At 70.7% G+C, this 57164-nt stretch carries 52 protein-coding genes and 1 pseudogene (1 of these 53 running past the window's edge); 15 read left to right on the top strand and 38 right to left on the bottom strand.

Annotated elements, in window-relative coordinates:
- Together AB0A94_RS26155 and AB0A94_RS26150 are read left to right on the top strand one after the other, a co-directional pair.
- On the top strand, positions 1–57 hold the 3' portion of the coding sequence (locus tag AB0A94_RS26155) for a hypothetical protein (RefSeq protein WP_361748143.1). 213 nt of this gene lie to the left of the window's left edge; the window shows 57 of its 270 coding nt (coding positions 214–270); its start codon lies beyond the left edge, outside the window; it ends in the stop codon at positions 55–57.
- A 23-nt stretch (positions 58–80) separates the two neighbouring features.
- The gene (locus AB0A94_RS26150) at positions 81–1031 is read left to right on the top strand and encodes an RluA family pseudouridine synthase (RefSeq protein WP_361748142.1); all 951 of its coding nucleotides are present in this window, start codon (positions 81–83) and stop codon (positions 1029–1031) included.
- Here AB0A94_RS26150 and AB0A94_RS26145 read toward each other — a convergent pair.
- From AB0A94_RS26145 to AB0A94_RS26065, 17 genes are all read right to left on the bottom strand, one after another.
- Positions 1025–2536 carry a cytochrome P450 gene (locus AB0A94_RS26145; protein ID WP_361748140.1) on the bottom strand — a complete coding sequence of 504 codons (1512 nt, stop codon included), beginning with the start codon at positions 2534–2536 and terminating at the stop codon, positions 1025–1027. The two genes, AB0A94_RS26150 and AB0A94_RS26145, sit on opposite strands and share 7 nt — an antisense overlap.
- A 50-nt stretch (positions 2537–2586) precedes the next feature.
- Positions 2587–3207 carry an ATP/GTP-binding protein gene (locus tag AB0A94_RS26140; protein ID WP_361748138.1) on the bottom strand — a complete coding sequence of 207 codons (621 nt, stop codon included), beginning with the start codon at positions 3205–3207 and terminating at the stop codon, positions 2587–2589.
- A complete protein-coding gene (locus AB0A94_RS26135; protein ID WP_361748136.1) occupies positions 3188–3598 on the bottom strand; it encodes a DUF742 domain-containing protein in 411 nt (136 codons plus the stop codon). Before AB0A94_RS26135 ends, AB0A94_RS26140 begins: the two co-directional genes overlap by 20 nt.
- The gene (locus AB0A94_RS26130; RefSeq protein ID WP_217130283.1) at positions 3595–4002 is read right to left on the bottom strand and encodes a roadblock/LC7 domain-containing protein; all 408 of its coding nucleotides are present in this window, start codon (positions 4000–4002) and stop codon (positions 3595–3597) included. Before AB0A94_RS26130 ends, AB0A94_RS26135 begins: the two co-directional genes overlap by 4 nt.
- Positions 3999–5576: an ATP-binding protein gene (locus AB0A94_RS26125; RefSeq protein ID WP_361748134.1), complete on the bottom strand. Its 1578-nt coding sequence runs from the start codon at positions 5574–5576 to the stop codon at positions 3999–4001. The genes AB0A94_RS26130 and AB0A94_RS26125 overlap by 4 nt, the downstream gene beginning before the upstream one ends.
- A gap of 415 nt (positions 5577–5991) precedes the next feature.
- The gene (locus tag AB0A94_RS26120; protein ID WP_361748132.1) at positions 5992–8850 is read right to left on the bottom strand and encodes a DEAD/DEAH box helicase; all 2859 of its coding nucleotides are present in this window, start codon (positions 8848–8850) and stop codon (positions 5992–5994) included.
- A gap of 40 nt (positions 8851–8890) precedes the next feature.
- Positions 8891–9781, bottom strand: a complete 891-nt coding sequence (locus AB0A94_RS26115) for a diacylglycerol kinase (RefSeq protein ID WP_361748130.1) — start codon at positions 9779–9781, stop codon at positions 8891–8893.
- Positions 9782–9812: 31 nt separating this feature from the next.
- The gene (gene tatC / locus AB0A94_RS26110; protein WP_361748129.1) at positions 9813–10751 is read right to left on the bottom strand and encodes a twin-arginine translocase subunit TatC; all 939 of its coding nucleotides are present in this window, start codon (positions 10749–10751) and stop codon (positions 9813–9815) included.
- A gap of 47 nt (positions 10752–10798) precedes the next feature.
- A complete protein-coding gene (gene tatA / locus AB0A94_RS26105) occupies positions 10799–11083 on the bottom strand; it encodes a Sec-independent protein translocase subunit TatA (protein ID WP_361748127.1) in 285 nt (94 codons plus the stop codon).
- Between the two features lie 408 nt (positions 11084–11491).
- Entirely contained in the window at positions 11492–11686 is a 195-nt protein-coding gene (locus AB0A94_RS26100; protein ID WP_361748125.1) for a hypothetical protein, read from the bottom strand.
- 10 nt (positions 11687–11696) lie between these two features.
- Positions 11697–11990 carry a hypothetical protein gene (locus AB0A94_RS26095; RefSeq protein ID WP_030835703.1) on the bottom strand — a complete coding sequence of 98 codons (294 nt, stop codon included), beginning with the start codon at positions 11988–11990 and terminating at the stop codon, positions 11697–11699.
- Positions 11991–12031: 41 nt separating this feature from the next.
- A complete protein-coding gene (locus AB0A94_RS26090; protein WP_361748123.1) occupies positions 12032–13027 on the bottom strand; it encodes a WYL domain-containing protein in 996 nt (331 codons plus the stop codon).
- A gap of 18 nt (positions 13028–13045) precedes the next feature.
- On the bottom strand, positions 13046–13999 hold the full coding sequence (locus tag AB0A94_RS26085) for a WYL domain-containing protein (RefSeq protein ID WP_361748121.1): 954 nt from the start codon (positions 13997–13999) through the stop codon (positions 13046–13048).
- A gap of 123 nt (positions 14000–14122) precedes the next feature.
- Positions 14123–14494, bottom strand: coding sequence for an FKBP-type peptidyl-prolyl cis-trans isomerase (locus AB0A94_RS26080; protein ID WP_030835713.1), 372 nt, complete (start codon positions 14492–14494; stop codon positions 14123–14125).
- A gap of 61 nt (positions 14495–14555) precedes the next feature.
- Positions 14556–15557: an FKBP-type peptidyl-prolyl cis-trans isomerase gene (locus tag AB0A94_RS26075; protein ID WP_361748119.1), complete on the bottom strand. Its 1002-nt coding sequence runs from the start codon at positions 15555–15557 to the stop codon at positions 14556–14558.
- A gap of 137 nt (positions 15558–15694) precedes the next feature.
- On the bottom strand, positions 15695–17056 hold the full coding sequence (gene pafA / locus AB0A94_RS26070; protein ID WP_142196373.1) for a Pup--protein ligase: 1362 nt from the start codon (positions 17054–17056) through the stop codon (positions 15695–15697).
- A 9-nt stretch (positions 17057–17065) separates the two neighbouring features.
- Complete coding sequence (locus tag AB0A94_RS26065; RefSeq protein WP_361748117.1) at positions 17066–18325, bottom strand: MFS transporter; 1260 nt, start codon at positions 18323–18325, stop codon at positions 17066–17068.
- 94 nt (positions 18326–18419) lie between these two features.
- On the opposite strand from AB0A94_RS26065, the gene AB0A94_RS26060 reads away from it, so the two are divergent.
- The gene (locus AB0A94_RS26060; protein ID WP_361748115.1) at positions 18420–19436 is read left to right on the top strand and encodes a LacI family DNA-binding transcriptional regulator; all 1017 of its coding nucleotides are present in this window, start codon (positions 18420–18422) and stop codon (positions 19434–19436) included.
- A gap of 177 nt (positions 19437–19613) precedes the next feature.
- Here AB0A94_RS26060 and AB0A94_RS26055 read toward each other — a convergent pair whose 3' ends face one another.
- Positions 19614–20747, bottom strand: coding sequence for an IS630 family transposase (locus AB0A94_RS26055; RefSeq protein WP_361748113.1), 1134 nt, complete (start codon positions 20745–20747; stop codon positions 19614–19616).
- An 81-nt stretch (positions 20748–20828) separates the two neighbouring features.
- Between AB0A94_RS26055 and AB0A94_RS26050 the strand changes: the two genes are divergently transcribed.
- Positions 20829–21362 carry an AAA family ATPase gene (locus AB0A94_RS26050; protein WP_361748111.1) on the top strand — a complete coding sequence of 178 codons (534 nt, stop codon included), beginning with the start codon at positions 20829–20831 and terminating at the stop codon, positions 21360–21362.
- A gap of 333 nt (positions 21363–21695) precedes the next feature.
- Here AB0A94_RS26050 and prcA read toward each other — a convergent pair whose 3' ends face one another.
- From prcA to arc, 6 genes are all read right to left on the bottom strand, one after another.
- On the bottom strand, positions 21696–22454 hold the full coding sequence (gene prcA, locus AB0A94_RS26045) for a proteasome subunit alpha (RefSeq protein ID WP_361748109.1): 759 nt from the start codon (positions 22452–22454) through the stop codon (positions 21696–21698).
- 69 nt (positions 22455–22523) lie between these two features.
- A complete protein-coding gene (gene prcB / locus AB0A94_RS26040; protein WP_037872933.1) occupies positions 22524–23369 on the bottom strand; it encodes a proteasome subunit beta in 846 nt (281 codons plus the stop codon).
- Complete coding sequence (locus AB0A94_RS26035) at positions 23321–23833, bottom strand: endonuclease VII domain-containing protein (RefSeq protein ID WP_361748107.1); 513 nt, start codon at positions 23831–23833, stop codon at positions 23321–23323. The genes prcB and AB0A94_RS26035 overlap by 49 nt, the downstream gene beginning before the upstream one ends.
- Before the next feature lie 126 nt (positions 23834–23959).
- Complete coding sequence (locus AB0A94_RS26030) at positions 23960–24178, bottom strand: ubiquitin-like protein Pup (protein WP_217130297.1); 219 nt, start codon at positions 24176–24178, stop codon at positions 23960–23962.
- A 178-nt stretch (positions 24179–24356) separates the two neighbouring features.
- Complete coding sequence (gene dop, locus AB0A94_RS26025; RefSeq protein WP_361748105.1) at positions 24357–25868, bottom strand: depupylase/deamidase Dop; 1512 nt, start codon at positions 25866–25868, stop codon at positions 24357–24359.
- Between the two features lie 231 nt (positions 25869–26099).
- Positions 26100–27866, bottom strand: a complete 1767-nt coding sequence (gene arc, locus AB0A94_RS26020; protein WP_361748103.1) for a proteasome ATPase — start codon at positions 27864–27866, stop codon at positions 26100–26102.
- A 245-nt stretch (positions 27867–28111) separates the two neighbouring features.
- On the opposite strand from arc, the gene AB0A94_RS26015 reads away from it, so the two are divergent.
- Positions 28112–28417 (top strand): ferredoxin, encoded by a 306-nt coding sequence (locus AB0A94_RS26015; RefSeq protein WP_217130299.1) that lies wholly within the window; start codon positions 28112–28114, stop codon positions 28415–28417.
- A 91-nt stretch (positions 28418–28508) separates the two neighbouring features.
- Here the strand turns inward: AB0A94_RS26015 and AB0A94_RS26010 are convergent, their stop codons facing one another.
- The 3 genes from AB0A94_RS26010 to AB0A94_RS26000 form a co-directional block, all read right to left on the bottom strand.
- Positions 28509–29087, bottom strand: coding sequence for a hypothetical protein (locus AB0A94_RS26010; RefSeq protein ID WP_361748101.1), 579 nt, complete (start codon positions 29085–29087; stop codon positions 28509–28511).
- 237 nt (positions 29088–29324) lie between these two features.
- Complete coding sequence (locus AB0A94_RS26005) at positions 29325–30227, bottom strand: tRNA (adenine-N1)-methyltransferase (RefSeq protein ID WP_073933638.1); 903 nt, start codon at positions 30225–30227, stop codon at positions 29325–29327.
- A 59-nt stretch (positions 30228–30286) separates the two neighbouring features.
- A complete protein-coding gene (locus AB0A94_RS26000; RefSeq protein ID WP_361748097.1) occupies positions 30287–31792 on the bottom strand; it encodes a site-2 protease family protein in 1506 nt (501 codons plus the stop codon).
- Between the two features lie 325 nt (positions 31793–32117).
- On the opposite strand from AB0A94_RS26000, the gene AB0A94_RS25995 reads away from it, so the two are divergent.
- Positions 32118–33044 (top strand): RecB family exonuclease, encoded by a 927-nt coding sequence (locus AB0A94_RS25995; protein ID WP_361748095.1) that lies wholly within the window; start codon positions 32118–32120, stop codon positions 33042–33044.
- A 14-nt stretch (positions 33045–33058) separates the two neighbouring features.
- Positions 33059–33730, top strand: coding sequence for a response regulator transcription factor (locus tag AB0A94_RS25990; protein ID WP_187823384.1), 672 nt, complete (start codon positions 33059–33061; stop codon positions 33728–33730).
- A gap of 69 nt (positions 33731–33799) precedes the next feature.
- On the opposite strand, the gene AB0A94_RS25985 is transcribed toward AB0A94_RS25990, so the two are convergent.
- The 4 genes from AB0A94_RS25985 to metH form a co-directional block, all read right to left on the bottom strand.
- A complete protein-coding gene (locus tag AB0A94_RS25985) occupies positions 33800–35383 on the bottom strand; it encodes an ABC transporter substrate-binding protein (RefSeq protein WP_361748092.1) in 1584 nt (527 codons plus the stop codon).
- 63 nt (positions 35384–35446) lie between these two features.
- Complete coding sequence (locus tag AB0A94_RS25980) at positions 35447–37054, bottom strand: ABC transporter substrate-binding protein (protein ID WP_361748089.1); 1608 nt, start codon at positions 37052–37054, stop codon at positions 35447–35449.
- Between the two features lie 445 nt (positions 37055–37499).
- Entirely contained in the window at positions 37500–38201 is a 702-nt protein-coding gene (locus AB0A94_RS25975) for an HAD family phosphatase (protein WP_361748087.1), read from the bottom strand.
- Positions 38202–38317: 116 nt separating this feature from the next.
- Positions 38318–41830: a methionine synthase gene (gene metH, locus AB0A94_RS25970; RefSeq protein WP_361748085.1), complete on the bottom strand. Its 3513-nt coding sequence runs from the start codon at positions 41828–41830 to the stop codon at positions 38318–38320.
- 300 nt (positions 41831–42130) lie between these two features.
- On the opposite strand from metH, the gene AB0A94_RS25965 reads away from it, so the two are divergent.
- The 6 genes from AB0A94_RS25965 to AB0A94_RS25940 all read left to right on the top strand — a co-directional run bounded on the left by AB0A94_RS25965 (position 42131) and on the right by AB0A94_RS25940 (position 49267).
- Positions 42131–42895, top strand: coding sequence for an IclR family transcriptional regulator (locus AB0A94_RS25965; protein WP_361748083.1), 765 nt, complete (start codon positions 42131–42133; stop codon positions 42893–42895).
- Positions 42896–43228: 333 nt separating this feature from the next.
- Positions 43229–44023: an MIP/aquaporin family protein gene (locus AB0A94_RS25960; RefSeq protein ID WP_361748081.1), complete on the top strand. Its 795-nt coding sequence runs from the start codon at positions 43229–43231 to the stop codon at positions 44021–44023.
- A gap of 83 nt (positions 44024–44106) precedes the next feature.
- Entirely contained in the window at positions 44107–45645 is a 1539-nt protein-coding gene (gene glpK / locus AB0A94_RS25955) for a glycerol kinase GlpK (protein ID WP_361748079.1), read from the top strand.
- A 9-nt stretch (positions 45646–45654) separates the two neighbouring features.
- Positions 45655–47271, top strand: coding sequence for a glycerol-3-phosphate dehydrogenase/oxidase (locus AB0A94_RS25950; protein ID WP_361748077.1), 1617 nt, complete (start codon positions 45655–45657; stop codon positions 47269–47271).
- 133 nt (positions 47272–47404) lie between these two features.
- The gene (locus AB0A94_RS25945; protein ID WP_361748075.1) at positions 47405–48076 is read left to right on the top strand and encodes a FadR/GntR family transcriptional regulator; all 672 of its coding nucleotides are present in this window, start codon (positions 47405–47407) and stop codon (positions 48074–48076) included.
- A 162-nt stretch (positions 48077–48238) separates the two neighbouring features.
- Positions 48239–49267: a PAC2 family protein gene (locus AB0A94_RS25940; RefSeq protein ID WP_361748073.1), complete on the top strand. Its 1029-nt coding sequence runs from the start codon at positions 48239–48241 to the stop codon at positions 49265–49267.
- 51 nt (positions 49268–49318) lie between these two features.
- On the opposite strand, the gene mshC is transcribed toward AB0A94_RS25940, so the two are convergent.
- From mshC to AB0A94_RS25920, 4 genes are all read right to left on the bottom strand, one after another.
- Positions 49319–50548 (bottom strand): cysteine--1-D-myo-inosityl 2-amino-2-deoxy-alpha-D-glucopyranoside ligase, encoded by a 1230-nt coding sequence (gene mshC / locus AB0A94_RS25935; protein WP_361748071.1) that lies wholly within the window; start codon positions 50546–50548, stop codon positions 49319–49321.
- 263 nt (positions 50549–50811) lie between these two features.
- Positions 50812–51645, bottom strand: a complete 834-nt coding sequence (locus AB0A94_RS25930; RefSeq protein ID WP_361748069.1) for an SCO1664 family protein — start codon at positions 51643–51645, stop codon at positions 50812–50814.
- On the bottom strand, positions 51609–52199 hold the full coding sequence (locus tag AB0A94_RS25925; protein WP_361748067.1) for a DUF3090 domain-containing protein: 591 nt from the start codon (positions 52197–52199) through the stop codon (positions 51609–51611). The genes AB0A94_RS25930 and AB0A94_RS25925 overlap by 37 nt, the downstream gene beginning before the upstream one ends.
- A 103-nt stretch (positions 52200–52302) precedes the next feature.
- The gene (locus tag AB0A94_RS25920) at positions 52303–52989 is read right to left on the bottom strand and encodes a histidine phosphatase family protein (protein ID WP_217130316.1); all 687 of its coding nucleotides are present in this window, start codon (positions 52987–52989) and stop codon (positions 52303–52305) included.
- Between the two features lie 62 nt (positions 52990–53051).
- Here AB0A94_RS25920 and corA point away from each other — a divergent pair, with 62 nt between their 5' ends.
- On the top strand, positions 53052–54047 hold the full coding sequence (corA, locus tag AB0A94_RS25915) for a magnesium/cobalt transporter CorA (RefSeq protein ID WP_361748065.1): 996 nt from the start codon (positions 53052–53054) through the stop codon (positions 54045–54047).
- A 75-nt stretch (positions 54048–54122) separates the two neighbouring features.
- On the opposite strand, the gene AB0A94_RS25910 is transcribed toward corA, so the two are convergent.
- Both AB0A94_RS25910 and AB0A94_RS25905 read right to left on the bottom strand, forming a co-directional pair.
- On the bottom strand, positions 54123–54911 hold the full coding sequence (locus AB0A94_RS25910; RefSeq protein WP_361748063.1) for a ferritin-like domain-containing protein: 789 nt from the start codon (positions 54909–54911) through the stop codon (positions 54123–54125).
- 260 nt (positions 54912–55171) lie between these two features.
- Positions 55172–56227 carry an LLM class F420-dependent oxidoreductase gene (locus AB0A94_RS25905; RefSeq protein ID WP_361748061.1) on the bottom strand — a complete coding sequence of 352 codons (1056 nt, stop codon included), beginning with the start codon at positions 56225–56227 and terminating at the stop codon, positions 55172–55174.
- Positions 56228–56635: 408 nt separating this feature from the next.
- On the opposite strand from AB0A94_RS25905, the pseudogene AB0A94_RS25900 reads away from it, so the two are divergent.
- Positions 56636–56830: pseudogene (locus AB0A94_RS25900) on the top strand (aldo/keto reductase); the annotation flags it as partial.
- Positions 56831–56966: 136 nt separating this feature from the next.
- Here AB0A94_RS25900 and AB0A94_RS25895 read toward each other — a convergent pair.
- Positions 56967–57164, bottom strand: a 198-nt coding sequence (locus tag AB0A94_RS25895; RefSeq protein ID WP_361748059.1) for a hypothetical protein, incomplete at its 5' end; no start/stop codon positions are given.

Genomic DNA, 57164 nt, shown 5'->3' with positions numbered 1-57164 from the left:
AGACCGCTCCACGAGATCGAGGCGGAGCTGAAGCGGGCGACCGGGGACCACGACTGAGCGGCCCCGTACGCTTGCCCGGTGTGAGACGCAGACGGCCGATTCCGCCCCCTCCCCTGCCGCAGCGCGACGGTGTGGACCCGGTGCGGGTGCGACTGCCCGCCGATACCCGGTGGGCCACGGTGCGGGAGCATCTGGTGCAGCGGCTCTCGGCCGGCCCCGGGGTCGTGGACGGGATGTTCGCCGCGGGGCTGATCGTCGGGGCGGACGGGCGGGCCGTACCGGCGGACACACCGTACGCACCCGGCATGTGCGTGTGGTTCCACCGGGAGCCGCCCGCCGAGGTGCCGGTGCCGTTCCCGCTGGAGGTCGTCCACCGGGACGAGCACATCGTCGTCGTCGACAAGCCCCACTTCCTGGCCACCACCCCGCGCGGCGGCCACGTCACCCAGACCGCGCTCGCCCGGCTCCGCCGCGAGCTGGGCGTCCCGGAACTCGGCGCCGCGCACCGCCTCGACCGGCTCACCGCGGGCCTGGTGCTGTTCACGGTGCGACCCGAGGAGCGCGGCGCGTACCAGACGCTGTTCCGCGACCGGCGCGTGCGCAAGGAGTACGAGGCCGTCGCGCCCCACGATCCGCGGCTGGAGCTGCCCAGGACCGTGCGCAGCCGGATCGTGAAGGAGCGCGGGGTGCTCACCGCCCGGGAGGTCGAGGGCGAGCCCAACGCGCTGACGCGTGTGGAGCTCGCCGCCCACCGCCCGGACGGCCTCGGCCGGTACCGGCTGGTACCCGGCACCGGGCAGACCCATCAGTTGCGGGTGCACATGGCCGCCCTGGGCGTGCCGATCCTCGGCGATCCGCTGTACCCCGAGGTGACCGGCCCCGTCCCGGCCGGTGACTTCCGGCGTCCGCTGCAGCTGCTCGCGCGGGCCCTTGAGTTCACCGACCCGGTGACGGGGGTGGAACACCGGTTCACCAGTGGCCGGGTGCTCGCGGCCTGGTCCTCGTACGAGGACTGGGCGGCCGGTCAGTAGCCGCGCCACCAGCGCAGGAAGCGCTGCCACGCGTTCCGCGGCGGGGCGGGTTCCGTCACCGGCGGGGGCGGCGGCGCCGGCACGGGCGGCTCGACGTGCGGCTCGGGCGGCACCGGGGCCGTGGCGGCCGGCCCGGTCCCCGGCCGGGCGTGGCCGATGTGCCAGTCCTGCTGCGGGGGCGCGTCGTTCTCGTGGCTGGGCCGCTGCGTCACGTCCTGCTGCGGCCGGGGCGTGAAGTGGACGGGCAGTTCCACGAGGTGGCGTGAGGCGATGGACTCGGTGAAGGACAACTCCTCCTCGTCGATGCTGAGCTCCACGTCGGGCAGCCGCATGAGCAGGGCGTCGACACCGACTTCGGCGATGGTGCGGCCGATGTCCTGACCGGGGCACTCGTGCGGGCCGCCGCCGAAGGCGAGGTGCGAGCGGTTGCCCTGCATGTCGGCGGTCGGGTCGGGGCGCACGCGTGGATCGACGTTGGCCGGCGCGGGCGCGAACAGCAGGCCGTCGCCCTTGCGGATGCGCTGGCCGCCGAGCTCCGTGTCCTGTTTGGCGAAGTAGGCGAAGATGGTGCTGAACGGCGGCTCGTCCCAGAGCAGTTGCTCCACCGCCTGGGGCACGGTCATCTGGCCGCCGTTGAGCTGGGAGCGGAAGCGCGGGTCGATCAGCACCTGGCGCAGCACGTTGGCCAGGAGGTTGGCGGTGGCCTCGTAGGCGGCGATCAGCACCACTCTGAGGTGCTGGCTGACCTCGTCGTCGGTCAGCCCGGCCGGGTGGGCGATGAGGTGGCCGGTGAAGTCGTTCAGCGGCTCGGCACGGCGGCGGGCGGTGAGGCGCTCCAGGGCCCCCATGACGTAGGCGTTGCTGGCGATCGCGGTCTCGGTGCCCCGGATCATGTCACGGGCGGCCTCGACCATCCGGTCGTTGTACTCGTCGGGCATGCCGAGGACGTGGCACATCACGGCCATCGGCAGGTGCTCGGCGTACTGGCCGACCAGCTCGGCCTCGCCCGCCTCGCAGAACCGGTTGACGACGCGCTGGACGCTGCGGTTGACGTGCCGGCGCAGCCCGCGGAAGTCGGTGGCCGCCACGGCGGCGTCGATGGCGCCGCGCAGCCGCTTGTGCTCGTCGCCCTCGGCGTGCGCGCACATCGGCTGCCAGGCGATGTGCGGCATCAGCGGGTGGTCGGGCTTGACCAGGCCGGCCGTGAGCGGGGACCAGATGCGGCTGTCCTTGCAGTACTGCGCGGGGGTGCGGACCAGTTGCTGGCTCTCGGCGTGGCCGAGGACCACCCACATCGGCAGGTCGTCGTGGATGAGCACCGGTGCCACCGGGCCGTGTTCGGCGCGCAGGGTCTCGTACAGCTTCCTCAGGTCCTCCGACTCGTGCAGCCGGCTCAGCCCGCCGGGGCCCAGGCCGTGCGCGGGGCAGCCGGGGGGCGGGCCGGGCCGGGACGCGTCCGTGCCGGTCGGGGAGTCTCCCGTCAGGGAGTTCGGTTCAGGCGTCACAGTGGTCGCTCCGAGGGGAAAGCGGGGTGTGGGCGGGGAGGGGTCCGGGTTCAGGTGAGCGAACCCGTCATGGCGAGGGAGTGCAGGAACCGCATCAGGGTCATCAGGACGTCGCGGCTGGAGGCGCGGCGCCGCACATCGCACTCCAGGATGGGGATCTGCTCGGACAGGTCGAGGGCGGACCGCAGGTCCTCGATGGGGTAACGCGGGCCGTCGGGGAATGAGTTGACCGCGACGACGAACGGCACGCCGCGCTCCTCCAGTCGCCCCATGACGTCGAAGCTGACCTCGAGGCGACGGGTGTCGACGAGTACGACCGCGCCGAGCGCCCCCTCGAACAGCCCGTTCCACAGGAACCAGAAGCGTTCCTGGCCCGGGGTGCCGAAGAGGTACAGCACCAGCTGGTCCGTGATCTTGATGCGGCCGAAGTCCATGGCGACGGTGGTGGCCGTCTTGGACGCGGAACCGAAGTTGTCGTCGACCCCGATGCCGGCCTGGGTCATGGTCTCCTCGGTGGTCAGCGGTTTGATCTCGCTGACCGAGCCGACCATGGTCGTCTTGCCGACGCCGAATCCGCCGACGATGACGATTTTCACCGCGGCCTGTGCCGTGTGCGGCAGCTGATCCTCGGCCCGGGGTCCCGGGATGGTCTCAGAGCCTTTGAAGTCCATGCATCACCGCTTCGAGAAGGGAACGGTCGGGGAGCGCCTTGCGGACGATGGACGAGCGCGCCTGGACCAGTTCCGCCGTCAGCATCTCGGTGAGCAGCACGGTCACCACGCTGAACGGCAGGCTGAGGTAGGCCGACAGTTCGGCCACGGACAGGGGTGCGACGCAGAGCCGGAGCAGCGCCGCCTGCTCGGGGGTGGCGGAGGGCGGGGGGTCCGGGGAGCGGGCCACGATCAGCGTCACGAGGTCGATGTCCGCCCGTTCGCCGTCCGGGCCCGCGACGACGTACAGCCGCTCGGGGTTGCCGCCCTCACCCTCCTTCTTGGCCGGTCCGGCCGGCTGCGGAGAGGGGCCGTCCTGGGGGGAGCGCCTCTGGCGTTGCGGAGGAGTCATACGGGCTGCCCGTTCCGTCGGGGCGGACTGGTCAGATGGGCGCCGATGCGGACGACGAGGTCGCGCATCATGCCGCCCATGCGGCCGGGTTCGCAGGTCATGTCGGAGAGCACCGCGAGATAGGCGTTGGCTCCGGCCGCCATCAGGTAGAAGTAGCCCTCGTCGATCTCGATGAGCACCATCTTCATCTCGCCGTTTCCGTACGGGAGTTCTTGGGCGACGGCCCCGGCGAGGCTCTGCACGCCCGCGCAGGCGGCGGCGACCCGGTCGGCGGCGTCCGGTTCACCGCCGTAGCGGGCGATGCGCAGACCGTCGGCGGAGAGCACCACGATCATCTCGACGCCGGGTACGCCGTCGGCGAGCTCCTTGAGCATCCAGTCGAAGTTGGCTCGTTGCTGGATCACTTGAGGTCCCCCTCGTCATCGGCCTCGGTGCGGGCCGGTTCGTTGATGAGATGCAGGTAGGCGGTGGGGTTGCGGGTGAAGTCGGTGGGGTGGACGCCCGGGTCGAGGCCCTTCTTCATGCCCTCCCAGAAGGCGTCGACCCACAGCCCGGGTTCGCGGTCGTTCCGCTTCTTCTCGGGTTCGGGAGTGGCCCAGATGTCGTGGTACTCCTCGCCCCGTTCCCTGGCCTCCCGCTCGGCCCGTTCGGCCGCGGCCTGCTCGGCGTACCGCTGGGCCAGCGGGGTCTTCACCCGGCTGCGGCGCTGCGGCAGGCCGCCCGCGGTCCACTCGGTGACCTCGGGGACGTCGTCCTCCATGAGGACCGTGTCGGGGATGCGGGGGCTGGTGGGGCGGCGCTTCTTGGGTGTGCGCTCGGGGCCCGGGAGGGCGTCGACCGGGCGGGGCACGGCGGTCGCCCCGATGCCGTGGGCGAGGCCCACACCGGGCTCGTCGGTGATCATCTCGCTCGGTACGACGAGGACGGCGCGCACCCCGCCGTAGGCGGAGGCGCGCAGCGAGACCTGCATGTTGAACGCGGTGCAGAGCCGGCCGACGACGGCGAGGCCGAGGCGCGGGTTGGCCCCGATCTCCTGGAGGTCGACGCCCCGCTGGGCCTGCTCGAGCATCCCCTCGATACGGGCCCGGGCCTGCTCGTCGAGGCTGACTCCGGCGTCCTCGATCTCGATGGCGACACCGGTCTGCACCTCGGTGGCGGTGACGCTGACCTTGCTGGTCGGCGGCGAGTAGCGGGTGGCGTTGTCGAGGAGTTCGGCGGCGGCGTGGATGACCGGTTCGACGTAGATGCCCTTGATGTTGATCTTGGCGATCGACTTCAGGTCGATGCGGCGGTACTCGAGGATGCGGGACATGGCGCCGCGCAGCACGCTGTAGAGGGCGACGGGCTTGGGCCACTGGCGTCCGGGACGGCCGCCGCCGAGAACGGAGATGGAGTCGGCGAGGCGGCCGATCAGCGCGGTGCCGTGGTCGATGCGCAGCAGGTCGTCGAAGACCTCGGGGTTGCGGCCGTGGTCCTCCTCCATCTCCCGGAGCTCCTTGGCCTGCTGGTGGACGATCGCCTGGACGCGGCGGGCGATGCTGACGAAGGAGCGCTGGGAGGAGTCGCGCAGGTTCTCCTCGTCGTCGATGATCTTCAGCATCGTCCTGAGCAGGTCGATCTGGTACTTCGGCAGGTCGCGCCAGGCCGGGTTGAGCCGGGGCAGGCCGCGGATCACCTCCTCGGGGTCGTTGCCGCTGTGCAGGTAGTCGAGGGTCGCGGGGATGACCTGGTTGGTGAAGTACTGCGTCTCCGTGTCATGGGCGGCGATCCGGGACTCCAGGTACGCACGGTGACGGTCGTGTTCGGCCTGCGCCTCCCGCAGCACACGGCCGCGGCGCACCGCCTCGGTCGCGGCGGCGGTCACCAGCAGGGTCGCGACGGCGCCGCACACGCCGACGGCGATCCGGGCGGGCTCCGCCACCAGGGCGACGGCGGCCCCGGTCGCCGCGGCCATCACTATGGCCGGCAACAACAGCACGCGTGTGTAAGGAAGTTGGACACTCGCCATGTGAGCCTTCTGAAACGAATCGACTGACGGTCGGGAAACGTGCACATAGGGGAACAAGCGCACGAATTCATCTCAACCCGGTGCGCTGCGGGCGAGCTTAGTCCGACCGGATCATCGCGATGTCATATTCGGCAAGTGCCGGAAATGGCCCCTGGGACAGGAGTACGCTGAGGTCGTTTACACACCGTGCGACTGTTCGAACACAGTGCGTCACCACGATCGGGCGTGCGAGAACCACTCACCGTCACGGGTGAGGAAGGTCCCGGGCTCCGTGATCCTGCCCATGAAACCGGGCGGTGACGCCTCCGATGAGAGCGCACGGAAGGCAGAAGCCCGGCGCGCACGGGGCGCACCGGGCTTCTCCGGGGGCTCAGGGCCGGGCGGTTCAGCCCACGGACGAGTAGGCGACCACGCCGCGCAGCAGTCCGTCGACCGCCTTGCGGGCGTTCCTGGCGACCGTCGAGCCCTCGGCGGACGGCGCCGCTGCCGAGATCTGCCCCAGCACGTCGATGACCTGCTTGCACCAGCGCACGAAGTCGCCGGCCGGCATCTCCGCCTCGCGCAGCACCTCGTCCAGGCCCTTGCCCGAGGCCCACATGTGGGCGGCCCAGGCGAAGCCGAGGTCGGGCTCGCGCTGGCCCACGCCCTCGGTCTGGCTGATCCGGAAGTCCTCCTCCAGGGCGTCCAGCCGGCCCCAGATGCGGACCATCTCGCCGAGCGCCGCCTTCGCCCGGCCCGAGGGCAGCTTGGGCGCCATCGCGTCGTCGGCGGCCCGGGCCTCGTACACCAACGCCGACACGCACGCGGCGAGTTCGGCTGGAGCCAGCCCCTCCCAGACGCCCTCGCGCAGGCATTCGCTGGCCAGCAGGTCGAGTTCGCCGTACAGCCGGGCCAGCCGCTTGCCGTGTTCGGTGACCTCGTCGCCGCGCAGATAGTCCATCTCGGTCAGCAGCCCGACGATCCGGTCGAAGGTGCGGGCGATGGTGTTCGTCCGGCCCTCGATACGGCGCTCCAGCTGCGAGGTGTCGCGCAGCAGCCGGTGGTAGCGCTCGGCCCAGCGGGCGTGGTCCTCACGGTCCTGGCAGCCGTGGCACGGATGCGCCCGCAGCGCCTTGCGCAGCCGCGCGATCTCCCGGTCGTCGACCGCCTCGGACCGCCTCTTGCGGTGCCGCTCCGGCGTGATGTGCCCGGCCTTGGTGCGCAGGGCGGAGGCGAGGTCCCGGCGCGACTGCGGGGAACGCGGGTTGAAGGACTTCGGGATCCGCATCCGCTCCAGCGCCTCGACCGGCACCGGGAAGTCGATCGACGCCAGCCGCTTCACCTGCCGCTCCGCGGTCAGCACCAGCGGGCGCGGACCGTCGTACTGGTCGAAGCCCCGGTGGCCGTTGGAACGTCCCGCGGGCAGCCCCGGGTCGAGCACCAGCGCCAGGCCCGCGTACTTGCCGGTGGGTACGTGGATGACGTCACCGGGCTTCAGCTTCTCCAGCGCGACGGCGGCCTCCGCGCGCCGCTGGGACGCGCCCTGCCGGGCCAGCTCGTTCTCCCGGTCCTTCAGCTCGCGGCGCAGCCGCGCGTACTCCTCGAAGTCGCCGAGGTGGCAGGTCATGGAGTCCTTGTAGCCCTCCAGGCCCTCCTCGTTGCGCTGCACCTGCCGGGAGATGCCGACGACCGACTTGTCCGCCTGGAACTGCGCGAACGACGTCTCGAGGAGCTCGCGCGAGCGGTGCCGGCCGAACTGCTCGACCAGGTTGACCGCCATGTTGTACGACGGCTTGAAGCTGGACCGCAGCGGATACGTGCGCGTGCCGGCCAGCCCCGCCAGGTGCTCGGGGTTCATGGCGCGCTGCCACAGCACGACCGCGTGCCCCTCGACGTCGATGCCGCGCCGGCCGGCCCGGCCGGTCAGCTGGGTGTACTCGCCGGGGGTGATGTCGGCGTGCTGCTCGCCGTTCCACTTGACGAGCTTCTCCAGGACCACCGAGCGGGCGGGCATGTTGATGCCGAGCGCGAGGGTCTCGGTCGCGAACACGGCCTTCACCAGGCCGCGCACGAACAGCTCCTCGACGACCTCCTTGAACGTCGGCAGCATGCCCGCGTGGTGGGCCGCGATGCCGCGTTCCAGGCCCTCCAGCCACTCGTAGTAGCCCAGGACGTGCAGGTCCTCGGCCGGGATGGAGGCGGTGCGCTCCTCGACCAGGGAACGGACCTGGGCCCGCGCCTCCTCGTCGTTGAGCCGGAGCCCCGCGTACAGGCACTGCTGGACGGCGGCCTCGCAGGCGGCGCGGCTGAAGATGAAGGTGATGGCGGGCAGCAGGCCCTCGGCGTCCAGCCGCTCGATGACCTCGGGCCGGCTCGGCGTCCACACGCGCGAGCGCTGCCGGCGCTCCCGCTCCCGGTCGGCCTCGCGCATGTTGTCCCGTCCGCGCTTGCGGTCGCCCCAGGAGGGGCGGCTCGCCTCCAGGCGCGCCATGCGCGTGAGGTCCGGGTTGACGGCCCTCTTGCGGCCCTCCCCCTCCTCGAACAGGTCGTATATCCGGCGTCCCGCGAGCACGTGCTGGAACAGCGGCACGGGCCGGTGCTCGGAGACGATCACCTGGGTGTCACCGCGGACGGTGTCCAGCCAGTCGCCGAACTCCTCCGCGTTCGACACCGTCGCCGACAGTGACACCAGGGTCACGGACTCGGGGAGATGGATGATCACTTCCTCCCAGACGGCACCGCGGAAGCGGTCCGAGAGGTAGTGCACCTCGTCCATCACCACGTAGCCGAGGCCGAGCAGGGTCTGCGACCCGGCGTACAGCATGTTCCGCAGCACCTCGGTGGTCATCACGACCACCGGGGCGTCGGAGTTGACGCTGTTGTCGCCGGTGAGCAGGCCCACCTTCGCCGTGCCGTAGCGGCGGCACAGGTCGGCGTACTTCTGGTTCGACAGCGCCTTGATGGGTGTCGTGTAGAAGCACTTCTTGCCCTGCTGGAGGGCGAGGTGGACGGCGAACTCGCCGACGATCGTCTTGCCGGAGCCGGTGGGCGCGGCGACCAGCACGCCCTTCCCCGCCTCGAGCGCCTGGCAGGCCTCGATCTGGAAGGGGTCGAGGCCGAAGTCGTACATCTCGCGGAAGGAGGCGAGCGCGGTGGCCTGCTCGGCAGCGCGCCTGCGTGCTGCCGCGTACCGCTCGGCCGGTGAGAGGTCCTCTGTCATCGTGCTTTCGAGCGTACCGGGCCGCACCGACAACAGGACGATCATTATCCGGAACCGTCCCGGTGGGCGGCGGAAGCCGCCCGGATCAGGGTCCCACGACCCGCAGGGCGCCCGGCACGCACCGCGCGGTCAGCGGCAGCGGCCCCACCGGCTCCCCGTCCGCGTAGCCGGTGACCTGCTCGGCGGCCAGCTCCACGCTCGCCGCCCGCAGCACGGTGATCGCGGGGTGGCCGACGTGCGTCCCCCGGTACACCCTCGGGAACACCCGCAGCAGGGTGGCCCGGCTGCACTCGCCGACCACCGTGATGTCGAACAGCCCGTCGGTGAGATCCGCTCCGGGGCATATCCGCATGCCACCGCCGTACGACGGCCCGTTCCCGACGGCCACCAGCGTCGCCTCGACCTCGCGGACCTCGCCGCCGTCGAGGGTGATCCGGTACGGCAGCGGCCGGAAGGCGGCCAGCTCGGCGACGATCGCCAGGTCGTACTTGAAGCGTCCGAGGGGCAGCCGCACCCGGTTGCCGCGGTCGTTGACCCGGGAGTCGAAGCCGGAGGCGAGCACGGCGCCGAACCAGCGGTCGCCGACCCGGCCGAGGTCGATGTCGCGGACCCGGCCGCACTTGAGGGCGTCGGCGATCATCCGGCCGGCCGCGGCCGGTTCCCGCAGGGGCATGCCGAGCGCGCGGGCGAAGTCGTTGCCGGTTCCCGCGGCGACCAGGCCGAAGGGGGTGCCGGTGCCGACGACGGCCTGCAGGGCGAGGTTCGCCATGCCGTCGCCGCCGACGGCGATCAGGGCTCCGGTGCCCTCCTCGACGGCGGCACGTGCCCGGGCCAGGGCGTCCCGCGGGTCGTCGCCGAGCACGGTCCGCACCGAGAAACCGGCGTCCCGCAACGCGGAAGCGGCCGGCCGCGCCGCGCGGGCGCCCCGGCCGCGGCCCGCGGTGGGGTTGACGAAGAGGGTGATCTCGCTGGTCACGGGAGTGACCCTACGAGTTGCGGCCCGGTCTTCAGGTCACGTCGTCATAACCGTTGACCCGGTCCTTGGTCGTCTGCTCGGGCAGGGCGGCCACGGGTTCCACCGGATCGATGGACTCGGGGGTGAGATCCAGCTCGGACGCCTCGTCGTCGGCGGGGCCCATGGCCTCGAGACGGCGCCTGCGGCGGTCGTTGAGCAGGGACACGGCGACCGCGCCGAAGTACAGGATCCAGATCGGTCCGGCGAGCGCCATCATGGTCAGCGGGTCGGTGCTCGGCGTGGCGAGGGCCGCGAACAGCGTGATGCCCATGATCATGCCGCGCCACCAGCCGAGCATCCGCCTGCCCGTGATGGCACCGGTGAAGTTGAGCATCACCAGCAGCAGCGGCAGCTCGAAGGAGAGGCCGAAGACGACCACCATGCGCGTGACGAGGTCGAGCAGGTCGTCCAGCGGCAGCAGGTTGTCGACGCCGAACGGCGTGAACGTGATGAGCACCTCGGCGGTGGTCGGCAGCACCGCGTACGCGAAGTAGGCGCCGGCGAGGAAGAGCGGGAAGCCCGTCGCGACGAACGCGTAGGCGTACTTCCTCTCGTGCCGGTGCAGACCCGGGGCGACGAAGGCCCACAGCTGGTACAGCCAGACCGGCGAGGCCAGTACGATGCCGGCCATCAGGGAGACCTTCAGCGCCAGCGTGAACGGCGTGAGCAGACCGTTGATCGTGATCTGCGCGCACGGCTCCGTGCTGTCCGAGCGGGCGAGCTCCGCGAAGGACTTCTCGCACCCGACCGACTTGAAGACCGGCTCGGTGAAGAAGTTGATGATGTCGTTGTAGAAGAAGGCCGCGGCGACCGTCACCAGGACGATGGCCAGCAGCGCCTTCGCGAGCCGGTTGCGGAGCTCACGAAGGTGCTCCGCGAGGGGCATCCGCCCCTCGGGATCCTTCTCCTGCTTGCGGGCAGACTTGAGCAACCCACGTTCCCATCTCGTGCGGCGGGCCGGAGTTCACCGGCCCTGCGTCAGCGCTTGGTCGTGTCCGTCGGCTCCGTGACCGGGCGGGAGCTGGTCACGTCGCCGGGGGCGGCCTGGATGGTGCGCTGCGCCGGAGGCTGCTGGTCGCCGGTGGCCGGCGGGTCGGCCGGGGCGGAGGACTTGTCCTCCTTCATCGCCTTGGCCTCGCTCTTGAGGATGCGGGCGGACTTGCCGAGCGACCGCGCCATGTCCGGAAGCTTCTTCGCGCCGAACAGCAGGATGATGACGACGAGGATGAGAATGATCTCGGGGGCTCCGAGCCTTCCGAACATAAGTCTTTACCTTCTCACCGAGGCTGCTGGGGGTGGGCTGCTGTCCGACCGGTCGGACATGCGCCCGAACGACCGTGCTGTCAGCGATCGTAACGCTCAGGGGTGAACGTGAGGCAATCCCCGTGCGTACTCCCGTCCGCGGTCCGGGCCTCGTTCTCCGGGCCGCGATCAGCAGCGTACCTGCCGTGGCCCACGGGGTGACAGGGCGAAGCACCCACGGGCAGCACCGCGTGCCGCTCCCGCGGGCAGTCGTGCCTCCTCCAGCGCCTTGAGGTCCTGGGAGGTGTCCCCGGGAAGACACGGGTGGGCGAGGGGGGTACCTCCCGCTCATGGGGAGGGAGGCACTCCGCACACGCCGGACTGCGCACACCGTCCCCGGCTTGCCGGGGGGCGCCGTGCCCGGACCGTTCAGAGCGCCTCGGCGGACCGCGCCGTACTCGCCGCCGCCCGCTCCAGGTCCTCCGCCGCCCGGCTGATCCGCCGCGCCGAGTCCGTGACCTGCCTCCCGAGCCGCTCCGCCTCGACGAAGACCCGGACGGCGAGCACCCCGAGCACCAGCAGACCCAGGAACCCCACGGCAACCGCGAACATCGGCCAGAACATGAGGGTGAGCCTAGACGGTCGAGTGCAGCCGCAGCGTCCGGACCCCGCCGCCGGTCAGCAGCTCCACGATCCGCTCCCCCGCCGGCTTGCGGACGGCCGCCCCGCACTCGGGGCAGGTGAAGGAGTAGAAGGTGGTGCGGCTGCTGGCGCCGATGGCCAGACGCAGCGCGCTCGCGGCGAGCTCGAAGCGCTCCCGGCAGTCCGGGCAGCCCGCCCGGAACATCACCGGGGCCACGCTCCTCATTCCCGCGAACGCGGACGCCGCCGTCATGGTCCGCGCACCGGACGTCGCCGACTCGCTCAAAGCACTCGCTCCTGCCTGTCGTCCTGTCCGTGCGGCCCCGCTCATCCGGCCGCCTCGACCCCGTCGTACGCCGCGAGCGCCTCGCGGGCCGCCTGCCGGGCGCTGTCGGCCAGCGCGCGCGGCTCGACGATGCGGCCGTCGCGGCCGAGCCGCAGGGCCAGCCGTCTGAGCGAGGCCGGGTCGGGCGTGCGCAGGGTGATGCGCAGCCCGCCGTCGGGAAGCTCGTCCGCGCTGTCGTGCGGGTAGTACTCGGCGACCCAGCGGCCGCCCGGTCCGACCTCGACCACGACCTCGGGGTCCTCGGCCGCGGGCTGCACCAGCGCTTCCGACAGGTCCCGCAGCTCGACCTCGGGCGGCGCGGACGGCTCGTCGAGGATCCTGATCTCGGCGACCCGGTCGAGCCGGAAGGTGCGGCGCGCCTCGGAGCGCCGGCACCACGCCTCGACGTACGTGTGCCCGACGCTGACCAGGCGGATGGGGTCGATCTCCCGCTCGGTGACCTCGTCGCGCGCGGGCGAGTAGTAGCGGATCCACAGTCTGCGGCGCTCGGCGATGGCCCGGTCGACGTCCGCGAAGACGCCGCCCTCGGACTCGAAGGTCACCGAGAGCCGGGAGCTGGCGCCGGCCGCCTCGCCGGCCGCGGCCTCCACCTTCGCGGTGGCCCGCAGCAGCGCCTGCCGGTCGCCCTCGCGCAGCCCCGGCAGGGTGGCCACGGCACGGGCGGCGACCAGCAGCGCGGTGGCCTCGTCGGCGGCGAGCCGCAGCGGCTCGGCCGCCTCCGCGCCGAGGGCGGCCGGGTTGTGCCACCAGATGCGCTCGCCGTCGGTGTCGATGTCCAGCAGATCGCCGCCGCGGAAGCTGGTGCCGCACATGGGCAGTACGTCGAGGTCGGAGACCAGCTCGTCCTCGGTGACGCCGAAGGCGCGCGCCACGTCCTCGATCCGGGCGCCGGGGCGCTCCCGCAGATACGTCACCAGGGAGAGCATCCGCCGGGTCTGGTCGATGGCGTTCACGGGCCTGACCGGTTTGCCTGCCATGTCCTTCTCCGCTCCCCCTCAGCCCTTGGCCACGGCACGCAGCCGGTCCATCACGTCGGCCCGCAGCTCGGCGGGCTCCAGGACCACCACGTCCGGCCCGAACTCCACCAGCCAGGCGTCCAGGCCGTGCCCGTACGGAATCTCCAACTCGTCCCAGCCGTCGCCGAGTTCCCGCACCGAGGTGGCCTTCGCCCGAAGGGGGTAACCGGCGTCGGAGCGCAGCCGGATCCGCGCCGAGCGGTCGGCGGTCTCCCCCGCCCAGCTCGCCACGGTCTCCCGCACGGTGACGACGTCCGGCACCGGGACGGTGAACCGGCCGCTGCGCGAGCGCACCTTCCCGGTGATCCGGGAGAGCCGGAAGACCCGCTCGGCGCCCCGGTCGCGGTCCCAGCCGGCCAGGTACCAGTGGCCGCGCCAGCACTCCAGCGCCCACGGTTCGACGTGCCGCTGTCCGGGCTGGGCGGCGTTGGCCTTGCGGTAGTCGAAGACGACCGGCCGGCGGTCGCGGCAGGCCAGCATCAGCGGCTCGAACGCGGCCTCGTGCACCGGGATGCGCGGCTCCAGCGCACCGTGGGCACCGTACGGGTCGACGTCCTCGGGGAGGCCGGCCGCGCGCAGCTTCTGCAGGGCGCCGCTGGCCGCGCCGGCCAGCCGGGCCTGCTGCCACACCTTGGCGGCGAGCCCGAGGGCGGCGGCCTCCTCGGCGTCGAGGGTGATGGGCGGCAGCCGGTTGCTGTCACGGCGGGCCAGATAGCCGACCTCGCCGTCGAGGTTCTCCACGGTCTCGATGACCAGTCCGAGTTCGCGCAGGTCGTCCTTGTCGCGCTCGAACATGCGGTTGAAGGAGTCGTCCGAGCCCGCTTCGAGATAGGCCTCGATGGATTCGCGCAGTTCGCGCTTGCTGAGCGGCCGGCGCGTCCCGAGCAGACACAGCGCCAGGTTCATCAGCCGCTCGGCCTTGGCAATGGCCATCGACCCGCTTCGCCTCCCTATGGTGCTTACGACCGATGACCGTACCGCCCCGAGGTGGCGCGGTAAAAGCCGAGGGCCCATGCCCGGACAGGCATGGGCCACGGATGATCGACTCCGGTCGGATCAGACGCCGAGCAGGTCGACCACGAAGATCAGGGTCTCACCGGGCTTGATCGCCGGGGTGGGGCTCTGGTTGCCGTAGGCGAGGTGGGCGGGGATGGTCAGCTGACGGCGGCCGCCGACCTTCATGCCCTGCACGCCCTGGTCCCAGCCCTTGATGACCCTGCCGCCGCCCAGGGGGAAGCGGAACGGGGTGCCGCGGTTCCAGCTGGCGTCGAACTCCTCACCCGTGCTGAAAGCGACACCGACGTAGTGCACGGTGACGGTCTGGCCCGCCTGCGCCACCTCGCCGTCGCCCTCCCAGATGTCCTTGATCTCGAGGTCCGCCGGGGGCTCGCCGCCCGGGAAGTCGATCTCGGGCTTGTCGATGCTCACGTCTAACGCTCCTGCTTGTCTGCGGAAAGGCGAACACGCACAGTCTTACATCCTCACGGCGTCACAGCTTCGCGAGGATGTCGACCGAGAAGACCAGCGTGGAGTCCTTCTCGATCCCGCTGCCCTCCGGCGGGGTGTCGCCGTAGCCCAGCTCCGGCGGGATGACGATGAGGACCCGGCTGCCGACCTTCTTCCCGGTCAGCCCCTGCGCCCAGCCCTTGACGACCTGCTGCAGCGAGAACGACGTCAGCTGCCCCCGGCCGTACGTGGAGTCGAACTCCTTGCCGCCGTCCCACAGCACCCCCTTGTACTGCACCAGGACGCTGTTCTCGGCGCCGACCTCCTCGCCGTCGCCCTCGATGACATAGCTCGACACGAGCTTCTTCGGAGCGTCCGCGTCGGGCACCTCGACGGAGGGGGCCTTGCCGTCGGTGTTGGTGCCGACCTTGGGCAGGTCCTTGTCGTCCTGCGCCACCTCGGTGCCCTTGGCGGAGCTCTTGGCGTTGAACGAGTCCTGGATGTCGACCACGAACACCAGCGTGTCGGTGCCCTTGATCCCGGCCTGCTCATTGCCCTGCTCGCCGTACCCCCAGGTGGGCGGGACGGCCATCTGGACACGGCTGCCGGTCTTCTTGCCGGTCAGCGCGTACCGCCAGCCGTCGATGATGCTGCCCTGGGCGAGCTGGATGGCCAGCGGGGTCTTGCGGTCGTAGGAGTTGTCGAACACCTTCGCGGTGCTCCACACCTGGCCCAGGTAGTGGGCCACGACGAAGTCGTTCTCCGCGACCGCCTTGCCGCCGCCCGCGACGACCGTCTTGACCGCGAGGTCCTCGGAGGGGTCGCCGCTGCCCTTCGCCACCGTCGGCTTCTCCCCGAACTTCGTGCCCGCCGTGATCGCCGGCAGCGGTCCGTCGACGATCTTCGGCGGCGGTGCCGCGGACGTCCGGGGCGCCGAGGGCGAGGCGCTGTCGCTGGCCTTGCCCGAGTCGGACTTGTCGTCGCCGCACGCGGCAAGGGTGGCCAGTCCAGCGGGAACGGCAATGAGAAGTGAGCGTCGGCGCACGGTGGGGGCCTCGTAATCATCGATCTTGTGGATGGCGTCCGCGCAACTCTACGGCGTGAGAAGGGCGCCGCACGGTGTAACGTACGGCGCCCGTGTGACGTTCCGGGAATTTCCGGTCCCCTGGCGGAACGCGTCTCTCACATTCCGGCGATCAGCTTCTCCACCCGTTCGTCCACCGAGCGGAACGGGTCCTTGCACAACACCGTGCGCTGGGCCTGGTCGTTGAGCTTGAGGTGCACCCAGTCGACGGTGAAGTCGCGGCGCTGCTCCTGGGCGCGCCGGATGAAGTCGCCCCGCAGCCGGGCCCGAGTGGTCTGCGGCGGTACGGATTTGCCCTCGAAGATCTTCAAATCGTTGCAGATCCGGGCGGCTTGTCCCTTCTTCTCCAGCAGGTAGTACAGACCCCGCCGACGGTGGATGTCGTGGTAGGCGAGGTCTATCTGCGCGACCCGGGGGTGCGACATGGTCATGTTGTGCTTGGCCCGGTACCGCTCGAGGAGCTTGTACTTCATGACCCAGTCGATCTCGGTGCCGATGCGGTCGAGGTCCTCGGACTCGATCGCGTCCAGCGTACGGCCCCACAGCTCCAGCACCTGTTCGACGGTGCCGGTGCGGATGCCGCGGCGCTCGCAGAAGTCCAGCGCCTTCTCGTAGTACTCGCGCTGCACCTCCAGCGCGGAGGCCTCCCGGCCGCTGGCCAGGCGCACCTTGCGCCGCCCGGTGATGTCGTGACTGACCTCGCGGATCGCCCGGATCGGGTTCTCCAGCGTGAGGTCGCGCATCACGGTGCCCGCCTCGATCATGCGCAGTACCAGGTCGGTGGCACCGACCTTGAGCAGCATGGTCGTCTCGGACATGTTCGAGTCGCCCACGATGACGTGCAGCCGGCGGTAGCGCTCGGCGTCCGCGTGCGGCTCGTCGCGCGTGTTGATGATGGGCCTCGAGCGGGTCGTCGCCGAGGAGACGCCCTCCCAGATGTGCTCGGCCCGCTGGCTGACGCAGTACACGGCGCCGCGCGGCGTCTGCAGCACCTTGCCGGCGCCGCAGAGCAGCTGCCTCGTGACCAGGAACGGGATCAGGATGTCCGCGAGCCGCGAGAACTCCCCGTGCCGGGCCACCAGATAATTCTCGTGGCAGCCGTAGGAGTTGCCGGCGGAGTCGGTGTTGTTCTTGAAGAGGTAGACGTCGCCCGCGATTCCCTCCTCGTGCAGGCGTCGTTCTGCGTCCACCAGGAGTCCCTCGAGAATGCGCTCGCCGGCCTTGTCGTGGGTGACCAGTTCGGTCACGTTGTCACATTCCGGCGTTGCGTATTCCGGATGTGATCCCACGTCGAGATAGAGGCGGGCGCCGTTCCGCAGAAAGACATTGCTGCTTCGGCCCCATGACACGACACGGCGGAAGAGGTACCGCGCCACCTCGTCAGGCGACAGGCGGCGCTGTCCCCTGAACGTGCACGTGACACCGTACTCGTTCTCCAGCCCGAAAATGCGGCGGTCCATGAGGGAACATTACGCCCGATCCCCCGAGCTGAAACGAGGTTCGACGGCACGATTCGGATCATTTTCCGAACGGGCCGCAACCACCGCTCTTCCGGCGGGAACTGCCAGTACCCGTCCTGTGGCGACCAAAACCAGCAGGGACACGCCACCCGCGACACCCGGCACGGCGAACCCCCACAGCGCCCCGCCCGCCTCGACCACCGGACCGGTGAGGCCCGTTCCGACCGACGCGCCGACGGTGAAGGTGGTCACCAGCCAGGAGAACGCCTCCGTGACCGTGCCGCGCGGCGCGTGCCGGTCGACCAGCACGAAGGCGCAGGCGATGGCCGGAGCGAGGAAGAGCCCGGCGACCACGGTGAGCAACGTCATGGCCACCGCACCCGGCATCAGCATCAACGGCAGGTAACACACCGCCAGAAGGGCCACCAACACCCGCAGTCGCCGCGCGGGCTCACCGGCCCACTGCCGCGCGCCGTACGCCATACCGCCGATCAGGGCACCCAGCCCGATCCCCGCCATCAGCCAGCCGTACACGTGGGCACCGCCGTGCTCGTCCGCGTACGTCACCGCCGCCACGGTGATCGACCCCAGCGCCATCCCCACGGCCAGGAAGGCACCCAGCAGCGCGAGCAGCCCCGGCGAGCGCAGCGCGCCCAGCCAGTGCGCCTCGCGCGGCGCCGACCGCCAGGCACGCGAGGGCGGCGAGACGACCACGGAGAGGGCGCCCAGCACCCCTATGACGTTCAGCACGAGCAGCGCGGCCTGCGCCGACCACAACGAGGCGCACACCGTCACCAGCAGCGGTCCGACGGTGAACATGACCTCCTGGGCCACGGCGTCCATGGCGTACGCCCGGTGGACGTGGTCCTCCTCGGGCAGCACGGAGGCCCACAGCGCCCGCAGCCCGCCCTCCAGGGGCGGGGTGAAGAGTCCCGCGGCGGCGACGGCGCCGTAGGCCACCGCCGACTGCCCGATTCCCACGAAGGCGAACACGGCCATCGCCAGCGCCGACAGCACGGCGGCCGGCAGTTGCACGCGCGGCTGCCCACGCAGATCCACCAGCCGCCCCAGGACCGGTTGTCCCACGGCGTTGGCGACGCCGTACACCGCCGCCAGGGCACCGGCCAGGCTGTACGTACCGCCCTCCGCGCGCACGAACAGCACGATCGCGATGGCTGCGGTCGCGTTGGGCAGCCGTCCCACGAGCGTGCCCACGAGCAGCCGGGCGGCGTGCCGCGCCCGGAGGATCTCCAGGTATCCCGTGGCCATGCGGGCCCCTTCACTGGAAGTTTTACGTATAACTAGGTGCTCCATACGTACCATGTCCGCTGTTCACCAGTCCAGACGAAGGAGCGGCCCGACGATGCCCCGAGCCGGCACCCGCCCCACGAGCCGGGACGTCGCCCAGGCCGCCGGCGTCTCGCAGGCCGCGGTCTCCCTGGTCCTCGGCGACAAGTGGCGCGGCCGGGTGTCCGAGGCCACGGCGGAGCGCGTACGCGAGGCCGCGCGCACCCTGGGCTACCGCCCCAACCTGGCCGCCCGCAACCTCCGGCTGGGCCGCACCCGTACGGTCCTCCTGGTCGTCCCCGCCCTCACCACGGAGTTCTTCGCCGGCGTCTACACCGGGGCCGCCCGGGTGGCCTCCCGGCACGGCTTCGGCGTGGTCCTGTACCCCTCCCCCGAGGGCATCGGCCCCGCCCGCGACCCCTTCGCGTCCGCACAGGCGGCCCTGGACGGCGTCATCGCCTCCTCCATGGCCGCGGAGGCCCTCACCGCGATCCGCGGCGAGGCGCTGCCGCTGGTGATGCTGGACAGCGACCCCGAGGGCAGTGTGGGCGCGGCCACGGTCAACCTCGACATCGCCGACGGCGTCCGCCAGGTCACCGACCACCTCCTGGCACTGGGCCACCGCCGCTTCCTCCACCTGGCGGCGGATGTGGCGTCCTGGACCTTCGAGGTGCGTGCGCGGGAGCTGGCGGCGCGGCTGCGGGAGGTTCCGGGGACGTCGTTGCGCACGGCGCGGGCGCCGATCTCGATCAAGGGTGCGGAGACCTCGGCACAGGCCGCGCTCTCCAGGACCGCGCCGGACCGCCCCACCGCCGTGGTCTGCGACGACGACCACCTGGCAGCCGGCACGTACAAGGCCGCGCGGCGTCTGGGACTGCGTGTTCCCGAGGACCTGTCCATCACCGGTCTGGACGATCTGGCCCTCGCGAGCGCGATCGACCCGGAGCTGACCACGGTGCGGTTGGACGCGGAGCTTTTCGGTGAGCGGGGGATGGAGGCGTTGCTGGCGGTCCTGGAGGGCCGTGCCCCCGCCGCGGGCGACATCCCGGTCGAGCTGGTGGTACGGGGGTCCACGGCCCCGGCACCCCACTGACGGCTGCGGCAGCACCCTGCGTCGGTGCCGAGTGGGGGTGGGCTCGCAGCCCGGCGGCTTACGGGGCGCCCGGCGTCGGTGTCGGCCGGGGGTCGCGCAGCCCGGCGCTTGCGGGGTGCCGTCGCGCCCACCCGTGCCGCCCCAGCGGCACGACTGCCCGCGGGAGCTAGTGCCGCATCAGGCAACGTTCGCCCTGTTCACGACCTCGCGGAGGCGTTCGTCGGCGGCGTGCTTGTTCCGCCAGATGATGTAGCGGCGGATCATGCTGCCCTGCTCCTTGTGGCTGGCGTGATCCGTCCCGTCCAGTGCGAAGTAGCGCAGGGCGGTGAACTGGGCCTCGATGCGGTTGAGCCAGGAGCTGTTGGTCGGCGTGTAGGCGAACTCGACGTTGTTGGCTGCAGCCCAGTCACCGACCCGGGTGTCTTTCTTCGTGGTCAGGTGCGGGGAGAAGTTGTCGAGCACGATCGCGATCCGGATCTCGGCCGGGTAGAGGCTGCGCAGGTAGCGGCAGAACTCCAGGAATCTGATCCGGTTCTTCTTCGGCTTGATGTGGCCGTAGAGCCTGTCCCGGGCCAGGTCGTAGGCGGCGAACAGGTGGCGGACCCCGTGTGGTCGTGTGTAGGTCGCCCGGCGTCGGGGCCGGGGCCCTCGACCGGCATCCTTGTGCTTCCCGCCGCGCTCGGCCCATTGTCGGCCTGGGTGGGGCTGGAGGTTAAGCGGACCAAACTCGTCGAGGCATAAGACGACTTGGGGCTCGCCGTCCTCGGGTATGACCTCGCCGTCAGCGATCGCGTAGAGGTGCTCGACGCGGGCCTTCTTGGTCGCGTAGTCGGGGTCGCGGGAGGTCTTCCAGGTCTTTATGCGTTGAAACGAGACGCCCTCCTCGCGGAGCAGGGCCCGCAGGCCCTCGTGGCTGATGTCGTCGACCACCCCCTCGGCGACCAGGAAGTCGGCCAGCTTGGCCAGGCTCCAGGTCGAGAACGGCAGGCCATGCTCGGCCGGCTTGGACTTGGCGATCTTCTTGATCTCGCGGCGTTCGGGGAGGCTGAAGGTCTTGGGCCGGCCGCCCTTGTACTTCGGATAGAGCGAATCGAACCCGTCTGCGTTGAAGTTGTGGATCACATCCCGGACCCGGTCCGCGCTGGTGAACGTCACCTCCGCTATCTTCGCCACCGGCGTGCCCTGCGCGGACAGCAGCACCATCTGGGCCCTTCGCCAGGTCACCACCGACCCGGTGCCTCTGCGAATGATGCGTAACAGGCGTCGTCCTTCGTCATCATCGATCTCTCGCACCCGCACCCGTTCGGCCATACCGGCCAGTGTTCACCGCCGGGGCCTGAGCAGGTCGACACCCGGCCGGACGCCAACAGCCGGGTATGCGACAGTGCCGTCATGCTGATCGTGATGGCCGGTCTGCCCGCAGCGGGAAAGAGCTCGGTTGCCGAGGGACTGGGACGGGCGCTGCCTGCTGCGGTGGTGCCGGTCGACCCTGTCGAGGCGGCGATGTGGCGTGCTGGGGTGGACCGCGGTCAGCCAACGGGGCTGGCGGCCTACCTCGTGGCCGAGGCAGTGGCCGACGGTTTGCTGGCGCTGGGTCAAAGCGCGATCATCGACGCGGTCAACGCGGTGGAGGCGGCTCGCCAACAGTGGCGGACGCTGGCCGCCCGCCACCGGGTGCCAGTGGCGTTCATCGAGGTGGTGTGCTCGGACTCGCGGCTGCATCGGCAGCGATTGGAGCGCCGATCCCGCGGCATCGTGGGCTTCGAGGAGCCGACCTGGCAAGCAGTGCAGAAGCGACGGGCTGAGTACGCCCCCTGGACCGATCACCGGCTGGTGCTCGATTCGATCGCGGACCTGCCCTCGAACGTGGCGAAGGCCCAGGAGTATGTGGTCATAGCGGCACAGCCCCCACAGGCCGCCCCCTGAGAAGGCCGCAACCGCACACCCTGCCGCAAGGCAGAGCGAGTGCAACCGCCACAGGGCGAACGTTGCCTGATGCGGCACTAGGGCCGGGGCGGCATGCGGCCATCCCCGCGGGAACGGCGGCGGGTAGCCGCTCTCGGCGCGGAGGGGACGGGGCGTGGGTGGCCGCCCGCAGTGGCCGGCGCGTCCGCGCCCCCGGCCTCACCGAGGAACTCGATCGCGCCGGTCCGAGGACGGACACCCCCGACGCGGCCCCGACCCACCCACCGACCGCAGGCGCTGCGCCCGCCCCACCGGAGCGAACGCTGCGCCGCAGGCGTCAGACCCGTACCCCCACTACTCGACGTCTCCGCCGGAGTCCGTCTCGGCCTCCGCCTCGGAGGCCGTCTCCGCACCGCCCGCCTCCAGCAGACGGGACAACTGACGCCCCCCGATCCGCTTGAACTTCCGCTTCTGCGGCCGCGTACGGTCCAGCACCGCCACCTCCAGCCGCTCCGCCGGAATCTCCCGCTCACTGCCGTTGGTGTCCCGCGACAACGCCTGCACCGCCAGCTTCAGCGCCTCCGCCAGCGTCATCCCGTCCCGGTGCCGCTGATCCAGGTACCCGCTGATCTGCTCCGCGTTACCCCCCACCGCCACCGAGCCGTGCTCATCCACGATGGACCCGTCGTGCGGCAACCGGTAGATCTGGTCGCCTTCCGCGGTCTCCCCGACCTCGGCCACCACCAGCTCCACCTCGTACGGCTTCTCCCCCACGCTCGAGAAGATCGTCCCCAGCGTCTGCGCGTACACGTTCGCCAGGCCCCGGGCCGTCACATCGTCCCGGTCGTAGGTGTAACCCCGCAGATCGGCGTACCGCACGCCCCCGATCCGCAGATTCTCGTACTCGTTGTACTTGCCGGCCGCGGCGAACCCGATCCGGTCATAGATCTCGCTGAACTTGTGCAGCGCACGGGACGGGTTCTCACCGACGAACACGATCCCGTCGGCATACTGCAGCACCACAAGGCTGCGACCACGGGCGATGCCCTTCCGGGCGTACTCCGCCCGGTCCGCCATCGCCTGCTGGGGTGAGACATAGAACGGCGTCGACACCGGTTATCCGTCCCTTTCTGTCGAAGTCACTGGACCACCTGAAACAACCGAACAACCTGCCCGCGCGGCCTACAGCAGCGAGGCCCGCGGACCGTCCGGCTGCTCCAGCCGCCGCTCCAGCACCGACCGGGCGATGCCGGACGCCTCGTCCTCGGTGAGCCGGCGGAAACCGTCCTCGGTGATCACGGTGACGATCGGGTAGATCCGGCGGGCGACATCGGGACCACCGGTCGCCGAGTCGTCGTCTGCCGCGTCGTACAGCGCCTGCACCACCAGCGTGGTGGCCTCGGCCTCACTCAGGTCGTCCCGGAACAGCTTCTTCATCGCACCGCGCGCGAAGATCGACCCGGAACCGGTCGCGGCGTACCCCTGCTCCTCCGAACGCCCGCCCGTGACGTCGTAGGAGAAGATCCGCCCCTTCTCCCGGTCCACGTCGTACCCGGCGAACAGCGGAACCACGGCCAGCCCCTGCATCGCCATGCCCAGATTCGACCGGATCATCGTCGACAGCCGGTTCGCCTTGCCCTCCAGCGACAGCTGCGCGCCCTCGACCTTCTCGAAGTGCTCCAGCTCCAGCTGGAACAGCTTCACCATCTCCACGGCGAGACCCGCCGTACCGGCGATGCCCACCGCCGAGTACTCGTCGGCCGGGAACACCTTCTCGATGTCCCGCTGCGCGATGACGTTCCCCATGGTGGCCCGACGGTCACCGGCGAGCACGACCCCGCCCGGGAACGTCACGGCCACGATCGTCGTCCCGTGCGGCGCCTCGATCACACCCTTCACGGGCGGCAACGACCTCTTGCCCGGCAGCAGTTCCGGCTGGTGCTCGGAGAGGAAGTCCATGAAGGAGGAGGATCCCGGCGTCAGGAAGGCAGCTGGTAGACGCCCGGTGCTACGAGTGTTGGCTTCCACGCGATTCCTTCCACGTATGCGGCAGCCCGCCTTATGGCATCGGGCCGATCCTTGAACTGCCCCAGCGCCGCGTTGCAGCTGAAGCACAGTACGCCACGGACCCTACCCGTCTCGTGGCAGTGATCCACATGTTCAGCCGGAGCAGCAAGGCATATACAGCAGATGCCTTGCTGCTCCGCGACCAACACGTCCAAGTCCGCCGGCGTCAGCCCGTGCTTGCGCTCGAAGTAACTGATCCGGTTCCGTTCCGCCCGGCGTGTTCGGCAGTAGCTCGCCCAGCCGTCCGAAGAGGATCTGTTGCGCTCCCACTCGGAGTGCGCCTTCACGTCTCCGCACCGCGGACAGCGCTTGTGCCCCGGCGGGACCGGCACCTTCTCCCGGCCCTTCTTCCCCTTGGCCTCCTGGCGCAGACGGTAGTACTCGGCGGAGCATTCCCGGCAGTACGCCTGGAGACCATCGGGCATCGCCTTGTTGCTTGCGAACGCCGCACGTGGCAGGCACTGCTCACAGCGCGAACAGCGCCTCACGTCCGACTCTTGGTTCACTCAGAAATCCCCCGACTCCACCTTCTATTCGAAGGTAAAAGCGACCTACTGGCCGCCCTTCTGAACGAAGGACCTCACGAAGTCCTCGGCGTTAGCCTCGAGGACATCGTCGATCTCGTCCAGGACGTCGTCCACGTCCTCGCTCAGCTTTTCCTGACGCTCCTTGAGGTCCTCCGAAGCCTGCGCCTCCGCCGCCTGCTCCTCGACCTCCTCCGTGGACCGGGTGGCCTTCTGCTGTCCGCCGCCGGTGTCCTTGGTCGCCATCACCCTCACCCCGCTCGGTTCGCCCGACACACTTGCTCGGTCAAGATCAGACCCTACTCGCCGGGTCCGACAACGCCCCCGCAGTTGCTCCAACGTACGGGGACCATCTCGATGATTCCCGGACCCGGCGTTTTCCATCCTGTCCGGCCGGCCTTTCCCGGGGTACCCCGGTACCCGCTCAGCTCCCCGACAACACCCTGACCAGGTCTTCTGCCGTACGGCAGCGGTCCAGGAGCTCCTTGACGTGATTACGCGTTCCGCGAAGCGGTTCCAGGGTTGGGACCCGCTGGAGCGAGTCCCGGCCCGGCAGATCGAAGATCACCGAGTCCCAGGAGGCCGCCGCGACGTCGTCCGCGTACTGCTCCAGACAGCGCCCGCGGAAGTACGCGCGGGTGTCCTCCGGAGGCTTCGTACGGGCCCGCTCGACCTCTCCCTCACTCAGCAGCCGCTTCATCCGTCCCCGGGCCACCAGGCGGTTGTAGAGGCCCTTCTCGGGGCGCACGTCGGCGTACTGCAGGTCCACCAGGTGCAGCCGGGCGGCGTCCCAGTCCAGGCCGTCCCTGCGCCGGTAGCCCTCCATGAGCTCCCTCTTGGCGACCCAGTCCAGCTCGCCGGCCAGGCTCATCGGGTCGTTCTCCAGCCGCGTGAGCGTGTCCTCCCAGCGGGCCAGCACGTCCTTGGTCTGTGCGTCGGCATCGGCCCCGAAGCGTTCCTCCACGTACTTGCGAGCCAGCTCGTAGTACTCCATCTGGAGCTGCACCGCGGTCAGGGTCCGTCCGCTGCGAAGCGTGACCAGCCGCTTCAGGGACGGATCGTGCGAGACCTGGTGCAGCGTCCGCACCGGCTGGTCCACGGCCAGGTCCACCGCGATGAACCCGTCCTCGATCATCGACAGGACCAGTGCCGTCGTGCCCAGCTTCAGGTACGTCGAGATCTCGGACAGGTTCGCGTCGCCGATGATCACGTGCAGCCGCCGGTACTTCTCGGCGTCGGCGTGCGGTTCGTCCCGGGTGTTGATGATCGGGCGCTTCAGCGTGGTCTCCAGGCCCACCTCGACCTCGAAGTAGTCCGCGCGCTGGCTGAGCTGGAAGCCGTGCTCGTGGCCGTCCTGGCCGATGCCGACGCGGCCGGCGCCGGTGAAGACCTGGCGGGTGACGAAGAACGGCGTCAGGTGGCGCACGATGTCCGAGAAGGGGGTCTCCCGCTTCATCAGGTAGTTCTCGTGCGTGCCGTAGGAGGCGCCCTTGTTGTCGGTGTTGTTCTTGTACAGGTGGATCGGCTGGGCGCCGGGCAGCTGGCCGGCGCGTTCCGCCGCCTCGGCCATGATCCGCTCGCCGGCCTTGTCCCAGAGGACGGCGTCGCGGGGGTTGGTGACCTCGGGGGCGCTGTATTCCGGGTGGGCGTGGTCCACGTAGAGCCGTGCGCCGTTGGTGAGGATGACGTTGGCCAGGCCGATGTCCTCGTCGGTGAGCTGGCTGGCGTCGGCGGCCTCGCGGGCGAGGTCGAAGCCTCGGGCGTCCCGCAGCGGGTTCTCCTCCTCGAAGTCCCAGCGGGCCCGGCGGGCCCGGTGCATCGCCGCCGCGTAGGCGTTCACGATCTGGGACGAGGTGAGCATGGCATTGGCGTTGGGGTGGCCGGGGACGGAGATGCCGTACTCCGTCTCGATGCCCATTACTCGCCGTACGGTCATGCGGCCCTCCTTGCCCGGCGGCGTCCCCGGTCGGGGGCGCTGCTGTACCGCCGGCGCTCCGGTGCGTGTGCGGTGCCCGTCCCCGCACTGCGCGACTTGGCGGTACGGAAGAGCCTAGAACGCCTTTGCGCTGGTGGGGAGATCATTTGCGTCATTGCTGTGCTCCAGCCGTGGCCCGAAAAGCAGTCGGCTGCGGGTACCCGTCGAGGGCACCCGCAGCCGCCCTGGCTTTTACAGGTACTGACCGGTGTTCGCCACCGTGTCGATGGAGCGTCCGGTGTCCGAGCCCTGCTTTCCGGTGATGAGGGTACGGATGTACACGATCCGCTCGCCCTTCTTTCCGGAGATTCGGGCCCAGTCGTCGGGGTTGGTGGTGTTGGGCAGGTCCTCGTTCTCCTTGAACTCGTCCACGCAGGCCTGGAGCAGGTGGGAGACGCGGAGGCCCTTCTGGTTCTTTTCCAGGAAGTCCTTGATCGCCATCTTCTTGGCGCGGCCCACGATGTTCTCGATCATGGCGCCGGAATTGAAGTCCTTGAAGTAGAGGACTTCCTTGTCGCCGTTGGCGTAGGTGACTTCCAGGAAGCGGTTTTCCTCGGATTCGGCGTACATCTGTTCCACGGCGGTCTGGATCATGCTCTGGACCGTCAGGGCCTTGTCGCCGCCGTGCTCGGTGAGGTCGTCGCCGTGCAGCGGGAGGCGCTCGGTGAGGTACTTGCCGAAGATGTCCTGGGCCGCCTCGGCGTCCGGACGCTCGATCTTGATCTTCACGTCCAGTCGGCCGGGCCGCAGGATGGCGGGGTCGATCATGTCCTCGCGGTTGGAGGCGCCGATCACGACCACGTTCTGCAGGCCTTCCACGCCGTCGATCTCGGCGAGCAGCTGCGGGACGATGGTGTTCTCCACGTCCGAGCTGACGCCGGAGCCGCGGGTGCGGAAGAGGGATTCCATCTCGTCGAAGAAGACGATGACGGGGGTGCCCTCGCTGGCCTTCTCCCGGGCCCGCTGGAAGACCAGGCGGATCTGCCGCTCGGTCTCGCCGACGTACTTGTTCAGCAGCTCGGGGCCCTTGATGTTGAGGAAGAAGCTCTTGCCGGCGGCCTGGCCGGTGACCTCGGCGACCTTCTTGGCCAGCGAGTTGGCGACGGCCTTGGCGATGAGCGTCTTGCCGCATCCGGGGGGCCCGTAGAGCAGCACGCCCTTCGGCGGCCGCAGTTCGTGCTCCTTGAACAGGTCCGGGTAGAGGTACGGCAGCTCGACCGCGTCGCGGATGGCCTCGATCTGGCCGCCGAGGCCGCCGATCTGCTCGTAGCCGATGTCGGGGACTTCCTCGAGGACGAGTTCCTCGACCTCGCTCTTGGGGACGACCTCGTAGACGTATCCGGAGCGGGGCTCCATGAGCAGGGCGTCGCCGGGGCGGATGGTGACGTCCAGCAGCGGCTCGGCGAGCCGCACCACCCGCTCCTCGTCGGTGTGCCCGAGCACCAGGGCCCGCTCGCCGTCCTCGAGGATCTCCTTGAGGGTGACGATGTCGCCGACGCGCTCGAACTCCATGGCCTCGACCACGTTGAGCGCTTCGTTGAGCATCACTTCCTGGCCGCGCCGGAGCTCGTCGAGCTCCACGCTGGGGCTGACGTTCACCCGCAGTTTGCGGCCGCCGGTGAAGATGTCGGCCGTGCCGTCCTCGTTCGCCGTGAGGAAGACCCCGAAGCCGGCCGGGGGCTGTGCGAGCCGGTCGACCTCCTCCTTGAGGGCCACGATCTGGTCGCGGGCCTCACGGAGCGTGCCGGCGAGTCGTTCGTTCTGGGCGGACACGCCGGCCAGGTTGGTCTGCAGCTCGACGATCCGCTCTTCGAGAATCCTCGTGTGTCGCGGAGAGTCGGCGAGCTTGCGTCGCAGGACGGCGATCTCCTGCTCAAGGTAGGCAATCTGCCCGGCCGGGTCGTCGGACCCGCGTCCTGGGCGGATGCCGCGGTTCATGTCGTCGTCGTGGGCTGCCACGGTCCTCACCTCCTCCAAGGGGAGCTGGACGCTTCCAGACCCTACCTGGGCGGGTGTCGATTGAAACCCCTAGATCACAAAGACGGTCGGGGTGTGTCCGATCTTCACCCTTGCGCTCTCCCTCACGCCAGGGGAATACCCACCGAAGACGATCGGAACCCAGGCGAAGGTAGGGTCGAAGTGTTCAACACCCGTCGGAGCTGGCCGGATTCCCGTCGGGCCCGACGCAGGAAACGGCAGGAGAGATGAGCGTGCAGCAGGAGGCCGGAGTCGACGGCGAGGCCCTGGAGGTCTGGATCGACCAGGATCTGTGTACCGGCGACGGCATCTGCGCCCAGTACGCGCCCGAGGTGTTCGAGCTGGACATCGACGGTCTGGCCTACGTGAAGAGCCCGCAGGACGAGTTGCTGCAGGACAAGGGGGCGGCAACGCCCGTGCCGCTGCCGCTCCTCACGGACGTGGTCGACTCGGCGAAGGAGTGTCCGGGCGAGTGCATCCACGTCCGTCGGGTTTCGGACAGCGTCGAGGTGTACGGTCCGGACGCCGAGTGATCGATTTGACACGACGCGTCACGTCTGTCTGATTTCTCACACTCTGGGGCACGTGTCCCGGGGCGCGCCCCGCGGCACGCCCGCGCACGGGTCACACGCTCCTGGCGCCGGACGGGGCGGACCGCACGAACGTGCCGTTCTCCCACCGCCACTTCACGCTCTCGCGCACATCGGGGCAGCAACTGGGCACGTCGGCGGAGGAGTAGCCGAAGAGCCCGGCGGTGACCTCGCCGTCACGTACGGCGAAGTCGCCGACGTTGGTGCGGTCCTCGGGGTCGACGAGGGTGGCGACCACGCGCGGTTCGGTGCCGTCCGCGGCCCGGGTGAGGACGTACACGCCGTCGGGCGGGGTACCCATCGGGGAGTCGCAGTGGACCACGGCCACGGTCTCCGGGCGGCCGTCGCCGTCGAGGTCGCCGGACGCCTTCTTCTTCACCACGAGCCCCACCCGGCCGCAGTCGAGGGGGAACTCGGCGGCCGCGGGGTCGGGCGGGGCGGTGTCCGCCGGGGCGCTCCTCGTCTGCGGTCCGGGCGTCGGGACCGCGGTGGCGGCGTCGGGCCCCACGACCGAGGAGAGGGCCACGACACCGGCGACGGCCGTGGCGGTGGCGACCCAGTGGATGGGCCGGGTGTGCGTGTGGGCGAGCTCCGGGACGGCGGAAGGCTGCACTAGGAGTGTCTCCTGTGAGGGCTGTGCCGGTGGGGGTGGCCAGCATCGTGCCACACGTCACAGTGGGGAGGGAACGGCGGGGGTGTGCGGTTCCGGTGCGGGGGAACGGGGAAGGGTTCCGCTCTCCGTGCCGTCGGTCGGGGCTTCGGGTGAACGTGAGGGCGCCGTGGCGCAGTTCCCGGCCGTCACCGGGAACTGCGCCACGGCGCCCGTCCGTTGTGGGGGTGGCGGTCCGCGTCAGCGGGCGGCGCCTCCGTCGGCGTTGGGGCCGGCGTAGTCCTCGCCGTAGGCACCCTTGGCGGGGCGGCGGCGGCGCATGGGCGGCTCGACGCCGTCGGCGAGGCGGCGGGCGGTGAGGAGGAAGCCGGTGTGGCCGATCATCCGGTGGTCCGGACGGACGGCGAGGCCCTCGATGTGCCAGTTGCGGATCATCGTCTCCCAGGAGGTCGGCTCGTTGAAGCAGCCGATCTCGCGGATGGACTCGACGGTCCGGGCGAGCTGGGTGGTGGTGGCCACGTAGCAGCACAGGATGCCGCCGGGGACGAGCGCCTTGGAGACGGCCTCCAGGCACTCCCAGGGGGCGAGCATGTCGAGGATGACGCGGTCGACGTCGGTGTCGGACAGGTTGTCCTGGAGGTCGCCGACGGTGAGCTGCCAGGCGGGGTGCGGGCCGCCGAAGTAGCGCTCGACGTTCTGCCGGGCGATGTCGGCGAAGTCCTCGCGGCGCTCGTAGGAGTGCAGCATGCCCTGGTCGCCGATGGCGCGCAGCAGGAAGCTGCTGAGCGAGCCGGAGCCGACGCCGGCTTCGACGACGCGCGCGCCGGGGAAGATGTCGGCGAAGGCGAGGATCTGCCCCGCGTCCTTGGGGTAGACGACGGCTGCCCCGCGGGGCATGGACAGGACGTAGTCGGGGAGCAGGGGGCGCAGCGCGAGGTAGGCGACGTTCCCGGTGGTGCGGACAACGCTGCCCTCGGGAGCGCCGATCAGTTCGTCGTGGGGGAAGGAACCCTTGTGGGTGTGGAAGTTCTTCCCGGCCTCGAGCGTGAACGTGTAGTGGCGGCCCTTGGGGTCGGTCAGCTGAACCTGGTCCCCGACCTTGAAGGGCCCGCGCCTGCGGGCGGCACCGGTCGGTTCGGACATGTGAACAGCCTACCCGTCCCGGGAGGGGGTGCCGACCACGGCCGGTGCGGGCGGGAGGTTCAGCTGGGCCGCGCCATCGCCTTCACGAAGGCGCGCTCGACGTCGGCCGCGGACAGGACGCCGTAGATCTCGCCGGTGTCCTCGACCACCAGGTACTCGGTGGCCGGGGTGGCGCGCAGGGCGTCCAGGAGGTCCTCTCCGGCGAGCTCGGCGGAGACGTGCATGCCGTCGGTGAGGTCCTGGGCGAGTCCGCCGACGGGTACCCAGGGGCGGCGGTGCTCGGGTACGCCGACGATGGCGGCCTCGCGGACCAGGGAGAGGGGGGCGCCGTCGGGGTCGACGACGACCAGGGCGCGGGCGCCGGCGGCGTTGGCCCGGCGCAGGGCCTCGGAGAGGGGGGTGTCGGTCTCGACGGGCACCGCGCGGCGGGTGAGGGTGCGGGCGCGCAGCTCGGGGAGGTGTTCGCGCAGCCGGGCCATGCGCAGGCTGTTGCCGGCGCCGGTCCAGATGATCGCGGCGAGGATGGCGGCGAGCAGGGCGTCCAGGACGGTGTCCATGCCCACGTTGTCCACGGCGTCGGAGCCGAGGGCGCCGGACTGGGTGAGCAGCGGGAGGCCGATCAGGACGGCGACGGCGAGGGCGCGGCCGACCCAGGCGGCGGCGATGGTGCCGGTCATGGGTTTGCCGCTGATCGCCCAGACGACGGCGCGGAGCATGCGGCCGCCGTCCAGGGGGAGGCCGGGCAGGAGGTTGAAGACGGCCACGATGAGGTTGGAGATCATCAGGCCGGCCAGCAGGACGCCGGGGACGCTGCTGGGGTCGACGGCCAGCAGCGCGAGGTAGAAGAGGCCGGACAGCACGAGGGAGAGCAGCGGGCCGACGAAGGCCAGCACGAACTCGCGCCCGGGGGTCTCGGCCTCCTTCTCGATCTCGGAGACGCCGCCGAAGAACTGGAGCTGGATGCGGCGCACCGGGAGCTTGAAGCGGAGCGCGGCGAGGGTGTGGGCGAGCTCGTGGACCAGTACGGAGGCGTAGAAGGCGACTGCGAAGAACAGGGAGACGAGGTAGCTGACGGCACCGAGCTCGGGCAGCACGCGGTCGATCTGTCCGCCGAACACCCAGGTGATGAGGATGGCGACGAGGAACCAGCTGGGCGCCACGTACACGGGCACGCCGAACGGGCGCCCCATCAGCAGCCCGCCCCGCTGCTTCTCCTGCGGCCGGTGCGGGGGCGCCTGCCCGGCACCGGAGTGCGCGAGCGGGCGTCCCTCGCCGGTGCCGTCGGCCCGCGGGGTGCTCCGCTCGTCACCGGGCCCGCCCGCGGACGCGGGAGGCTCGCCGGGTCCGCTGTCCGGAGTCCGGGGGGCGGCGGAGGGGTGCCCCGCGCCGGTGGCCGGGGGCCGCGGGTGTGCGGGGGCGCCGTCGGACCGGCCGGCGGCGGGCTCGTCCGCGGGGCCGTCGGCGGGGTGGCCGGGCTCGGGGGTGGCCGAGGGCTGAGGGCCCGTGTGGTCGGGCGACTCGTCGTTGCCGGGTCGCGGCTGTCCGCGCCCGCCGCTTACGTCCACCGGTGTCCCCTCGTTCGCTGCGTCTCCCGCGCCTGCCGGACGGGAGGGTCTCGTGTCGATGGTATGCGGCCTGCGCCGCGCGTTCCGCCCCGGCACCCTGTCTCTCCCCCTCCTTCCCCGTTCCCCTCCCTTCCCCACCGTCACGCGCGGCGCCTGCGGCCGACGGGCGGTCCGGGGCCGCGCCGGAGGCATCCGTCCTCGGACCGGCGCGCGATCGGCCCGCTGGAGGGGGCGCGGGAGCGCCGGCCACCGCGGACGGCCGCCCCGCCCCTTCCGCTCCGTCGGCGCGCACGCTCTGTCAGTGGCGGGCCGTAAGGTCTGTGGCATGGAGACGAGCACCGAGGGCGAGGAGCGGACCGGCGGCAGCCCGGTCACCGTGGGCGTACGAGCGGACACGGCCGCCATACCGCCCGCCTCGCTGTCCCCTTCCCGTGCGAGTGACTTCATGCAGTGCCCGCTGCTGTACCGGTTCCGGGTCATCGACCGGCTGCCGGAGAAGCCGAGCGAGGCGGCGACCAGGGGCACGCTGGTGCACGCGGTGCTGGAGCGCCTCTTCGACGACCCGGCCGCCGACCGCACCGCGCCCCGGGCGAAGTCGCTGGTCCCGGGTCAGTGGGAGCGGCTGCGCGAGACCCGGCCGGAGGTCATGGAGCTGTTCGCCGACGATCCTGAGGGCGAGCGGCTGGCGCGCTGGCTGGCGGAGGCGGAGCAGCTGGTCGAGCGGTGGTTCTCGCTGGAGGATCCGAGTCGGCTGGAGCCCGCCGAGCGGGAGCTGTTCGTCGAGGCGGAGCTGGACTCCGGGCTGAGACTGCGCGGCATCATCGACCGGGTGGACGTCGCGCCCACCGGCGAGGTGCGGATCGTCGACTACAAGACGGGCAAGGCGCCCCGGCCGGAGTACGCCGAGGGCGCGCTGTTCCAGATGAAGTTCTACGCCCTGGTGGTGTGGCGGCTGAAGAAGGTGATCCCGCGCCGGCTCCAGCTGGTGTACCTCGGCAGTGGTGACGTGCTGACCTACGACCCCGTGCTCGCGGACCTGGAGCGGGTGGAGCGCAAGCTGCTCGCACTGTGGGACGCGATCCGGCTGGCGACCGAGACGGGTGTCTGGCGTCCGCGTCCCACGAAGCTGTGCGGCTGGTGCGACCACCAGGCGCACTGCCCGGAGTTCGGCGGCACTCCCCCGCCGTACCCCCTCCCGGTGAGGGCGCCCGAGTCCGGCGGGGCCCAACAGGGCAGAATGGGGCCGGACTAGCGAAGGAGACTCAGGTGGCCATCCGCGTCCTACTGGTCGACGACCAGCCGCTGCTGCGTACCGGGTTCCGGATGATTCTGGAGGCCGAGCAGGACATCGCGGTCGTCGGCGAGGCCGGAGACGGCCTCCAGGCCCTGGACCAGGTGCGGGCGCTGCAGCCCGATGTGGTGCTGATGGACATCCGCATGCCGCGGATGGACGGGGTGGAGGCGACCCGGCAGATCACCGGACCCGAGCGGGACGGGCCGGCGAAGGTGCTGGTGCTGACGACGTTCGATCTCGACGAATACGTGGTGGAGGCCCTGAAGGCGGGGGCCAGCGGCTTCCTGCTGAAGGACGCCCCGGCCAACGAGCTGGTGCAGGCGATCCGTGTGGTGGCCGCCGGGGAGGCGATGCTCGCACCGAGCATCACGCGCCGGCTGCTGGACAAGTACGCCACCCATCTGCCGTCCGGTGACGAGCCGGTGCCGGACACGCTGCACACCCTGACCGAGCGTGAGGTCGAGGTGCTGAAGCTGGTGGCGCGCGGGCTGTCCAACGCGGAGATCGCCGCCGACCTGTTCGTCAGCGAGACCACCGTCAAGACGCACGTGGGTCATGTCCTGACCAAGCTGGGGCTGCGCGACCGGGTGCAGGCGGCGGTGTACGCCTATGAGAGCGGGCTGGTGCGCCCCGGCGCGCAGTAGCGCGGCGGTCATGGTACGACGAGGGCGCCCTCCCCGTCGGGAGGGCGCCCTCGTCGTACCGGTGCGGTGTCAGCCCTTGTTCAGCTCCCAGAACCGGAACACGGTCGAGGCGTCGAGGCAGTACTCCAGGCCGTACACGCCGTCCTGGACGACCGCGTACTGCTTGGCCTGCCAGAGCGGGAGGACGGGGATGTCCTCGGCGACGATGTCCTGGATCCGGCCGAACTCCTTGTCGGTGGCGGAGCGGTCGCTCCGGGCGGCCGTGCGCGGGAGGAGCGACTCGGCGATCGGGCCGGCGTCGTAGTTGTTGTCCAGGACGTTGCCCTCGCCGAAGAAGGGGCCGGTGAAGTTGTCGGCGTCCGGGTAGTCGGGGATCCAGCCCTTGACGTAGACGCCGTACTTGCCGGCCGCGATGTCCTTCTCGTACTGGGCGAAGGGGACCGACTCGACGTCGGCGTCGAAGAGTCCGCTGGCGTTGAGCTGTCCGGCGATCGCCTTCAGTTCCTGGTCGGTGGCCGGGCCGTAGCGGGACGGGGTGGACCACAGGGTCAGTTCCACCTTGCCCGTGACGCCCTCCTCCTCCAGTGCCGCTGCGGCCTTGGCCTTGGAGGGGCGGGCGCCGTAGGTGTCGAAGAAGGCGGTGTTGTGGCCGCCGATACCGGCCGGGACGATCGAGTAGAGCGGGCTGGCCGTGCCCTGGTGGACGTCCCGGACGAGGGCGTCACGGTCGATCAGATGGGCGATGGCCCGGCGCACGCCGAGCCTTCCGGCGACCGGGTCGTCCATGTTGAAGACCAGGTGCTGGACCTCGGCGCTGCTGCCCTCGACGATCTCGGGGCCGTCGGTGCCGTCGTCGGCCCGCTCGATGTCGTTGATGGCCTCGGCGGTGAGGCCGCGGTAGGCGATGTCCACCTCGGCGTCCTGTACGGCCTTCTTCAGTGCGTTCTGGTCGCCGTGGAAGAACTCCAGGGTCACGCCGGAGTTCTTGGTCTCGGCGGTGCCCTCGTAGTGCTCGTTGACGGAGAAGACGGCGCGGTCGTTGGTGAACGAGTCCAGCCGGTACGGGCCGGAGCCGACCGCCTCCCCGTCCTCGCGCAGTCCGTCGGCGTCGTACGCGCGGTGGTCGACGATGGCGCCGGCGCCGGACGCGATCTTGCTGGGGAAGGTGGCGTCGGGCGTGTTGAGCTCGAAGACGACCGTCTTCTTGTCGGGGGTGCGGACCTCTTCCAGCGTGGGGAACATGACCGCGGGCCCCTCGGGGTCGTTGATCCTCAGCATGCGGTCGAAGGAGAACTTCACGTCCTTCGAGGTGAGGGGGTCACCGTTGCTGAACTTCAGTCCGTCCCGCAGCGTGCAGCTGTAGACGGTGGTGCCGGCGTCCGCGAAGCCGCAGCTCTCGGCGGCGTCCGGCTGCGGCTCGGTGGCTCCCTTGGGGAAGCTGAGCAGCGACTGGAAGACGTTGTTGAACAACAGCCAGGAGCCGGGGTCGTAGCCGGAGGCGGGGTCGGTGGACAGGACGTCGTCGGACATCCCCACCACGACGTTGGAGCCGTCGGCCCCCGTGTCGCCGCTCTCGGTGCCACAGCCGGTCAACAGGCCGGAGGCCAGCCCCGCCACGATGGGCAGGACTGGCCACGGGTTACGCAGATTCACGTGCTATGCCTTGTCGTTCTTGCTGCCCGGACCGCGCCACCGGTCCGGGTTCGTACGGTTTCGTCACTCGGTGACGCCGCGCGCGAGCTCCCACAGCTGGAGAGTCGAGGAGGAGTTGAGCGCGTAGGCGGTGCCGGTGACGCCGTCGCGTGCGGCGACGTACTGCTTACCCTGCCACAGCGGGATCAGCGGGACCTCGATGGCGACGATGTTCTGGATCTCGCTGAGGCTGTCGGAGGCGGACAGCCGGTCGGCCTGGCGGCGCGACTCCGGGATCAGCTCATTGATGATCTTGCTGTTGGCGTAGGGCGAGCTGAGGAAGTTGTCCTCGCCGAGGAAGGGGGCGGTGAAGGCGTCGGCGTCCGGGTAGTCGGGGAACCAGCCCATGCCGTAGACGTCGTACTTCTCGTTCTGGGCGGCGGTCTTGAACTTGTTCCAGGTCTCGCTCTTGATGTCGGTCTCGAACAGACCGCTGTCGTTGAGCTGCTTGCTCAGCTGCTCGAACTCCGACTTGGCGGCGGGGCCGTAGTGGTCGTGCGTGTAGTGCAGGGTCAGCTTCACCGGGGTGCTGACGCCGGCCGCCTCGAGCAGGTCGCGGGCCTTGGCCTCACTCGGCTCGCCGTACTTGTTGAAGAACGCGTTGGTGTGACCGGTGACGCCGGCGGGGACCAGCGAGAACAGCGGCTCGGCCTGGGAACCGTAGACGTTGCCGACCAGCTCGCTGCGGTTGATGACCTGGGCCATCGCCTGGCGGACGGCCTTGTCCTTCACGGTGGGGGCATCGGTGTTGAACGCCAGGTACCGGATCTCCAGACCGGGCGACTCGACCAGCTCGATCTCGTCGTCGGTGGCGTTGCCGAGCTCCTGGATCTGCTCGGGCGACATGGTGCGGGTCGCCATGTCGATGTCGCCCTTCTTCAGCGCCTCGCCCATGGCCTCGGAACTGTCGTAGGAGACCATCTCGACCTTGTCGTTGTTCACCTCCAGCGCGCCCTTGTAGGAGGAGTTCTTGGTGAAGGTGGCGCTGACCAGCGTGTCGCCCTCGACCTTGCCCTCGAAGGTGTACGGGCCGGAGCCGTCGATCTCGAAGCCCTCGCGCAGCGCGCCCTTGTCGTAGGCGTCCGCGTTGACGATGCCCGCGACCGGGGTGGACAGCTTGTACGGGAAGGTGGCGTCGGCACTCTTGAGGTGGAAGATCACCTCGCGGTCGCCCTGCGTCTCGACGGTGTCGATGATGGACAGCAGCGCGAAGACACCACTGTCGCCCTTGAGGGAGAGGGCGCGCTCGATGGAGAACTTCACGTCCTCCGCGGTGATCGCGTCGCCGTTCGAGAACTTCAGACCGTCGCGCAGGGTGCAGCTGTAGCGCTCGTTGCCGGCGTCGGTGAATCCGCACGACTCGGCGGCCTCGGGCACCGGCTCGCCGTCGCCGCGGGGCTGCACCATCAGGGTCTGCACGGTCTGCCGCAGGATGTTCCAGCTGCCGACGTCATAGGCCCAGGCCGGGTCGAGGGGCGCGGGGCCGTCCTCCTTGGATGCGGTGAACCGGTCCGTGGTGCCCACGACGATCGCTTCGCCGTCTCCGCTCCCGCCCTCGGTGTCGCCGCAGGCGGCGAGCACCGGCGCGAGCAGGCCCATCGCGGCCGCCAGCACCAAAGTCTTGCGGTTCATGCTCGAGTTTCTCCAGGACTGTCGACTCCGTGTATCCGGCACGCAGGGGGTGTTGCAGCGGATCACGGGGATGGGGGCGAGGTTCTCGCGATGACATTAGTCCGCACCCGCAGGAGGGTTCGCGGCCGCCGGAGTTGAGGGCACATCACGCAGTGGAACCGGGTGTGAACGCACCGGTAAAGGCGCCCGGGGAAGGATTGGTGCAGCTTCTCATGAATCGGGACACAAAGGCGCACCGGTGACCCCCGAAATGGTGCGCAAAGCACAGCCGGACATCGTTGTCGACTCCCTTTCACGTGATGAACCTCACATGTGAAAGGGGGCTCGGCGGCACCGGAATTCGGCCACCGGCAAGCGGGGCGAATTCTTTCGGGGGCATCCGGCCGGGCCCGGGAAGCCGGGTGCCGGGAATTCCGGCGGTAACACCGCTGCGCTGGGTGAACGCCTAGCGCATTTCCGTCATCACACCGCGCAGGAATGCCAGGTCCACGACTTCCAGCGAGGGGACGACCGTCCGCCGGACGGCCGGCATGATCGGGCCCACCGACGGCACCGCGACGACCTGGCAGCCCGCCGCCTCGGCGGCGGCCACACCCGTCACGGTGTCCTCGACGACGGCGCACCGGACGGGGTCCACACCGAGCCCGGCGGCGGCCGCGAGATACGGGTCGGGGTGCGGTTTGGTGCGCGGCACCTCGTCGCCGGCGATCGACAGGGCGAAGTGCTGAGGGCCCAGCGTCTTCAGCACCCGGTCGATGATGCGCCGGTGGGAGGCGGAGACGAGCGCCGTGGGGATCTCGTACTCGGACAGCTCGGCGAGCAGCCGCGCGGCGCCCGGCATCAGCGGCAGGGCGTGGTCGATACGGTCCTCGAAGCCGTCGTTGAGCAGCACCGTCAGCTCGGGGAGGCCGATGTCGGCACCGGTGGCCTCGATGAGGAACCCCGCACTGCGGGTCATGGGGCCGCCGACCACGACATGGCGCCAGGAGTCGTCGAGGGTGTGGCCGAGGGAGGCGAAGACCTCGACCTCGACGTCCCACCAGAAGCCCTCGGTGTCCACCAGGGTGCCGTCCATGTCGAGGAAGACGGCCTGCAGGGCCGAGCCCTCGGCCGTCTGGGTTCCTAGCGCGGGGACCGTACTGGTCATCCACGTACCTCCTTCGCAGGGACGACCAGGCCGGTTCCCACGGGGGAACCGGCCTGCGGTGGACCGACAAGTGTACGTCGTGCGGTCCGCGAACGCCCGGTGCGGCCGGTGCGGCCTCAACGGGCGTTGAAGTACTTGGCCTCCGGGTGGTGGATGACGATGGCGTCCGTGGACTGCTCGGGGTGCAGCTGGAACTCCTCGGAGAGCCGCACCCCGATGCGCTCGGGTTCGAGCAGGGCGGCGATCTTGGCGCGGTCCTCCAGGTCGGGGCAGGCGCCGTAGCCGAGGGAGAAGCGGGCGCCCCGGTACTTCAGGGCGAACATGTCCTCCATCGAGGACGGGTCCTCGCCCGCGAAGCCGAGTTCGGAGCGCACGCGCGCGTGCCAGTACTCGGCCAGGGCCTCCGCCAGCTGCACGGAGAGCCCGTGCAGCTCCAGGTAGTCGCGGTAGGCGTTGGCCTCGAACATCCGGGCGGTCTCCTCCCCGATCCTCGATCCGACGGTGACCACCTGCAGGCCGACGACGTCGGTCTCGCCGGACTCCTCGGGGCGGAAGAAGTCCGCCAGGCACAGCCGTCGGCCGCGGCGCTGGCGCGGGAAGGTGAAGCGGGTGCGCTCGTTGCCCTGCTCGTCCAGGATGATCAGGTCGTCGTCCTTGGAGACGCACGGGAAGTAGCCGTAGACCACGGCCGCCTCCAGCAGGTTCTCCGTCTGGAGCCGGTCGAGCAGTCCGCGCAGCCTGGGCCGGCCCTCGGTCTCGGCCAGCTCCTCGTAGGTCGGCCCGTCGCCGGTGCGGGCCTGCTTCAGACCCCACTGGCCCTTGAACAGGGCGCCCTCGTCGAGCCAGCTCGCGTACTCCTTGAGCTGGATGCCCTTGACGACGCGGGTGCCCTTGAAGGGCGGGGTGGGGACCGGGTTGTCGGTGGCGACGTCGGAGCGGACGTGCCCCTCCTCGGGCCGCTCCTCGATCTCCACGGTGGCCGCGCGGACCCGGCGCTGCTTGAGTTCGGGCAGCTTCGCGCCGGGCACTCCGCGCTTGATGCCGATGAGGGCGTCCATCAGGCGCAGGCCCTCGAAGGCGTCGCGGGCGTAGCGGACCTCGCCCTGGTAGATCTCGTGCAGGTCCTGCTCGACGTAGGCGCGGGTGAGGGCGGCGCCGCCGAGGATCACCGGGTAGTCGGCGGCCAGGCCGCGGGTGTTGAGCTCCTCCAGGTTCTCCTTCATGATCACCGTGGACTTCACCAGCAGCCCGGACATGCCGATGACGTCGGCCTTGTGCTCGTCGGCCGCGTCCAGGATCGCGGAGACCGGCTGCTTGATGCCCAGGTTGACGACGTTGTAGCCGTTGTTCGACAGGATGATGTCGACCAGGTTCTTGCCGATGTCGTGCACGTCGCCGCGCACGGTGGCCAGCACGATGGTGCCCTTGCCGGCCTCGTCGGTCTTCTCCATGTGCGGCTCGAGGTGCGCGACGGCCGTCTTCATCACCTCGGCGGACTGGAGCACGAACGGCAGCTGCATCTGACCGGAGCCGAACAGCTCACCGACCACCTTCATGCCGTCCAGGAGGGTGTCGTTGACGATGTCGAGGGCTTTGCGGGCCTGAAGGGCCTCGTCCAGGTCGGCCTCCAGGCCGTTCTTCTCGCCGTCGATGATGCGGCGCTTGAGGCGCTCCTCCAGCGGCAGCGCGGCCAGTTCCTCGGCCTTGCCCGCCTTCAGCGACTTGGCGGTGGCGCCCTCGAAGAGCGCCATGAGCTTCTGCAGCGGGTCGTAGCCCTCCCGGCGCCGGTCGTGGATGAGGTCGAGGGCCGTGGTGACCTCTTCCTCGCTGAACCGGGCGATGGGCAGGATCTTCGACGCGTGCACGATCGCCGAGTCCAGGCCGGCCTTGACGCACTCGTCGAGGAAGACCGAGTTCAGCAGGATGCGGGCGGCCGGGTTGAGGCCGAAGGAGATGTTCGACAGGCCCAGGGTGGTCTGCACCCTGGGGTGGCGCTTCTTCAGCTCGCGGATGCCCTCGATGGTGGCCAGGCCGTCCTTGCGGGACTCCTCCTGGCCGGTGCAGATGGTGAAGGTCAGGCAGTCGACGAGGATGTCCTCCTCCCGGATGCCCCAGTTGCCGGTCAGGTCGTCGATCAGCCGCTCGGCGATCTCGACCTTCTTCTCGGCGGTGCGGGCCTGGCCCTCCTCGTCGATGGTGAGCGCGATCAGGGCGGCGCCGTGCTCCTTGGCGAGCCGGGTGACCTTGGCGAACCGGGACTCGGGGCCTGCGCCGTCCTCGTAGTTCACCGAGTTGATCACCGCGCGGCCGCCGAGCTTCTCAAGACCGGCCCGGATGACGTCGACCTCGGTGGAGTCCAGGACGATCGGCAGGGTGGAGGCGGTGGCGAAACGCCCGGCCAGTTCCTCCATGTCGGCGACGCCGTCACGGCCCACGTAGTCCACGCACAGGTCCAGCATGTGCGCGCCCTCGCGGATCTGCTCGCGCGCCATCTCCACGCAGTTGTCCCAGCGGCCCTCCAGCATGGCCTCGCGGAACTTCTTCGACCCGTTGGCGTTCGTCCGCTCACCGATCGCCAGGTAGGAGGTGTCCTGGCGGAAGGGCACGGCCTGGTAGAGGGAGGCGGCGCCGGGCTCCGGGCGCGGGTCGCGCTCCGCCGGGGCGAGGTCGCGCACCCGCTCCACGAGCTGCCGCAGGTGCTCGGGCGTGGTGCCGCAGCAGCCGCCCACCAGGGACAGGCCGTAGTCGCGGACGAAGTTCTCCTGCGCGTCCGCGAGCTCTCCCGGGGACAGCGGGTAGCGGGCGCCGTCCTTGGTGAGTTCCGGCAGGCCGGCGTTGGGCATGCAGGACAGCCGGATGCGGGAGTGGCGGGCCAGGTGGCGCAGGTGCTCGCTCATCTCGGCCGGGCCGGTGGCGCAGTTCAGGCCGATCATGTCGATGCCCAGCGGCTCCAGTGCGGTGAGCGCGGCGCCGATCTCGGAGCCGAGCAACATGGTGCCGGTGGTCTCGACCGTGACCGACACGATCAGCGGGACCTCGAACCCGGCGGTCTCCATCGCGCGGCGGGCGGCGATCACGGAGGCCTTGGTCTGCAGCAGGTCCTGGGTCGTCTCCACCAGCAGCGCGTCCGCGCCGCCCGCGAGCAGGCCCTCGGCGTTCCGCTGGTAGGCGTCCCGGATGGCGGCGAAGGTGGTGTGACCGAGGGTGGGCAGCTTGGTGCCGGGGCCCATCGAGCCCAGCACCCAGCGGGTGCGGCCGTCCCGCGCGGCGTACTCGTCGGCCGTCTCGCGGGCGATGCGCGCGCCCGCCTCGGACAGCTCGGCGACGCGCTCCGGGATGTCGTACTCGCCGAGGGCGGTGAGGTTGGCGCCGAAGGTGTTCGTCTCGACGCAGTCGACCCCGGCGTCGAAGTACTCGGCGTGGACCGAACGGACGATGTCCGGGCGCGTCAGGTTCAGGATCTCGTTGCAGCCCTCGAGGTTCTGGAAGTCCTCGAGCGTGGGGTCCTGGGCCTGGAGCATGGTGCCCATGGCTCCGTCGGCGACCACCACCCGGGTGGCGAGCGCCTCGCGGAGGGCGGACACACGGGTCCGGCTGTCGGCGGAAGGGGTCTGCGGCAACGAGGCCATGAAAGGGGCTCCCTCTGGGTGCGACGGCTGTCGGCTTTGCGGCTGCCCGGGAATCCCCTCACGGAGCGTCCCCGGCTGGGCGCACCTCGCCAGGGTATCCGGGACCGCTCCCTGATGTTCAGGGCGTCCACGGGGCGGACGATGATGGCCGACAACCGACGTGCGGAGTACGAGTGGCGGAACCGGTCACGACCGACCATTGGCGGGAGGTCGACATCGACCGGTAGTGTTCGACAATGCCGAACGGCGGCAGCGGTACGTCGCGGGTCGACGGCCGAAGGGGACGGAGGCAGTACGGCGATGGCACGGAACATCCAGTCGCTCGAACGGGCGGCGGCGATGCTGCGGCTGCTCGCGGGCGGCGAGCGGCGGCTCGGCCTGTCGGACATCGCCTCGTCGCTGGGCCTCGCCAAGGGCACCGCCCACGGCATCCTGCGCACCCTCCAGCAGGAGGGGTTCGTCGAGCAGGACGACGCCTCCGGGCGCTACCAGCTGGGCGCCGAGCTGCTGCGCCTGGGCACCACCTATCTCGACGTGCACGAGCTGCGGGCGCGCGCCCTGGTGTGGACGGACGACCTGGCCCGCTCCAGCGGCGAGAGCGTCTACCTCGGCGTGCTGCACCAGCAGGGGGTGCTGATCGTGCACCACGTCTTCCGCCCGGACGACAGCCGGCAGGTCCTGGAGATAGGGGCCATGCAGCCGTTGCACTCCACCGCCCTGGGCAAGGTGCTGTCGGCCTACGACCCGGTGGCCCACAGCGAGGCCCTGGAGGCCGACCGCAAGGCCTTCACCGACCGCACGGTGTGCGACCCGGACGGCTTCGAGCACATCCTCGACCTCACCCGCGCGCGCGGCTACGCGGCGGACGTGGAGGAGACCTGGGAGGGGGTCGCCGCCGTCGCCGCCCCCATCCACGACCGGCGGCGCATGCCGGTGGGCGCGGTGGGCATCACGGGGGCGGTGGAGCGGCTGCGCCGGGACGGCGAGCTGCGGCCCGAGCTGATCGCGGCGGTGCGGGACTGCGCCCGCGCGGTGTCGCGGGACCTGGGCGCCGGGCGGTTCTGAGCGGAACACCGAGGAGACCGGGATGCCGTACGGCGTTCCGGTCACAGCCGTGCCCGAGGGCGGACATACGGGGCGCGAGCCGGTGCAACCGCCGCGAAGATCGACGACTCGGGACGATCGATAACGATCGCGTTTTCGCCAACCAAACTCTTGACGCCCGGGGGGTGCCGGGAAAGACTCCCGTCCATCGGTCGGCATTGTCGAACACCTACCGGCAATACGAGTTAGAGTGTGACAACGCCAAGGGCCGGCATCGCTCTCACCCCTGAGGGCGCCAATCCCCGGTGGGACCCGGGGGTCGGCATCCCTGGACGAAGGACAAAGGAGTCGCGGGTGTCCAGCTCCGACATCTTCATCGGCGAGACCATCGGTACCGCCATACTCATCCTGCTCGGCGGCGGCGTCTGCGCCGCCGTGACGCTGAAGGCCTCCAAGGCCCGTAACGCCGGCTGGCTCGCCATCGCCTTCGGGTGGGGCTTCGCCGTCATGACGGCCGTCTACATCGCCGGGCCGCTCTCCGGCGCCCACCTCAACCCGGCCGTCACCGTGGCACTCGCCCTCAAGGACGGCGAGTGGAGCAACGTTCCGGTCTACTTCGCCGGAGAGTTCCTCGGCGCGATGATCGGTGCGGCTCTGGTCTGGGTGGCCTACTACGGCCAGTTCCTGGCCCACCTCACCGACAAGGAGATCGTCGGCGGTCCGGGCGCGCAGACCACCTCCGCCAAGGCGGTCGAGGCGCAGGAGAAGGGCGCGGGCCCGGTGCTCGGCGTCTTCTCCACCGGCCCGGAGATCCGGAACCCGGTGCAGAACCTCGCCACGGAGATCATCGGCACCGTCGTGCTGCTGCTGGCCGTGCTCACCCAGGGCCTGAACGACGCGGGCAACGGCCTCGGCGTGCTGGGCGGCCTGATCACGGCGCTCGTCGTCGTCTCCATCGGCCTGTCGCTGGGCGGCCCGACCGGTTACGCCATCAACCCGGCCCGTGACCTCGGTCCGCGCATCGTGCACGCCCTGCTGCCGCTGCCCAACAAGGGCGGCTCCGACTGGTCCTACGCCTGGGTCCCGGTGGTCGGTCCGCTGATCGGCGGCGCCCTCGCGGCCGGTATCTACAACGTCGCCTTCGCCTAGGTGACCAGGTCGCCGTCAACGGCGAATGTTGTAGAAGCGCCGTACCCACAGCCCCGTAACCAAGGAACTCCCAGGAGCACACAGTGACCGACGCCCACACCGCCGGCCCGTTCATCGCCGCCATCGACCAGGGCACGACCTCCTCCCGCTGCATCGTCTTCGACCGCGACGGGCGCATCGTCTCCGTCGACCAGAAGGAGCACGAGCAGATCTTCCCCAAGCCCGGCTGGGTCGAGCACGACGCCGTCGAGATCTGGACCAACGTCCAGGAGGTCGTCGCCGGGGCCGTCGAGAAGGCCGGCATCACCCGTGACGACATCAAGGCCATCGGCATCACCAACCAGCGCGAGACGACCGTGCTGTGGGACAGGAACACCGGTGAGCCGGTCCACAACGCCATCGTCTGGCAGGACACCCGCACCGACGCCCTCTGCCGCGAGCTCGGCCGCAACGTCGGCCAGGACCGCTTCCGCCGCGAGACCGGCCTTCCCCTCGCCTCCTACTTCGCCGGCCCCAAGGCCCGCTGGCTGCTCGACAACGTCGACGGCCTCAAGGAACGCGCCGAGGCGGGCGACATCCTCTTCGGCACCATGGACACCTGGGTCATCTGGAACCTGACCGGCGGTGTGAACGGCGGCCACCACGTCACCGACGTCACCAACGCGTCCCGCACGATGCTGATGAACCTGCACACGATGCAGTGGGACGAGCGGATCGCCGAGTCCATCGGCGTCCCGCTGGCGATGCTGCCCGAGATCCGCTCCTCCGCCGAGGTCTACGGCGAGATCACCGGCGGCCGGCTGGGCGAGCTGCTCGGCGGCATCCCCGTCGCCTCCGCGCTCGGCGACCAGCAGGCGGCCCTGTTCGGCCAGACCTGCTTCGCCGAGGGCGAGACCAAGTCGACGTACGGCACCGGCACCTTCATGGTGATGAACACCGGCGACAAGATCATCAACTCCTACAGCGGCCTGCTGACCACGGTCGGCTACCGGATCGGCGACCAGAAGCCGGTCTACGCCCTGGAGGGCTCGATCGCCGTCACCGGCTCGCTGGTGCAGTGGATGCGCGACCAGATGGGCCTGATCTCCACCGCCGCCGAGATCGAGACCCTCGCGCTCTCCGTCGAGGACAACGGCGGCGCCTACTTCGTGCCGGCCTTCTCCGGCCTGTTCGCCCCGTACTGGCGCTCCGACGCCCGCGGTGTGATCGCCGGACTGACCCGGTACGTCACCAAGGCGCACCTCGCGCGCGCCGTGCTGGAGGCCACCGCCTGGCAGACGCGGGAGATCGCGGACGCCATGACGAAGGACTCCGGCGTGGAGCTGACCGCCCTCAAGGTCGACGGCGGCATGACCTCCAACAACCTGCTGATGCAGACGCTCTCGGACTTCCTCGACGCCCCCGTGGTGCGCCCGATGGTCGCCGAGACCACCTGCCTCGGCGCCGCCTACGCCGCCGGCCTCGCCGTCGGCTTCTGGAACAGCACCGACGACCTGCGCGCCAACTGGCGGCGGGCCGCCGAGTGGACCCCCCGCATGGACGCGGAGACCCGCGACCGTGAGTACAAGAGCTGGCTCAAGGCCGTCGAGCGGACCATGGGCTGGCTCGAGGACGAGGAGTAAGAAACCGCCATGACCACCCAGTCCACCCTGCAGTCCGTGCCTGCCCTGGGGACGCACCCGGCGTCCGGCTCGAACCCGAGCCGCGCCGAGACCCGGGAGCAGCTCTCCAAGGCGTCGTACGACCTTCTCGTGATCGGCGGCGGCATCCTGGGCATCTCCACCGCCTGGCACGCCGCGCAGTCCGGCCTCAGGGTGGCCCTGGTGGACGCCGGTGACTTCGCCGGCGCCACCTCCTCCGCCTCCTCCAAGCTGCTCCACGGCGGTCTGCGCTACCTGCAGACCGGCGCGGTGAAGCTGGTGGCGGAGAACCACTTCGAGCGCCGTGCGGTCTCCCGCCAGGTGGCCCCCCACCTGGCGAACCCGCTCACGTTCTACCTCCCCGTGTACAAGGGCGGGCCGCACGGCGCGGCGAAGCTCGGCGCCGGCGTCTTCGCCTACTCGGCGCTCTCCGCCTTCGGCGACGGCGTCGGCCACCTGCTCTCCCCCGCCAAGGCCGCGCAGGACGTGCCGGAGCTGCGCACCGACAACCTCAAGGCCGTGGCCGTGTACGGCGACGACCAGATGAACGACGCGCGCATGGCGCTGATGACGGTCCGCGCGGCGGCCGAGTCCGGCGCGGTCGTCCTCAACCACGCCGAGGTGACGGGCCTGCGCTTCACCCGGGGCCGGGTCACCGGTGCCGAGCTGCGCGACCGGCTCTCGGGCGACGAGTTCGGCGTGAACGCCCGCCTCGTGCTCAACGCCACCGGCCCGTGGGTCGACCACCTGCGCCGCATGGAGGACCCGGACGCCGCGCCGTCCATCCGGCTGTCGAAGGGCGCGCACCTGGTCCTGAAGCGGACCTCCCCGTGGAAGGCCGCGCTGGCCACCCCCATCGACAAGTACCGGATCACCTTCGCCCTCCCCTGGGAGGACATGCTGCTGCTCGGCACCACCGACGAGGAGTTCGAGGGCGACCCGGCGGACGTCGCGGTCACGGAGAAGGACACCGCGCAGATACTCGACGAGGCCGCGTTCTCCATCCGCGACCAGCAGCTCGACCGTGACCTGATCACGTACGCCTTCGCCGGGCTGCGGGTGCTGCCGGGCGGCCCCGGGGACACGGCCAAGGCCAAGCGGGAGACCGTCGTCACCGAGGGCCGGGGCGGGATGCTGTCCGTCGCGGGCGGCAAGTGGACCACCTTCCGCCACATCGGCCGTACGGTGATGCGCAAGCTCCAGGAACTGCCGGGTCACCCGCTGGGCGAGGACTTCGAGCCGATCGCCTCGCTGCCGAAGAAGCTGCCGCTGCCGGGCGTGGCCAACCCCCGCGCGGTGGCCCACCGGCTGCTGGTCGACGGCCCGGCGCCCGGCCCGCGCATGGCGGCGGACACCGCCAGGCACCTGGCCACCCACTACGGTTCGCTGGCCTTCGACATCGCCCGCCTGGCCAACGACGACCCGGCGCTCGCCCGGCGCGTCCACCCGGACGCCCCGGAGATCTGGGCGCAGGTCGTCTGGGCCCGCGACCACGAGTGGGCCGAGACCGCGGACGACGTGCTGCGCCGCCGCACCACCCTGACGATCCGCGGCCTGGCCACGGACGAGGTCCGCGCCGACGTCCAGTCCCTGCTCGACAAGAAGTAACCCGCGGTCCCCCGGCTCCCCCGCACGGGGGCCGGCACACGGGTCAGGGGCGGCTCCACACCGACGGAGCCGCCCCTGACCCGTACATAATGGGCCGGATACATCGGAGGTCTGGTCCGCAGGGAGGCGCGGTATGGCAGTGACCGACGAGGCGATCGAGAAGATCAAGGGAATGATCGTCTCGGGCGCGCTGCGTCCCGGCGCCCGGCTGCCCAAGGAGAGCGAGCTCGCGGCCGAGCTGGGGCTGTCCCGCAACTCGCTGCGCGAGGCGGTGCGCGCCCTGTCGCTGATCCGCATCCTGGACGTACGGCAGGGCGACGGCACCTACGTCACCAGTCTCGACCCGCAACTCCTGCTGGAGGCGCTGAGTTTCGTCGTCGACTTCCACCGCGACGACACGGTCCTGGAGTTCCTCGCCGTGCGCCGCATCCTGGAGCCGGCCGCGACGGCCCTCGCGGCCGGCCGGATCGGCGAGGAGCAACTGGACGCGCTGTCGGAGCAGTTGGACAAGCTCGGTGACGAGCCGTCGGTGGAGGACCTGGTCGCCGCCGACCTGGAGTTCCACCGGGGCATCGTGCGCGGCTCCGGCAACTCCGTGCTGTGCTCCCTGCTCGACGGCCTGTCCGGCCCCACCACCCGGGCCCGGATCTGGCGCGGGCTCACCCAGGAGGACGCGGTCGGCCGCACCCTGCGCGAACACCGGGCCATCCTCGCCGCCCTGCGGGACCGGGACGCGGAGGCGGCGCGGTCCTGGGCGACGGTGCACATCGCGAGCGTGGAGCAGTGGCTGCGGTCCACACTGTGAACGTCTCCTTCCGCCCCGGGGCCCCCGGACCGCCGAAGGGTGTTTCCCGGTGCCCGACGGGGCAGTGATGGGGGCACTCCCCCGGTGAGGGGGCTGCGGGCGCCCCGTGAGCACGCCGTAAGGTTGGGGCGTACGCGAGGGCACGTCGGAAGGAGGCGCTGGGTGATCGAGCTCGAGGGGGTTCCCGAGCTGGTCGACCCGGTCATGGTGGCCGCGTTCGAGGGCTGGAACGATGCCGGTGACGCCGCCTCCGCCGCGGTCGCGCACCTGGACAGGGAGTGGAAGGGCGAGGTGTTCGCGGCACTGGACGCCGAGGACTACTACGACTTCCAGGTGAACCGCCCCACGGTGTTCATGGAGGACGGCGTCCGCAAGATCACCTGGCCGACGACGCGGTTGTCGGTGGTCCGGGTCGGCGGCGAGAAGCCTCGCGACCTGGTGCTGGTCCGCGGCATCGAACCGTCCATGCGGTGGCGTTCGTTCTGCAACGAGATCCTCGGCTTCGCGCACGAACTCGGCGTGGAGCTGGTGGTCGTGCTGGGCGCGCTGCTCGGTGACACCCCGCACACCCGCCCGGTCCCGATCAGCGGGACCACGTCCGACCCGGACCTGGCCCGCCGCATGGACCTGGAGGAGACCAAGTACGAGGGCCCCACGGGCATCGTCGGCATCCTCCAGGAGGCGTGCACGCACGCGGGCGTGCCCGCGGTGTCGCTGTGGGCGGCGGTCCCGCACTACGTCTCGCAACCGCCCAACCCGAAGGCCACGCTGGCCCTCCTCAACCGCCTGGAGGACCTGATCGACGTGCGGATCCCGCTGGGCGAGCTGCCCGAGGACGCGCGTGCCTGGCAGGTGGGTGTGGACCAACTGGCCGCGGAGGACAGCGAGGTGGCCGAGTACGTCCAGACGCTGGAGGAGGCCCGGGACACCGCCGAGCTGCCGGAGGCGTCGGGCGAGGCGATCGCCCGCGAGTTCGAGCGCTACCTGCGGCGCCGTGACGGGGCGTCGGGTCCGCCCGGCGGGCACGCCACGGCCGACGGCTCGGACGGTACGTCGTACCGGCGGGAGGGCCCGGGCGGGCGCACCCGCCCGCCGAGGCCGCCGAAGCCGGAGACGGACTCCGACCCGGGCTCGGGTCCGGACTCGGGCTCGGGTCCGGACTCGGGCGGCGATGATTCGTCGGAGGACTGAACACGTCGGGGCGCCCCGTTTCTGAACGGGGCGCCCCTTCGTCGTGTCCGGTTACAGCGCCACGCCGAGCAGTGCGTCCACCGCGCGGGAGACGACGCCGGGCGCGCCGGTGTCCGTGCCGCCGCTCTCCTCCTGGAGCACGGTCCAGCGGTCGACGGCGGCCAGCGCGGCCGGGGCGTCCAGATCGTTGGCGAGCGCCTCGCGGATCTCCTCGACCAGCGCCTCGGCGGGCGGGCCGTCGGGGCGGGAGACCGCGGCACGCCAGTGGTCGAGGCGGGTCACGGCGTCCTGGAGGACCTGGTCGGTCCACTCCCAGTCGGCGCGGTAGTGGTGGGCGAGCAGCGCCAGCCGGATCGCCGCCGGGTCCACGCCGTCGCGCCGCAGCGCGGACACGAAGACCAGGTTGCCCTTGGACTTGGACATCTTCTCGCCGTGCAGGGCGACCATGCCGGCGTGGACGTACGCCTTCGCCATGGGGAACTCGCCGGTGAGCGCCTGGGCGTGCGAGGCGCCCATCTCGTGGTGCGGGAAGACCAGGTCGGAGCCGCCGCCCTGGACGTCGAAGCCCATGCCGAGGTGGTCGAGGGCGATGGCCACGCACTCGATGTGCCAGCCGGGGCGGCCCCGGCCGAGGGAGCCGCCGTCCCAGCTCGGCTCACCCTCGCGGGCGGCCATCCAGAGCATCGGGTCGACGGGGTTCTTCTTGCCCGGACGGTCCGGGTCGCCGCCGCGTTCGGCGGACAGCAGCCGCATGGCGGCGGCGTCGAGGTTCGAGACCTGGCCGAAGTGCGGGTCGGACTCGACGGAGAAGTAGACGTCGCCGTCGATCTCGTAGGTCGCACCGAGGGCGCGCAGCCGTTCGACCAGGGGGACGATGCCGGGTATCGCCTCCACGGCGCCTATGTACTGGCGCGGGGGCAGCATCCGCAGGGCCGTCATGTCCTCGCGGAACAGCGCGGTCTCGCGCTCGGCGAGCTCGGCCCAGTCGAGGCCGTCCCGCTCGGCCCGCTCCAGCAGCGGGTCGTCGACGTCGGTGACGTTCTGGACGTAGTGAACCTGCCGCTTGGTGTCGAGCCACACGCGCTGCACGAGGTCGAACGCGTTGTAGGTCGCCGCGTGTCCGATGTGGGTGGCGTCGTAGGGGGTGATGCCGCAGACGTAGATGCGGGCGACGGGACCGGGGGCGGAGGTGATCAGGCCTCCGGTCGCGGTGTCGTGGATCCTCAGGTCGCGGCCCTGACCGGGCAGGGCGGGGACCTCGGAAGCGGGCCAGGCATGCATGTCATGAGCCTAACCGGACCGCGGTTCGGAAAACGAACGGGAGCAGGCCGGATGACCGGGAAGGCGCTCTTGCGCCGCACCGTCCGGTGTGCTGCCGGTCCCGTTCCGGACGGGCCGCCGGTCCCGTTCCGGACGGGCCGCCGGTCCCGTTCCGGACGGGCCGCCGGTCCCGTTCCGGACGGGCCGCCGGTCCCGCTTCGGGCGGTCCGCCGGTCCCGTTCCGGACGGTCCACCGTCCCGTTCCGGGCTGTCCGCCGTCCCGTTCAGACCGGGGGCCAGGGGATGGCCGGCCAGTCGCCGCCCGGCTGCGGGTGGGTGCCGGTGGTGAGGAGGGTCTCGACGCGTGCGCGGGTGGCGTCGATCTCCGCGCGGGTGATGAGGGGGGTCAGGGCGGCGGTGAGGGCGCCGGTGCCGGTGAGGGCCGTTCTGAGGCCCTCGAGGACGTCCAGCGCCTCCGCGGTCAGGGGCTCACCCGCCCAGCCCCACAGCAGGGTGCGGAGCTTGTCCTCGGCGTTGAAGGTGACCCCGTGGTCGATGCCGTACAGCGTGCCCTCCGCGGTGGGCAGCAGGTGCCCGCCCTTGCGGTCGGCGTTGTTGATCACCGCGTCGAGGACCGCGAGCCGGCGCAGCCGCTCGTCGTCGGCGTGCACGAGCAGCGCGGTGCGGCCCTCACCGACCTCGGCGAAGCCGACCGCCTTCCAGCCCGGCTCCGGTTCCTCGCCGTCGACCAGGGCGAGGAGTTCGGCGCCGGGCGCCGTCTCGATCCACAGCTGGCACATGCCCTCGCCGTAGGGGCCGTCGCGGAGCACGGTCGGCGGGACGAGGCCCCAGCCGGTCGCCTCGGAGACCGCGTACGCGGCGACCTCGCGCCCGGCGAGCGTGCCGTCGGGGAAGTCCCACAGGGGCCGCTCCCCGGCGACCGGTTTGTAGACGCAGGCGGCCTCGCGTCCCTCGTGGGTGACGGTGCAGTACAGCGCCGCGTTCGACGCCTCGCGGATGCGCCCGCGCACGGTCAGCTCACCCTCGGCGAGCACCGCCGCGGCGGCCGGGTCGGCGGCCGTCACGCTCCGCGGCGGTATCCGTTCTGGCGCGGACATACGTGTCCTTCCGGGTCGAGCGGGAGGCTGCACAGCGGGCACGGCGGCCGCCCGGCGTTGACGACGTCGAGGGCGCGCTTGGCGAAGGCCCGGGCCTGCGCGCCGGTGAGCCGGACGCGGAGCATCGGGGGCCCGTTCTCCTCGTCCTGGAGCAGCCGCTCCTCGGCCTCGGCGAGGTCCTCCTCGGAGTCGGCGTCCAGTTCGACGAGCGCCTGCGCCTCGACGATCATGCGCTGCTCCTCGCCGTCCCAGGCGAGCGCCATGGTGCCGACGCGGAACTCCTCCTCCACGGGGGTGTACAGCGGGGCGCTGTCGGTGATCTCGGCCGGCGTCATCGCGGGCACCGCCGCGCTGCCGCCGCTGCGTCGCACGACCTCATCGAGCAGTTCGTCCATCCGCTCGGCGAGCGCCGCGACCTGGGTCTTCTCCAGAGCCACGCTGGTCACCCGGGAGCCGGCGGAGGCCTGGAGGAAGAACGTACGGCGCCCTGGCAGCCCGACCGTACCGGCCACGAAACGTTCCGGTTGGTCGTAGAGGAACACCTGACGGGACACGTCCTGTCTCCATTGAGAGTCGTGGTGGGCGGTGAGGGGGACGGGCGGCTGGTCGAAACGGGGACGCACTGCTGCGACCGCTTCACCCTACTGCGCCCGACGATCACGGTGCGCCCGCGTCGCCCCCGACCGTGGCGTCGTCGGCCGGCGGTTCCTCGCGCGGCGCCAGGGACGCGAGGTCGCCGGTGTCGCCGAGGCGGACGAGAAAAGGACGCAGCCGTGTGTAACGGATCGCGGTGATGGAACACGGTTCAACGGAAATCCGCTGGAAGAGGTCGAGATGAAGTCCGAGTGCGTCCGCGACGAGAGACTTGATGATGTCGCCGTGCGAGCACATGAGGTACACGGCGTCGGCGCCGTGATCGCGCTCCACGCGCGCGTTCCACTCGCGCACCGCCTCGGCGGCGCGCGTCTGCATCGCGCGCATGGACTCCCCGCCGGGGAAGGCCGCCGCCGACGGGTGCGCCTGCACCACCTCCATCAGGGGCTCGTCCTTGAGTTCGGCGAGTTTGCGGCCCGACCAGTCGCCGTAGTGGCACTCGCCGATGCGGTCGTCGGTGTGCGGGGTGAGGCCGGGACGGGCGTCCAGCAGCGGCCGGAGGGTCTCCCGGCAGCGCTGGAGCGGGCTGGTGACGATCTCGGCCAGCGGCAGCTCGGCGAGCCGTCCGGGCAGTGCGGCGGCCTGGGCGGCGCCGCGGTCGTCGAGGGCGACGCCGGGCGTCCACCCGGCGAGCAGTCCCTCGGTGTTGGCGGTGGAACGTCCGTGCCGGACCAGGAGCAGCGTGGGCATGCGGCCCAGGGTAGGCGCACCCGCGGGTGCGGTGTCCGTGAGAGGAAGGGAGAAGACGCTTCGTGATCGTCGACTGTGCCATCTACCGGGAGGGGCATCGGTCGGAGGGGCCCCACGACTTCTCCGACGCGCTGGACGAGGCGCGGTCGGCCGGGGGGTTCGTCTGGATCGGGCTGCACGAGCCGACGGCGGACGAGTTCGACCTGGTCGCGCAGGAGTTCAGCCTGCACCCGCTGGCGGTCGAGGACGCCCTCAAGGCCCATCAGCGGCCCAAGCTGGAGGTGTACGACGACTCGCTCTTCGTGGTGCTGAAACCGGTCGGGTACGAGCCGCGGAGCGACACCGTCTCCTCCGGTGAGGTCATGATCTTCCTCGGTGACTCCTTCGCCGTGACCGTACGGCACGGGGAGGACGCGCCGCTCCGGGCCGTGCGGCGGCGGCTCGAGCGGGAGCCCGAACTGCTGGGCGAGGGGCCCACCTCGGTGCTGTACGCGGTCGCCGACGCCGTCGTCGACCACTACCTGGACGTGGCGACCGAACTGCAGACCGACCTGGAGGAGCTGGAGACGGAGGTCTTCAGCCCCGACAGCGGGGGTTCGCGGTACACCGCGTCCAAGATCTACAACTTCAAGCGGCAGATCCTGGAGTTCCGCCGCGCGACCGGGCCGCTGGCGCTGCCGATGACGCGACTGGCCGGGGTCGGCACGTACGGGGGGAAGGTGCCGTTCGTGGAGGACCGGATGCGGCCCTTCTTCCGTGACGTGCACGACCACCTCACCCGGGTGAACGAGTCCGTGGAGGGGCTGGACCGGCTGGTCTCGGACATCCTCTCGGCGCATCTGGCGCAGATGAGCGTGCGGCAGAACGACGACATGCGGAAGATCTCCGCGTGGGCGGCCATGGCCGCGGTCCCCACGATGCTCGCGGGGGTCTACGGGATGAACTTCGAGCACATGCCGGAGCTGCGGTGGGAGTGGTCGTATCCGGTGGTGATCCTGGTGATGGTGGGGCTGGAGGTGCTGCTGTTCCGCCTGTTCAAGCGGCGGGGGTGGATGTGAGGGGTTGCGCCGGTCTCCGGTGTCCGGTCACGCGGACTCCGGTTCCGGGTTCGCCGGCCTGATGCCCGTGCACGGTCACGCGAACTCCGGTTCCGGGTTCGCCGGGCCGCCGAGCGCGTCGCGGCGGTCGGGCGTCCTGAGGGAGACCATGCGGCGCCAGCCGCCCAGGCGTTCGTACGCGTACACCGCGTGGATGCCTGCCGCGAGGACCGCCGCCTTGGGTGCGGGCCAGCCGAGGATGCGGCCCATGTGGGCCATCACCGCCAGGCTGACGTCCCGGTAGACGCGGATCTCCGCGAGCGCGCACTCGCGCAGGGTGCGCTGGATGGCGCGGCCGTGTCCGGCGTACGCGAAGCGCAGCAGTTCCTCGTGACAGTAGGCGAGGTGGTTGTCCTCGTCGTCGGAGATCATCCTGACCGCGCGGCCGAGGTCGGGGTGGTCGGAGAAGTGCTTGCGCAGCAGGTCCATCTGCTCGGAGGCGCGTTGTTCGGTGACCCTGCTGTGGGCGAGGTAGGTGACGATGTCCTGGACGGTGAGCGGCTCGTCGCGCTTCAGTCGGCCGTGGGCCAGGCCGATGCCGTTGTTCTCGAGGAGCATCGTGTAGTCGGTCTCCGGGGGGACCGGGACGGGCTTGAGGCCGCGCTTCTTCATCAGGGCGTTGAAGATGCGGCCGTGCTTGTCCTCGTCGGCGCCGTGCCTGGTGATCTTGGGGGCGAGTGCGCGCTGGGTCTCGGGTACCAGCGCGGCGATACGGGCGTTCTCCCAGCCGCCCTGGGACTCGCCGCTCGCGGCGATGGAGCAGAACAGGGCGAAGGACTCGTCGTTGTCGAGGATCTCCTGGAACAGACTCTTGGCCGAAAGCATGGTGGGCCACCTCTCCGCAGGCTTCCGCTCTCCGCGGGCTTTCCGCTCTCCGCTGGCTTCCGCGGCTCCGAAGTTCCGCAAAGGACGAGTCAAGTGCGCGGGGCGGGTGGCGGCAACAGGTATGCCCGGCAACTCCGCCGAAAGGAGTACGGGAGAGGGGCGCGGGAGCGTAACCGGGTGGGTCGGCGGGCGTTGTGGTGGGTGACGGACGTCACGGCCGTGGCGGGGCGGCCCCCGAGCCCCCGCCACGGCCGTGAGGTCTACGCGAGACCCGCGCGTTCCAGGGCTTCGGTGCCGGCGCGGAGCGATGCGAGGCGCTCGTCGAGCGTGAAGCCGGCCGGGGCGAGGGTGAGGGTGGTGACTCCGGCGGCGGCGTAGGCCTTCATCCGGTCGGCGATGCGGTCGACGGAGCCGAGGAGGGTGGTCTTGTCGATCAGGTCGTGCGGGACGGCGGCGGCAGCGCCCTGCTTGTCGCCGGTGAGGTACTTGTCCTGGATCTCGGCGGCCTCGCGTTCGTAGCCCATGCGGCGGGCGAGCTGGTTGTAGAAGTTCTGCTTGCGGCTGCCCATGCCGCCGACGTACAGCGCGGTGTAGGGGCGGAAGGTGTCGGCGAGGGTGGTGACGTCCTTGTCGTCGCCGACGGCGAGGGGGACGGTGGGGCAGATGTCGAAGCCGTCGAGGGTCTTGCCGACCTTCTCGCGGCCCGCGCGGAGGTGCTGGACGGCGGTGTCCTCGAGATGGTCGGCGGAGGGGAAGATCAGCAGGGCGCCGTCGGCGATCTCACCGGTCTGTTCGAGGTTCTTCGGGCCGATGGCGGCGATGTAGAGGGGGATGTGCTCGCGCTGGGGGTGCACGGTGAGCTTGATGGGCTTGCCGGGGCCGCCGGGGAGGGGAAGGGTCCAGTGTTCGCCGTCGTGGGTGAGGCGTTCGCGGGTCATGGCCTTGCGGATGATCTCGACGTACTCGCGGGTGCGGGCGAGCGGCTTGTCGAACTTGACGCCGTACCAGCCCTCGGAGACCTGGGGGCCGGAGACGCCGAGGCCGAGGCGGAAGCGGCCCTGGGAGAGGGAGTCCAGGGTGGCGGCGGTCATCGCCGTCATGGCCGGCTGACGGGCCGGGATCTGGAAGATGGCCGAGCCCACGTCGATGCGGTGGGTCTGGGCGGCGACCCAGGTGAGGACGGTGGCGGCGTCGGAACCGTAGGCCTCCGCGGCCCAGCAGACGGCGTATCCGAGACGGTCTGCCTCCTGGGCCACGGCGAGGTTGTCCGCGTCCATTCCGGCACCCCAGTAGCCGAGGTTGATCCCTAGCTGCATGGCGGCTCTCCCCTTACCGATGAGTAACGTCGCTTGTGCGGAGACCTTATACCTCCTCCGGTGGTCGGGTGGGATGCCTGCGGCGCCGGTGCGGCTTCCGTGGGGGCGGGCGTGGCGCCTGCGGTGAGCGGGTCGGGGCCGTGCGCGGGCACCCGTGCCGCAGGGCGGCACGGGTGGGCGGTGGGGGTACCTCCCGCTCGAGCGAAGCCGAGAGTGGGGGAGGCACCCCGAAAGCGCCGGGCCGCGCGCACACCCCCGGCCCGCACCGACGCCGGGCACCGCGCAACACGCCGGGCCGCGCGGACCCGCCCTCGGCCCGCACCGGCCCGGAGCGACCGGTCGCCCCTCGGGAAATCCGTTGTCCACAGGCCACCACACAAAAGGCTCTGGCCAGTAATCTCGGCGTTCATGGAGCAGAGGCATCTCGGCCGTACCGGCCTGCGCGTGTCCCGGATCGGGCTCGGGACTCTGACCTGGGGTCGGGACACCGACGAGCACGACGCCGCGGACCTCTTGAAGACGTTCTGGGAAGCCGGCGGGACCCTCGTCGACACCGCCGACGTGTACGGCGACGGGGAGTCCGAGTACCTGCTCGGGAAGCTGCGGGCATTTGCGGTCGGTCAGGGCATTGACCTGCGTCAATGGGTGATCTGCGCCCTCGTCGGCGGGGTCGGTTTCACTGTGATACCCCGCTGTTCCCTGCTCGATCTGGTGCGGTTGTGGTGCGGTAGGTCACGGGTCACTCCTCTGACATTTCCTCCAGCAACTTGCGTAGCTGGATACTCCTCTTCAGAGGTTCCGTGAATACTTCGGGCCGCTGCTGTGCCAGGGTTTCGCGGATCTCGACGGCGTGGGTGATGGCGGTCAGGGCTTCCTCGTGCCGTCCCAGGGCCGCCAGACGGTTGGACTGGTTGTTCAGTGACATGGCGAGGTCGGG

This window comes from Streptomyces sp. NPDC044984, from assembly GCF_040646935.1.
GTDB lineage: Bacteria > Actinomycetota > Actinomycetes > Streptomycetales > Streptomycetaceae > Streptomyces.
Note: the sequence above shows the minus strand (reverse complement) of the source record. Positions and strands in the feature narration are given on the sequence as shown.

Excerpts from the sequence above, each read along its gene's own strand:
- AB0A94_RS25965 (WP_361748083.1), top strand. The coding sequence starts at position 42,131 with ATGGCACGGAACATCCAGTCGCTCGAACGGGCGGCGGCGATGCTGCGG.
- metH (WP_361748085.1), bottom strand. The coding sequence starts at position 41,830 with ATGGCCTCGTTGCCGCAGACCCCTTCCGCCGACAGCCGGACCCGTGTG.
- AB0A94_RS26055 (WP_361748113.1), bottom strand. The coding sequence starts at position 20,747 with ATGGCCGAACGGGTGCGGGTGCGAGAGATCGATGATGACGAAGGACGA.
- AB0A94_RS26030 (WP_217130297.1), bottom strand. The coding sequence starts at position 24,178 with ATGGCGACCAAGGACACCGGCGGCGGACAGCAGAAGGCCACCCGGTCC.
- AB0A94_RS26120 (WP_361748132.1), bottom strand. The coding sequence starts at position 8,850 with ATGATCGTCCTGTTGTCGGTGCGGCCCGGTACGCTCGAAAGCACGATG.
- AB0A94_RS25910 (WP_361748063.1), bottom strand. The coding sequence starts at position 54,911 with ATGCTTTCGGCCAAGAGTCTGTTCCAGGAGATCCTCGACAACGACGAG.
- AB0A94_RS25930 (WP_361748069.1), bottom strand. The coding sequence starts at position 51,645 with ATGTCCGCGCCAGAACGGATACCGCCGCGGAGCGTGACGGCCGCCGAC.
- AB0A94_RS25980 (WP_361748089.1), bottom strand. The coding sequence starts at position 37,054 with ATGAACCGCAAGACTTTGGTGCTGGCGGCCGCGATGGGCCTGCTCGCG.
- mshC (WP_361748071.1), bottom strand. The coding sequence starts at position 50,548 with ATGCATGCCTGGCCCGCTTCCGAGGTCCCCGCCCTGCCCGGTCAGGGC.
- AB0A94_RS25950 (WP_361748077.1), top strand. The coding sequence starts at position 45,655 with ATGACCACCCAGTCCACCCTGCAGTCCGTGCCTGCCCTGGGGACGCAC.
- dop (WP_361748105.1), bottom strand. The coding sequence starts at position 25,868 with ATGACCGTACGGCGAGTAATGGGCATCGAGACGGAGTACGGCATCTCC.
- AB0A94_RS26135 (WP_361748136.1), bottom strand. The coding sequence starts at position 3,598 with ATGACTCCTCCGCAACGCCAGAGGCGCTCCCCCCAGGACGGCCCCTCT.
- AB0A94_RS26065 (WP_361748117.1), bottom strand. The coding sequence starts at position 18,325 with ATGGCCACGGGATACCTGGAGATCCTCCGGGCGCGGCACGCCGCCCGG.
- AB0A94_RS26140 (WP_361748138.1), bottom strand. The coding sequence starts at position 3,207 with ATGGACTTCAAAGGCTCTGAGACCATCCCGGGACCCCGGGCCGAGGAT.
- AB0A94_RS26015 (WP_217130299.1), top strand. The coding sequence starts at position 28,112 with ATGAGCGTGCAGCAGGAGGCCGGAGTCGACGGCGAGGCCCTGGAGGTC.
- AB0A94_RS26050 (WP_361748111.1), top strand. The coding sequence starts at position 20,829 with ATGCTGATCGTGATGGCCGGTCTGCCCGCAGCGGGAAAGAGCTCGGTT.
- AB0A94_RS25945 (WP_361748075.1), top strand. The coding sequence starts at position 47,405 with ATGGCAGTGACCGACGAGGCGATCGAGAAGATCAAGGGAATGATCGTC.
- AB0A94_RS26085 (WP_361748121.1), bottom strand. The coding sequence starts at position 13,999 with ATGGCCATTGCCAAGGCCGAGCGGCTGATGAACCTGGCGCTGTGTCTG.
- AB0A94_RS25920 (WP_217130316.1), bottom strand. The coding sequence starts at position 52,989 with ATGCCCACGCTGCTCCTGGTCCGGCACGGACGTTCCACCGCCAACACC.
- AB0A94_RS25995 (WP_361748095.1), top strand. The coding sequence starts at position 32,118 with ATGGAGACGAGCACCGAGGGCGAGGAGCGGACCGGCGGCAGCCCGGTC.
- pafA (WP_142196373.1), bottom strand. The coding sequence starts at position 17,056 with ATGGACCGCCGCATTTTCGGGCTGGAGAACGAGTACGGTGTCACGTGC.
- AB0A94_RS25905 (WP_361748061.1), bottom strand. The coding sequence starts at position 56,227 with ATGCAGCTAGGGATCAACCTCGGCTACTGGGGTGCCGGAATGGACGCG.
- AB0A94_RS26035 (WP_361748107.1), bottom strand. The coding sequence starts at position 23,833 with ATGCCCGATGGTCTCCAGGCGTACTGCCGGGAATGCTCCGCCGAGTAC.
- AB0A94_RS26090 (WP_361748123.1), bottom strand. The coding sequence starts at position 13,027 with ATGGCAGGCAAACCGGTCAGGCCCGTGAACGCCATCGACCAGACCCGG.
- AB0A94_RS26005 (WP_073933638.1), bottom strand. The coding sequence starts at position 30,227 with ATGTCCGAACCGACCGGTGCCGCCCGCAGGCGCGGGCCCTTCAAGGTC.
- AB0A94_RS25975 (WP_361748087.1), bottom strand. The coding sequence starts at position 38,201 with ATGACCAGTACGGTCCCCGCGCTAGGAACCCAGACGGCCGAGGGCTCG.
- AB0A94_RS26060 (WP_361748115.1), top strand. The coding sequence starts at position 18,420 with ATGCCCCGAGCCGGCACCCGCCCCACGAGCCGGGACGTCGCCCAGGCC.
- tatA (WP_361748127.1), bottom strand. The coding sequence starts at position 11,083 with ATGTTCGGAAGGCTCGGAGCCCCCGAGATCATTCTCATCCTCGTCGTC.
- AB0A94_RS26100 (WP_361748125.1), bottom strand. The coding sequence starts at position 11,686 with ATGTTCTGGCCGATGTTCGCGGTTGCCGTGGGGTTCCTGGGTCTGCTG.